The organism is Roseateles cavernae, assembly GCF_040187885.1.
GTDB classification, from domain to species: domain Bacteria; phylum Pseudomonadota; class Gammaproteobacteria; order Burkholderiales; family Burkholderiaceae_C; genus Roseateles_E; species Roseateles_E cavernae.
Map to the genome: position 1 here is coordinate 1 of NZ_JBDPLH010000014.1, position 55,340 is coordinate 55,340.

General features: G+C 66.6%; 54 protein-coding genes, 1 tRNA gene and 1 pseudogene (1 of these 56 running past the window's edge). 37 read left to right on the forward strand and 19 right to left on the reverse strand.

Translation table 11 applies throughout. The features are described from left to right. Positions 1-94, forward strand: a pseudogene (locus tag ABGI63_RS23585) (ABC transporter ATP-binding protein); the annotation flags it as partial. A 48-nt stretch (positions 95-142) separates the two neighbouring features. Here ABGI63_RS23585 and ABGI63_RS23590 read toward each other — a convergent pair. The 4 genes from ABGI63_RS23590 to ABGI63_RS23605 form a co-directional block, all read right to left on the reverse strand. Beyond that, positions 143-1,165, reverse strand: a complete 1,023-nt coding sequence (locus tag ABGI63_RS23590; protein WP_349745013.1) for a Bug family tripartite tricarboxylate transporter substrate binding protein — start codon at positions 1,163-1,165, stop codon at positions 143-145. Between the two features lie 85 nt (positions 1,166-1,250). Further along, complete coding sequence (locus tag ABGI63_RS23595; RefSeq protein ID WP_349745014.1) at positions 1,251-2,360, reverse strand: Leu/Phe/Val dehydrogenase; 1,110 nt, start codon at positions 2,358-2,360, stop codon at positions 1,251-1,253. 159 nt (positions 2,361-2,519) lie between these two features. Continuing rightward, positions 2,520-3,245 (reverse strand): 2OG-Fe dioxygenase family protein, encoded by a 726-nt coding sequence (locus ABGI63_RS23600; RefSeq protein ID WP_349745016.1) that lies wholly within the window; start codon positions 3,243-3,245, stop codon positions 2,520-2,522. Then, positions 3,245-4,282: a CDP-6-deoxy-delta-3,4-glucoseen reductase gene (locus ABGI63_RS23605; RefSeq protein WP_349745017.1), complete on the reverse strand. Its 1,038-nt coding sequence runs from the start codon at positions 4,280-4,282 to the stop codon at positions 3,245-3,247. The genes ABGI63_RS23600 and ABGI63_RS23605 overlap by 1 nt, the downstream gene beginning before the upstream one ends. Before the next feature lie 108 nt (positions 4,283-4,390). Between ABGI63_RS23605 and ABGI63_RS23610 the strand changes: the two genes are divergently transcribed. Next, positions 4,391-5,266, forward strand: coding sequence for an NAD-dependent epimerase/dehydratase family protein (locus tag ABGI63_RS23610; RefSeq protein WP_349745018.1), 876 nt, complete (start codon positions 4,391-4,393; stop codon positions 5,264-5,266). A 16-nt stretch (positions 5,267-5,282) separates the two neighbouring features. Here ABGI63_RS23610 and ABGI63_RS23615 read toward each other — a convergent pair whose 3' ends face one another. Next, positions 5,283-5,864, reverse strand: a complete 582-nt coding sequence (locus ABGI63_RS23615; RefSeq protein ID WP_349745019.1) for a rhomboid family intramembrane serine protease — start codon at positions 5,862-5,864, stop codon at positions 5,283-5,285. 177 nt (positions 5,865-6,041) lie between these two features. After that, positions 6,042-6,126, reverse strand: a tRNA-Leu gene (locus ABGI63_RS23620). Positions 6,127-6,221: 95 nt separating this feature from the next. Here ABGI63_RS23620 and cysM point away from each other — a divergent pair. After that, entirely contained in the window at positions 6,222-7,130 is a 909-nt protein-coding gene (gene cysM / locus ABGI63_RS23625; RefSeq protein ID WP_349745020.1) for a cysteine synthase CysM, read from the forward strand. Positions 7,131-7,179: 49 nt separating this feature from the next. Further along, positions 7,180-7,407: a sulfurtransferase TusA family protein gene (locus tag ABGI63_RS23630; protein WP_137945555.1), complete on the forward strand. Its 228-nt coding sequence runs from the start codon at positions 7,180-7,182 to the stop codon at positions 7,405-7,407. A gap of 65 nt (positions 7,408-7,472) precedes the next feature. Here ABGI63_RS23630 and galU read toward each other — a convergent pair whose 3' ends face one another. Next, positions 7,473-8,348 (reverse strand): UTP--glucose-1-phosphate uridylyltransferase GalU, encoded by an 876-nt coding sequence (galU, locus tag ABGI63_RS23635; RefSeq protein WP_349745021.1) that lies wholly within the window; start codon positions 8,346-8,348, stop codon positions 7,473-7,475. 83 nt (positions 8,349-8,431) lie between these two features. Here galU and ABGI63_RS23640 point away from each other — a divergent pair, with 83 nt between their 5' ends. Continuing rightward, positions 8,432-9,409 carry an NAD(P)-dependent oxidoreductase gene (locus tag ABGI63_RS23640; RefSeq protein ID WP_349745022.1) on the forward strand — a complete coding sequence of 326 codons (978 nt, stop codon included), beginning with the start codon at positions 8,432-8,434 and terminating at the stop codon, positions 9,407-9,409. On the opposite strand, the gene ABGI63_RS23645 is transcribed toward ABGI63_RS23640, so the two are convergent. Then, positions 9,357-12,167 (reverse strand): valine--tRNA ligase, encoded by a 2,811-nt coding sequence (locus ABGI63_RS23645; protein WP_349745023.1) that lies wholly within the window; start codon positions 12,165-12,167, stop codon positions 9,357-9,359. The two genes, ABGI63_RS23640 and ABGI63_RS23645, sit on opposite strands and share 53 nt — an antisense overlap. A gap of 167 nt (positions 12,168-12,334) precedes the next feature. On the opposite strand from ABGI63_RS23645, the gene ABGI63_RS23650 reads away from it, so the two are divergent. Genes ABGI63_RS23650 through ABGI63_RS23665 form a run of 4 tightly spaced genes read left to right on the forward strand, consistent with a single transcriptional unit; the run spans position 12,335 to position 15,450 of the window. Beyond that, a complete protein-coding gene (locus ABGI63_RS23650) occupies positions 12,335-12,802 on the forward strand; it encodes a Spy/CpxP family protein refolding chaperone (protein ID WP_349745024.1) in 468 nt (155 codons plus the stop codon). A gap of 12 nt (positions 12,803-12,814) precedes the next feature. Further along, positions 12,815-13,417 carry a class I SAM-dependent methyltransferase gene (locus ABGI63_RS23655; protein WP_349745025.1) on the forward strand — a complete coding sequence of 201 codons (603 nt, stop codon included), beginning with the start codon at positions 12,815-12,817 and terminating at the stop codon, positions 13,415-13,417. A gap of 36 nt (positions 13,418-13,453) precedes the next feature. After that, positions 13,454-14,137, forward strand: a complete 684-nt coding sequence (locus ABGI63_RS23660; protein WP_349745026.1) for a response regulator transcription factor — start codon at positions 13,454-13,456, stop codon at positions 14,135-14,137. Beyond that, positions 14,134-15,450 (forward strand): sensor histidine kinase, encoded by a 1,317-nt coding sequence (locus ABGI63_RS23665; protein ID WP_349745028.1) that lies wholly within the window; start codon positions 14,134-14,136, stop codon positions 15,448-15,450. Before ABGI63_RS23660 ends, ABGI63_RS23665 begins: the two co-directional genes overlap by 4 nt. Before the next feature lie 54 nt (positions 15,451-15,504). On the opposite strand, the gene ABGI63_RS23670 is transcribed toward ABGI63_RS23665, so the two are convergent. Then, positions 15,505-16,482: a GMP reductase gene (locus tag ABGI63_RS23670; protein WP_349745029.1), complete on the reverse strand. Its 978-nt coding sequence runs from the start codon at positions 16,480-16,482 to the stop codon at positions 15,505-15,507. 247 nt (positions 16,483-16,729) lie between these two features. On the opposite strand from ABGI63_RS23670, the gene ABGI63_RS23675 reads away from it, so the two are divergent. Together ABGI63_RS23675 and ABGI63_RS23680 are read left to right on the forward strand one after the other, a co-directional pair. Then, complete coding sequence (locus ABGI63_RS23675; RefSeq protein ID WP_349745030.1) at positions 16,730-17,863, forward strand: beta-ketoacyl-ACP synthase III; 1,134 nt, start codon at positions 16,730-16,732, stop codon at positions 17,861-17,863. A 40-nt stretch (positions 17,864-17,903) separates the two neighbouring features. Then, positions 17,904-18,914, forward strand: a complete 1,011-nt coding sequence (locus ABGI63_RS23680) for an NAD-dependent epimerase/dehydratase family protein (RefSeq protein ID WP_349745031.1) — start codon at positions 17,904-17,906, stop codon at positions 18,912-18,914. Here ABGI63_RS23680 and ABGI63_RS23685 read toward each other — a convergent pair. Further along, positions 18,844-21,234: a penicillin-binding protein 1A gene (locus ABGI63_RS23685; RefSeq protein ID WP_432767465.1), complete on the reverse strand. Its 2,391-nt coding sequence runs from the start codon at positions 21,232-21,234 to the stop codon at positions 18,844-18,846. The two genes, ABGI63_RS23680 and ABGI63_RS23685, sit on opposite strands and share 71 nt — an antisense overlap. A gap of 88 nt (positions 21,235-21,322) precedes the next feature. Here ABGI63_RS23685 and sbcB point away from each other — a divergent pair, with 88 nt between their 5' ends. The 3 genes from sbcB to ABGI63_RS23700 all read left to right on the forward strand — a co-directional run bounded on the left by sbcB (position 21,323) and on the right by ABGI63_RS23700 (position 24,349). After that, positions 21,323-22,765, forward strand: a complete 1,443-nt coding sequence (gene sbcB, locus ABGI63_RS23690; protein ID WP_349745033.1) for an exodeoxyribonuclease I — start codon at positions 21,323-21,325, stop codon at positions 22,763-22,765. A gap of 14 nt (positions 22,766-22,779) precedes the next feature. Beyond that, on the forward strand, positions 22,780-23,265 hold the full coding sequence (locus tag ABGI63_RS23695) for a YybH family protein (RefSeq protein WP_349745035.1): 486 nt from the start codon (positions 22,780-22,782) through the stop codon (positions 23,263-23,265). Between the two features lie 139 nt (positions 23,266-23,404). Next, positions 23,405-24,349: a GGDEF domain-containing protein gene (locus tag ABGI63_RS23700; protein WP_349745036.1), complete on the forward strand. Its 945-nt coding sequence runs from the start codon at positions 23,405-23,407 to the stop codon at positions 24,347-24,349. A 33-nt stretch (positions 24,350-24,382) separates the two neighbouring features. Here the strand turns inward: ABGI63_RS23700 and ABGI63_RS23705 are convergent, their stop codons facing one another. After that, on the reverse strand, positions 24,383-24,733 hold the full coding sequence (locus tag ABGI63_RS23705) for a PRC-barrel domain-containing protein (RefSeq protein ID WP_349745037.1): 351 nt from the start codon (positions 24,731-24,733) through the stop codon (positions 24,383-24,385). A 295-nt stretch (positions 24,734-25,028) separates the two neighbouring features. Here ABGI63_RS23705 and ABGI63_RS23710 point away from each other — a divergent pair, with 295 nt between their 5' ends. Both ABGI63_RS23710 and ABGI63_RS23715 read left to right on the forward strand, forming a co-directional pair. Beyond that, positions 25,029-25,382, forward strand: a complete 354-nt coding sequence (locus ABGI63_RS23710) for a hypothetical protein (RefSeq protein WP_349745038.1) — start codon at positions 25,029-25,031, stop codon at positions 25,380-25,382. Positions 25,383-25,520: 138 nt separating this feature from the next. Continuing rightward, a complete protein-coding gene (locus ABGI63_RS23715) occupies positions 25,521-25,817 on the forward strand; it encodes a hypothetical protein (protein ID WP_349745039.1) in 297 nt (98 codons plus the stop codon). A 28-nt stretch (positions 25,818-25,845) separates the two neighbouring features. Here ABGI63_RS23715 and ABGI63_RS23720 read toward each other — a convergent pair whose 3' ends face one another. Together ABGI63_RS23720 and ABGI63_RS23725 are read right to left on the reverse strand one after the other, a co-directional pair. Next, positions 25,846-26,601: a LuxR C-terminal-related transcriptional regulator gene (locus ABGI63_RS23720; RefSeq protein ID WP_137945569.1), complete on the reverse strand. Its 756-nt coding sequence runs from the start codon at positions 26,599-26,601 to the stop codon at positions 25,846-25,848. 108 nt (positions 26,602-26,709) lie between these two features. Continuing rightward, positions 26,710-27,687: an NADPH:quinone oxidoreductase family protein gene (locus tag ABGI63_RS23725; RefSeq protein ID WP_349745040.1), complete on the reverse strand. Its 978-nt coding sequence runs from the start codon at positions 27,685-27,687 to the stop codon at positions 26,710-26,712. A gap of 93 nt (positions 27,688-27,780) precedes the next feature. Between ABGI63_RS23725 and surE the strand changes: the two genes are divergently transcribed. The 5 genes from surE to rlmD are packed head-to-tail and all read left to right on the forward strand — an operon-like array spanning position 27,781 to position 32,761. Continuing rightward, entirely contained in the window at positions 27,781-28,530 is a 750-nt protein-coding gene (surE, locus tag ABGI63_RS23730; protein WP_137945571.1) for a 5'/3'-nucleotidase SurE, read from the forward strand. Beyond that, positions 28,527-29,366, forward strand: coding sequence for a protein-L-isoaspartate(D-aspartate) O-methyltransferase (locus ABGI63_RS23735; RefSeq protein ID WP_432767466.1), 840 nt, complete (start codon positions 28,527-28,529; stop codon positions 29,364-29,366). Before surE ends, ABGI63_RS23735 begins: the two co-directional genes overlap by 4 nt. Positions 29,367-29,417: 51 nt before the next feature. Then, a complete protein-coding gene (locus tag ABGI63_RS23740) occupies positions 29,418-30,317 on the forward strand; it encodes a peptidoglycan DD-metalloendopeptidase family protein (RefSeq protein ID WP_349745042.1) in 900 nt (299 codons plus the stop codon). Between the two features lie 25 nt (positions 30,318-30,342). After that, positions 30,343-31,368 carry an RNA polymerase sigma factor RpoS gene (gene rpoS / locus ABGI63_RS23745; protein WP_349745043.1) on the forward strand — a complete coding sequence of 342 codons (1,026 nt, stop codon included), beginning with the start codon at positions 30,343-30,345 and terminating at the stop codon, positions 31,366-31,368. A 37-nt stretch (positions 31,369-31,405) separates the two neighbouring features. Then, complete coding sequence (gene rlmD, locus ABGI63_RS23750; RefSeq protein ID WP_349745044.1) at positions 31,406-32,761, forward strand: 23S rRNA (uracil(1939)-C(5))-methyltransferase RlmD; 1,356 nt, start codon at positions 31,406-31,408, stop codon at positions 32,759-32,761. Between the two features lie 51 nt (positions 32,762-32,812). Here the strand turns inward: rlmD and ABGI63_RS23755 are convergent, their stop codons facing one another. Further along, on the reverse strand, positions 32,813-33,508 hold the full coding sequence (locus tag ABGI63_RS23755; protein WP_349745045.1) for a Bax inhibitor-1/YccA family protein: 696 nt from the start codon (positions 33,506-33,508) through the stop codon (positions 32,813-32,815). A gap of 342 nt (positions 33,509-33,850) precedes the next feature. Here ABGI63_RS23755 and ABGI63_RS23760 point away from each other — a divergent pair, with 342 nt between their 5' ends. The 5 genes from ABGI63_RS23760 (at position 33,851) to ABGI63_RS23780 (ending at position 39,941) form a co-directional block, all read left to right on the forward strand. Continuing rightward, positions 33,851-34,255: a GlcG/HbpS family heme-binding protein gene (locus ABGI63_RS23760; RefSeq protein ID WP_137945577.1), complete on the forward strand. Its 405-nt coding sequence runs from the start codon at positions 33,851-33,853 to the stop codon at positions 34,253-34,255. A 249-nt stretch (positions 34,256-34,504) separates the two neighbouring features. Continuing rightward, a complete protein-coding gene (gene carA, locus ABGI63_RS23765) occupies positions 34,505-35,665 on the forward strand; it encodes a glutamine-hydrolyzing carbamoyl-phosphate synthase small subunit (protein WP_349745046.1) in 1,161 nt (386 codons plus the stop codon). A 6-nt stretch (positions 35,666-35,671) separates the two neighbouring features. Beyond that, complete coding sequence (gene carB, locus ABGI63_RS23770; RefSeq protein ID WP_349745047.1) at positions 35,672-38,938, forward strand: carbamoyl-phosphate synthase large subunit; 3,267 nt, start codon at positions 35,672-35,674, stop codon at positions 38,936-38,938. Positions 38,939-39,020: 82 nt separating this feature from the next. Next, positions 39,021-39,497 (forward strand): transcription elongation factor GreA, encoded by a 477-nt coding sequence (gene greA, locus ABGI63_RS23775; protein ID WP_137945580.1) that lies wholly within the window; start codon positions 39,021-39,023, stop codon positions 39,495-39,497. Between the two features lie 24 nt (positions 39,498-39,521). Beyond that, positions 39,522-39,941, forward strand: coding sequence for a DUF4149 domain-containing protein (locus tag ABGI63_RS23780; protein ID WP_349745048.1), 420 nt, complete (start codon positions 39,522-39,524; stop codon positions 39,939-39,941). Here ABGI63_RS23780 and ABGI63_RS23785 read toward each other — a convergent pair. After that, on the reverse strand, positions 39,932-40,405 hold the full coding sequence (locus tag ABGI63_RS23785) for a YhbY family RNA-binding protein (RefSeq protein ID WP_137945582.1): 474 nt from the start codon (positions 40,403-40,405) through the stop codon (positions 39,932-39,934). The genes ABGI63_RS23780 and ABGI63_RS23785 overlap by 10 nt on opposite strands. 19 nt (positions 40,406-40,424) lie before the next feature. Between ABGI63_RS23785 and ABGI63_RS23790 the strand changes: the two genes are divergently transcribed. The 4 genes from ABGI63_RS23790 to glmM all read left to right on the forward strand — a co-directional run bounded on the left by ABGI63_RS23790 (position 40,425) and on the right by glmM (position 45,415). Then, positions 40,425-41,093 carry an RlmE family RNA methyltransferase gene (locus tag ABGI63_RS23790; RefSeq protein WP_262973783.1) on the forward strand — a complete coding sequence of 223 codons (669 nt, stop codon included), beginning with the start codon at positions 40,425-40,427 and terminating at the stop codon, positions 41,091-41,093. Between the two features lie 140 nt (positions 41,094-41,233). Continuing rightward, positions 41,234-43,141, forward strand: coding sequence for an ATP-dependent zinc metalloprotease FtsH (gene ftsH / locus ABGI63_RS23795; RefSeq protein ID WP_137945584.1), 1,908 nt, complete (start codon positions 41,234-41,236; stop codon positions 43,139-43,141). A gap of 70 nt (positions 43,142-43,211) precedes the next feature. Beyond that, positions 43,212-44,042, forward strand: coding sequence for a dihydropteroate synthase (gene folP, locus ABGI63_RS23800; RefSeq protein WP_349745049.1), 831 nt, complete (start codon positions 43,212-43,214; stop codon positions 44,040-44,042). Between the two features lie 41 nt (positions 44,043-44,083). After that, entirely contained in the window at positions 44,084-45,415 is a 1,332-nt protein-coding gene (gene glmM / locus ABGI63_RS23805) for a phosphoglucosamine mutase (protein WP_349745050.1), read from the forward strand. Between the two features lie 68 nt (positions 45,416-45,483). On the opposite strand, the gene ABGI63_RS23810 is transcribed toward glmM, so the two are convergent. Continuing rightward, a complete protein-coding gene (locus ABGI63_RS23810) occupies positions 45,484-45,966 on the reverse strand; it encodes a fasciclin domain-containing protein (protein WP_349745051.1) in 483 nt (160 codons plus the stop codon). Positions 45,967-46,174: 208 nt separating this feature from the next. On the opposite strand from ABGI63_RS23810, the gene pstS reads away from it, so the two are divergent. From pstS to phoR, 7 genes are all read left to right on the forward strand, one after another. Then, positions 46,175-47,215 (forward strand): phosphate ABC transporter substrate-binding protein PstS, encoded by a 1,041-nt coding sequence (pstS, locus tag ABGI63_RS23815; RefSeq protein WP_349745052.1) that lies wholly within the window; start codon positions 46,175-46,177, stop codon positions 47,213-47,215. Between the two features lie 107 nt (positions 47,216-47,322). Next, positions 47,323-48,339 carry a phosphate ABC transporter permease PstC gene (pstC, locus tag ABGI63_RS23820; protein WP_349745076.1) on the forward strand — a complete coding sequence of 339 codons (1,017 nt, stop codon included), beginning with the start codon at positions 47,323-47,325 and terminating at the stop codon, positions 48,337-48,339. After that, on the forward strand, positions 48,336-49,208 hold the full coding sequence (pstA, locus tag ABGI63_RS23825; RefSeq protein WP_349745054.1) for a phosphate ABC transporter permease PstA: 873 nt from the start codon (positions 48,336-48,338) through the stop codon (positions 49,206-49,208). Before pstC ends, pstA begins: the two co-directional genes overlap by 4 nt. A gap of 15 nt (positions 49,209-49,223) precedes the next feature. Continuing rightward, complete coding sequence (pstB, locus tag ABGI63_RS23830; RefSeq protein ID WP_137945591.1) at positions 49,224-50,009, forward strand: phosphate ABC transporter ATP-binding protein PstB; 786 nt, start codon at positions 49,224-49,226, stop codon at positions 50,007-50,009. 16 nt (positions 50,010-50,025) lie between these two features. Then, positions 50,026-50,733, forward strand: a complete 708-nt coding sequence (gene phoU, locus ABGI63_RS23835; protein WP_266005048.1) for a phosphate signaling complex protein PhoU — start codon at positions 50,026-50,028, stop codon at positions 50,731-50,733. A gap of 24 nt (positions 50,734-50,757) precedes the next feature. Beyond that, the gene (phoB, locus tag ABGI63_RS23840) at positions 50,758-51,459 is read left to right on the forward strand and encodes a phosphate regulon transcriptional regulator PhoB (protein WP_262973776.1); all 702 of its coding nucleotides are present in this window, start codon (positions 50,758-50,760) and stop codon (positions 51,457-51,459) included. A gap of 19 nt (positions 51,460-51,478) precedes the next feature. Beyond that, entirely contained in the window at positions 51,479-52,840 is a 1,362-nt protein-coding gene (gene phoR / locus ABGI63_RS23845; RefSeq protein ID WP_349745055.1) for a phosphate regulon sensor histidine kinase PhoR, read from the forward strand. 7 nt (positions 52,841-52,847) lie between these two features. On the opposite strand, the gene ABGI63_RS23850 is transcribed toward phoR, so the two are convergent. From ABGI63_RS23850 to rho, 3 genes are all read right to left on the reverse strand, one after another. Then, a complete protein-coding gene (locus tag ABGI63_RS23850; RefSeq protein WP_349745056.1) occupies positions 52,848-54,497 on the reverse strand; it encodes a hypothetical protein in 1,650 nt (549 codons plus the stop codon). A 126-nt stretch (positions 54,498-54,623) separates the two neighbouring features. Then, a complete protein-coding gene (locus ABGI63_RS23855) occupies positions 54,624-54,878 on the reverse strand; it encodes a type B 50S ribosomal protein L31 (protein WP_349745057.1) in 255 nt (84 codons plus the stop codon). Positions 54,879-55,039: 161 nt separating this feature from the next. Then, positions 55,040-55,340 carry the end of a transcription termination factor Rho gene (gene rho, locus ABGI63_RS23860; RefSeq protein ID WP_137945597.1) on the reverse strand. 965 nt of this gene lie beyond the right edge of the window, so 301 of the gene's 1,266 nt are visible here — the last part of the coding sequence; the start codon falls outside the window, past its right edge — the gene reads right to left on this strand; the stop codon is at positions 55,040-55,042.

Sequence of the window (55,340 nt, forward strand, 5' to 3'; positions counted from 1 at the left end):
CTATGTGATGGAGTCCGGCGAGATCACCATGACCGGCGAGGGCAAAACCTTGCTCAATGATCCCAAGGTCCGCGCCGCCTACCTGGGCGAGTGAGCCGGCGAGCGAGCCCATGAAAAAAGGCGGCCGAGGCCGCCTTTGCGCTTAGTCCAGTTTCGCGCCGGAGTCCTTGACGACCTTGCCGTACTTGGCCAGCTCGGTCTTGACGAAGGCGCCGAACTGCTCGGGCGTGCTCGGTGCCGGCTCGGCCATCAGCGTGGCCATGCGGCTCTTGAGCTCGGGCGAGTTCAGGGCTTCGACGAAGGCGGCGTTGAGCTTGGCCGTGACATCGGCCGGCAGCTTGGCCGGGCCGAACAGGCCGAACCAGGTGTTGATGTCGAACTTGCTCAGGCCCAGCGCGGCCGGGCTTTCGGCAATCGTCGCCAGCTCGGGCTGGGCCGAGGTGCGCTTGGCCGTGGTCACCGCCAGGGCCTTGAGCTTGCCCGACTTGATATTGGCCGAGGCGCTGGCCAGATTGTCGAAGTTCAGATCCACCTGACCCGACACCAGGGCCAGCTGGGCCGGGTTGCCGCCGGAGTAGGGGATGTGGGTCATGAAGATGCCGGCCTGGGCCTTGAACATCTCGCCGGACAGATGGCCGGCGCTGCCATTGCCGCCCGAGCCGTAGTTCAGCTTGCCGGGATTCTTCTTTGCATAGGCGACCAGATCGGCGACGCTGTTGATGCCGAGCTTCTGCGCGGCCTCGGCATTCATCACCAGCACATTGGGCACGCGCGCGACCAGGGTGATCGGCGTGAAGTCGCGGATCGGGTCATACGGAATCTTGGCGAACAGCCAGGGGTTGATCGCATGGGTGGCGACCGCGCCCATCACGATGGTGTGGCCGTCCGGCGCGGCCTTGGCCGCCATGTCGGCGCCCAGATTGCCGCCGGCACCGGCCTTGTTCTCGACGACGATGACGCCCAGCTTGTCCTTGGCCCGCTCGGCCAGGCTGCGGGCGACGATGTCCAGCGGGCCGCCCGGGGCATAGGGCACGATCAGGCGGATCGGCTTGTTGGCCTGGGCCAGTGCCGGGCCTGCCGACAGCAGGCTGAAAGAAGCGCCAAGACCCGCCAGCAGTATGCGGCGGGTCTTGGAAGAGAGAGTAAGGCGGGAGGTGGTAGTCATCCCGCTAGCCTAGCAGCAGCGCTCTCCAGGTAAACCCGGATCAGGCGCTAAGCGCACGCCCGCTGCCGCCAGAGTGCGGCAGAGTTCACGCCGGGCGGACCAGCTTGGCACGGGCCCAGGCATCGGCCACGCGGGCGGGCGTCGAGTCCTCGCGCTTGACGCGCTCCAGCAGCTCGGTGACCCGGTCGGCGATTCTGCCGACCTCGGCCATCACGGCCGCTTCCTCGCCCTCGCCGCGATACTCGCGGGCCACGCTGATGATGCCGCCGGCATTGACCAGGTAGTCGGGCAGATAGGTGATGCCGCGTGCCTGCAGCGCATCGCCATCGGCCGCGGTGGCGAGCTGGTTGTTGGCGGCGCCGGCGATCAGGCGGGCACGCAAGGTCGGGATCGACTGCGCGTTCAGCGCCGCGCCCAGCGCATTGGGCGCCAGCACGTCCGCATCGGCAGCCAGGATGTCCTGCACCGCCAGGGCCTGGGCACCGAAGCGCTCTTGCGCCCGGACCACCTTGGCCGCATCGATATCGGCCACCAGCAGCTTCGCGCCGGCCTGGTGCAGGAACTCGGCCAGATGCCAGCCCACGGCGCCCAGGCCTTGCAGCGCCACGCGCACGCCTTCCAATGACTCGCGGCCCAGCACCTGGCGGACGCCGGCGCGGATGGACACGAACACGCCCCAGGCCGTCTTCGGGCTCGGGTCGCCACCGAAGGCGCCTTCGCGCGGGATGCCGCTGACGAAGGAGGTCTGGCCCTGCATGCCGCGCATATCGGCGGTGGTGGTGCCGACGTCCTCGGCCGTGATGTAGGCACCGTCCAGTGACTGCACCGCGCGGCCGAAGGCGGCGAACAGCGCGGCGCGATCGAAGTCGCCGGCCGGCTTGATGATGACGGCCTTGCCGCCGCCGAAGGGCAGGTCGGCCAGCGCGTTCTTCAGGCTCATGCCCTGCGACAGGCGCAGGGCGTCGTTCAGTGCGGCCAGCTCGCTGTCATAGGTCCAGAGGCGGCAGCCGCCGAAGGCCGGGCCGCGGGCGGTGCTGTGCACGGCCAGGATGGCTTTCAGCCCGGTCTGCGCATCGGCGGCCAGCAGCACGCGTTCATGCGGGGCTTGCTCGGGCAGGCCGAACAGCGAGGTGGGGATGGAGGAGGCGCCGGCGTCGGTGGAGAGGGCGCGGGCGATGTCGGTGATGGCGTTCATGGATGCACTCGTGATGCGGGGGAGATACGCGTCGGCAGGGCGCCGACGCGGCGACGGCCAAGCTTGTGGCTTGGCCGGTGCACGAGTGTAGGGGGCTTTGAACGCCGATCGGCTGCCGCCTGGGCATCAGCCCATGCGGCGGCGGCATGAATCCACGCCTCAGGGCCCCTGGAAGCCGCCGGCCCGCAGCGTCACGACCAGGGTGTCGCGCCAGCCGTTCTCTGCCGCCGGCTGGATCGGCGTGGTCTCGTGGATCACACGCTCGTCGTCCAGCAGCAGCAGGGTCCAGGGCTGGGTCATCGTGAAGCGCTGGCCTTGCGGGCCCTGGGCTTCGAAGACGCGCGATTCGCCGCCCTTGATCTGCTGGCGCGCGACCAGGAAGACCGCGACCAGATCGACCCCGTCGCGATGCGCACCCTCGGGCGTCGGCCGGCCGATGCCGCTGGCGGTGTCGATGCGGAACTGATGGGCTTCGATGAACCAGGGCTGGGCGCCTTTCAGACCCGAAGCAATATCGGCCAATCCCAGCATCAGCCGGCCCCAGGCCGGCAGCGCCACGGCGGCCGGCGCCATCGGCTCGAACCAGCGCTCGATGCCGCCGTGCAGCGCGTTGTAGTCCAGCGGCTGCCAGTGGGCGCGATGCGGGGCCTGGGTCAAGGCCGGTCCGTCGGCGACGAAGCAGCTGTGGCGGCGGAAACGGTAGCTGCCGCCATCACGCAGATAGGCGTCCGGCGGCAGGTCATTCCAGAACGGACTCAGCAGGGCCAGGTCTTGCGCGTCGACGGCCAGGCTGCGCTGCACCGTCGCCGGCGAGATCACGGCATGGCCCAGCTCCTTGAGCTGAGCCTCGAAACGGTCAGCGGCAACGTAGGGCGGCTCGAACATCAGTGTTTATCTGCCTCGGAGGTGAAGGAATCGGCGTAGAACTCGTCCGCCGGCAGGCCGCATTGGGCCACGAAATCGCGCTGCGCGGCATCGACCATCACCGGCGCGCCGCAGGCATAGACCTGGTAGGCCGAGAGGTCCGGCAAATCGCTCATCACGACCTGGTGGACGAAGCCGGTGCGGCCGTTCCAGCCGTCCTCAGGGAGAGGCTCGGACAGCACCGGCACGTAGCTCAGATTCGGGATCTCGGCCGCGGCCCTCAAGGCCCAGTCATGCAGATAAAGATCGGCCTTGCTGCGGCAGCCCCAGTACAGCGTCGTCGGGCGGCTGAATCCGGAAGTACTGCCCAGATGCTGGATGCGCTCGATGATGGCCTTGATCGGCGCGAAGCCGGTGCCGCTGGCCAGCAGCACCATGGGCTTGTCCGAGTCCTCCCGCAGGAAGAAGCTGCCGAACGGGCCTTCCATGCGCAGGATGTCTTTCTCCTTCATCGTGCCGAACACATGGTCGGTGAATTTGCCGCCGGGCATGTGGCGGATGTGCAGTTCAATGAACCCCGGTGTGCTGTGCGGGGCATTGGCCATGCTGTAGCTGCGGCGTGCGCCGTCACGCAGGATGAACTCGACGTACTGGCCGGCATGGAACTGGAAGTTCTGCGTGGCCGGCAGCTGCAGCCGCACGACGGCCACATCGCCGGACGGCCGCTCCAGGCTCTGTACCCGGCTGGGCAGCTTCAGCACCGCGAACTCGCCGGCGCCGGGCACGGTGCGGGCTTCCAGCACGCAGTCGGTCTGCGGTGTCGCGCAGCAGGTCAGCACCATGCCGGCGGCCTCTTCGGCCTCGCTCAAGGTCTTGGGCTGGTGCGCGCCATGGATCACGCGGCCTTCCAGCAGCTTGCTCTTGCAGGAGCCGCAGGCACCGTCCTTGCAGCCATAGGGCAGGCCCACGCCCTGGCGGATCGCGGCGCCCAGCAGGGTTTCGTCGCGCTCGACGGCAAAGACGCGGCCGCTGGGTTGTACGGTGACCTGGAAATTCATGATGTGCAGTGGGCTCCGGCAAAAACACGGCCCGCCGCTCGCGTGCGCAGGGCGGGCCTTAAACTCGGGCGCCATTTTGCCTGAGCCCACGCGATGCCTTCTTGCCCCATGCCCGCCGCCACCCGTCTGCTGATCGTCGGCTGTGGCGATGTCGGCATGCGGGTGCTCAAACTGCTGCAGGGGCGCTGGCCGGTGCTGGCCCTGACTTCCAATCCCGAGCGCCGTGCCGAGCTGCGTGCCGCCGGCGCCAGGCCCTTGCTGGGCAATCTGGACGAGCCCGCCAGTCTGGGGCGTCTGGCCGGGCTGGCGGACCGGGTCTTGCATCTGGCACCGCCGCAGCCGCAGGGTCGCGACGATCTGCGCACCGCCGCGCTGCTGCAGGCCTTGGCGCGCGGCCGGCCGCCGGCCTCCCTCGTCTACGCCAGCACCAGCGGCGTCTACGGCGACTGCGGCGGCGCGCGCTTTGATGAGAGTCGGCCGGTGGCGCCCGGCACCGACCGGGCGCTGCGCCGCGTGGCGGCCGAGCGGCGGCTGCGCGTCTTCGGCGCCCAGTTCGGCAGCCACATCAGCCTGCTGCGCGTGCCCGGCATCTATGCGTCTGACCGCGAAGGCGGCCATCCGCGCGAGCGGCTGGCGCGCGGCAGCCCGGTGCTGCGGCGCGAGGAGGATGTCTACACCAACCACATCCATGCCGACGACCTGGCGCGCGCCTGCGTGGCGGCGCTGTTTCGCGGCCTGCCGCAGCGTGCCGTCCATGTCTGCGACAACAGCGAGCTGCTGATGGGGGACTACTTCGATCTGGCGGCCGATCTGTGCGGCATGGGCAGGCCGCCACGGGTCGCGCGGGCCGAGGCGGCCCGGCTGATGTCGCCTATGCAGCTGAGCTTCATGAGCGAATCACGCCGTCTCATCAACACCCGTCTGAAGACCGAGCTGCGGCTGAAGCTGCGCTACCCGCAGCCGGCGCAAGGCCTGCTGGCCTAGCGGCGATTGGCGGCGACTAGCGGCGCCGCGCGCCGCGCCAGTAGCGTATCAGCAGGTAGGCGCCCAGCATGCCGCCCAGATGGGCGAAGTGGGCGATGCCGCTGCCGCCGCCCAGGCCCATCAGCAGCTCCAGCGCGCCGAAGATCGCGACGAAGTACTTGGCCTTCATGGGGATAGGCGGGAACAGCGGCATGATGATGCGGTCCGGGAACAGCATGCCGAAGCTCAGCAGCAGGCCGAACAGCGCGCCCGAGGCGCCGACGGTGGGCGACATCGAGCCGATCAGCAGCGTGAAGATCAGCTGGGCCAGCGCGGCAGTCAGGATGCTGGCGGCCAGCATCTGGATATAGCGCTTGCTGCCCCAGACCCTCTCCAGCTCCGAGCCGAACATCCACAGGCCCAGCATATTGAAGAACAGATGCATCACATCGCCGTGCAGGAAGGCGTAGGTGACCGGCTGCCAGGGCAGGAAGCGCCCGGTCTGTAGGGGCCACAGCGCGAACAAGACCTCCAGCGACGGCGGCAGCAGCAGGAAGGCGCAGAACAGGCCCACACAGGCCAGCATGAAGGCTTTGGTAACCGGAGGCAGATGGGGCATGGTCGGGCGGGTGTCTCGGAAGTCGCTCTGACATTGCCGCGACGGGTCGGCGGCAGACGGGCGCTAGAGTGTATTCGCAGCGCAGCCGAGTCCCCGGGACCTCGCCGGCCGCTTGGCGACAGACGCAAAAAAGCCCCGGCTCGCGGGGCTTGTGCTTCAACGGCGGGCTCTGTGATCTGGTGCCCCAAGCCGGACTCGAACCGGCACACCTTGCGGCGGGGGATTTTGAGTCCCCTGCGTCTACCGATTCCGCCATCGGGGCAGATCTCGGAGCTCGCGCTGCTGAAGGCCGCAATTGTGCCACACAAATTGGCCGCCCTCCGGCAACGGCGCTGGTTGGCTGCCACAATCGCCGCCATGACTAGCAAGCATTACCCCAGCCTTGAAGATGTGATCGGCAACACCCCTCTGGTGCGCTTGCAGCGCCTGGGCGCCGAGATGGCCGCGCGCGGCAATGTGATCCTGGCCAAGCTGGAGGGCAACAACCCCGCCGGCTCGGTCAAGGACCGGCCTGCCATCAGCATGATCCGGCGCGCCGAGGAGCGTGGCGACATCAAACCCGGCGACACCCTGATCGAAGCGACCTCGGGCAATACCGGCATCGCGCTGGCGATGGCGGCGGCGATCCGCGGCTACCGCATGGTGCTGATCATGCCGGAGGACCTGTCGATCGAGCGCGCCCAGACGATGAAGGCCTTCGGTGCCGAGCTGATCCTGACACCGCGCTCGGGCGGCATGGAGTACGCCCGCGATCTGGCCGAGAAGATGCAGGCCGAGGGCAAGGGCCGGGTGCTGGACCAGTTCGCCAACGAGGACAATCCGCGCATCCACTACGAGACCACCGGCCCGGAGCTGTGGCGCGACACCGGCGGCGAGATCACGCACTTCGTCAGCGCGATGGGCACGACCGGCACCATCACCGGCACCTCGAAATTCCTGAAGGAACAGAACCCGGCGGTGCGCATCATCGGCGCCCAGCCGGCCGAGGGCTCGCGCATTCCGGGCATACGCAAATGGCCCGAGGCCTATCTGCCCAAGATCTACAAGCCCTCGGCCGTTGACGAGCTGGTGCTGGTCAGCCAGGCCGATGCCGAGGACATGGCCCGACGCATGGCGCGCGAGGAGGGCCTGTTTGCCGGCATCTCGGCGGCCGGTGCCTGCTGGGCCGCGCTGCAGCTGGCGCGCACGCTGGAGAACGCCACCATCGTCTTCGTGGTCTGCGACCGCGGCGACCGCTATCTGTCGACCGGGGTGTTTCCGGCCTGAGCCCGCCAAGGCCAGGGCCTAGAATCGGACCTCAAAGGAAGCTATTGCCATGGACGCCCACAAAGAACTCGACACCCGCGGCCTGAACTGCCCGCTGCCCATTCTGAAGGCCAAGAAGGCCCTGGCCGAGATGGAGAGCGGCCAGCTGCTGAAGGTCGTCGCCACCGACCCCGGCTCGATGCGCGACTTCCAGGCCTTTGCACGCCAGACCGGCAATGAGCTGGTCGAACAGTCCAGCCAGGCCGATGAATTCATCCATGTGCTGAAACGCCGCTGACGCGGGCGCCGCATGAAAGCAAAGGGCCACGCTAGCGTGGCCCTTTTGCCGAGCGAAGCTCGGACTCAGATGTCCAGGCTTTGCAGATACTGGCGAAAGCCCGGGCCCAATTCCGGATGGGCCAGCGCCAGCTCGACATTGGCCTGCAGAAAGCCTTCCTTGCTGCCGCAGTCGTAGCGTTTGCCGTCATAGCGATAGGCAAACACCTTCTCGCGGCGCAGCAGGCCGGCGATGCCATCGGTCAGCTGGATCTCGCCGCCGACGCCGCGTGGCTGGTTGGCGATCTCGTGGAACACGCCGGGCGTCAGGATGTAGCGGCCGGCCACGCCCAGGCGCGAGGGCGCGTCGGCGGGAGCGGGCTTCTCGACGATGCGGCTGACATCCATCAGCTTGTCGTTGACCTGGGTGCCGGCGACGATGCCATAGCGGCGCGTGTGTTCCTCGGGCACTTCCTGCACGGCCAGGATGGAGGCGCGCCACTCGGCATACTGCTCGACCATCTGGGCGAGCACCGGCCGACCCTGTTCCTCGCCCACCATCAGATCATCGGCCAGCAACACAGCAAAAGGCTCGTTGCCGACCAGGCGCTGTGCGCACAGCACCGCGTGGCCCAGACCCAGGGCCTGGGCCTGGCGGACATAGATGCACTCCATATCGTCGGGCTTGACGCTGCGCACCACCTCCAGAAGCTCGCGCTTACCCGCCTGTTCGAGGGCTACCTCGAGCTCGAAAGTCATGTCAAAGTGGTCTTCAATCGGGCGCTTGTGACGACCCGTGACAAAAATCATTTCCCGTACACCGGCGGCATAAGCCTCTTCAACGGCGTACTGGATGAGGGGCTTGTCCACCACCGGCAGCATTTCTTTGGGCTGCGCCTTGGTGGCGGGGAGGAACCGCGTTCCAAGACCTGCAACCGGGAAAATCGCTTTGGTCACCATCATTTCCGTACACTCTCCTATTGCTGGCGCGCATTGTGGCATGGGGCCTGGGTGTCAAATTTGGGATTGCAAGGGCCGCTAGTGTCATGAGTCTGCTGATCGTTGAGCCGCTGGAAGCCGAGGTCATGCAATGGCTGGCGGAGCGCCACGCCGTGATCTACGCGCCCGAGCTCGCGGCCGACATGCCGGGGCTGCGTGCCGCCCTGCACCAGGTGCAGGGGCTGGTGCTGCCGCCCCATGTGCCGCTGGATATCGCCTTGCTGCGCGCCGCGCCCAAGCTGCGCGTGGTCGGACGCATGAGCGCCGGGCTGGAAAATCTGGATACCGAGGCCTGCCGCAGCGCTGGCATCGAGGTGGTGCGCAGCATCACCGCGACCGCCAGCGCCGAGGCCGAGTTCGTCGTCGGCGCCTTGCTGGCCCTCTTGCGCCGGGTGCCGGTGCAGGCCAGCGACGGCATGCTGGTCGGCCGCGAGCTGGGTTGCGCCACGGTCGGCCTGATCGGCATGAGCCCGGCCACGCGCATGCTGGCCCAGCTGCTGCCGGCCTTCGGCACGCGGGTGATCGGCTACGACCCCAGCCTGCACCAGAGCGAGCCGCTATGGGCGCAATGGGGTATCGAGCCGCTGCCGCTGCGCGAGCTGATGGAGCGCAGCGACGCGGTCAGCGTGCAGCTGGCCTATTACCTGCGCTACCGCGGCCTGATCGGCGAGCGGGTACTGGGTTTTGCCAAGCCCGGCCAGGTGCTGGTCAGCCTGGCCCACTCGGGCATCTTCGACGAGCAGGCGCTGGCCCAGGCCATGGGCAGCGGCCGCATCCTGGCGGCCTGGTTCGACAGTATGGAGCCCGGCGTGCTGGAGCCGGGCCGGCCCCTGCATGGCCTGCCGAGCCTGCAGGTGACGCCGCGCCTGGCCAGCACGACGCGCGAGTCGCGCGTGCGCGCCGCCTGGGGGGTGGCACGCCGCATGGACGAGATGCTGGCCGTGCCGCCGCAAGCGACGGCGGAGTTCCGGCCTACTTACCCAGCCGATCTGCCTGAGCCCGAAGCCGCGCCACGGTGGCGGTAAATTCGGCGATGCGCTGACGCTCCTGCTCGACCACCGAAGCCGGTGCCCGTGCGACAAAGCTCTCGTTGCCCAGCTTGGCCTGGGCCTTGACGATCTCACCGTCCAGGCGGGCGATCTCCTTGGCCAGACGGGCGCGTTCGGCCTCGACATCGATCTCCACATGCAGGGCCAGGCGCGCCTCGCCATGCACCAGCACCGGTGAGTTCTGGCTGGCGGCGGCGAAGGCGGCCTCGTCCGCGACGATGCGCACCTCGCTGAACTTGGCCAGCACCTTCAGGAAGGGGGCGGCCTCGGCGATGAAGCCGGTGTCGCCACCAACCAGCAGGGGCACGCGCTCACCCGACAGATTCATCTCGCTGCGCAGGCTGCGGCAGGTGCCGACCACGGCCTTGAGCTTGTCGACCCAGGCGATGGCCACAGCATCGATGCGCTCGGGCTGGGCCACCGGGTAGGCGGCGGTGACCAGATAGTCGCTGGACTTGCGGCCGGCGATCGGTGCCACCGTCTGCCACAGCTCCTCGGTGATGAAGGGCGTGATCGGGTGCAGCAGGCGCAGGATGGTCTCGAGCGTGCGGATCAGGGTGCGGCGGGTGGCGCGCTGCTGGCTCTCGTCGCCACGGTCCTTGGCCTCCTGGATCTGCACCTTGGCGATCTCCAGATACCAGTCGCAGTACTCGTCCCAGACAAAGGAATAGATCGCGTTGGCGACGTTGTCGAGGCGGTACTCGGCAAAGCCCTGGGCCACGGCGGCCTCGACCTTCTGCAGCTCGCTGCTGATCCAGCGGTCGGCCTGGCTGAAGCTCATATAGCCGGGCGGGCACTGACCCTTCTCATGCGCGAGGCCGCAGTCCTGGCCTTCGCAGTTCATCAGCACGAAGCGGGTCGCATTCCACAGCTTGTTGCAGAAATTGCGGTAGCCCTCACAGCGCTTGCTGTCGAAGTTGACGCTGCGCCCCAGCGTGGCCATCGCCGCGAAGGTGAAGCGCAGCGCGTCGGCACCGTAGCCGGGGATGCCCTCGGGGAATTCCTTCTCGGTGGCCTTGCGCACCTTGGGCGCGTTCTCGGGCTTGCGCAGGCCCTGGCTGCGCTTGTCCAGCAGCGGGGCCAGTGCGATGCCGTCGATCAGGTCGACCGGATCCAGCACATTGCCTTCCGATTTGCTCATCTTCTTGCCCTGCGCATCGAGCACCAGGCCGTGGATGTAGACATGCTTGAACGGCACCTTGCCGGTGAAGTGCTTGGTCATCATGATCATCCGGGCGACCCAGAAGAAGATGATGTCGTAGCCGGTCACCAGCACGCTGCTGGGCAGGAACAGGTCCTGCTCCTGCGCGTTCAGCGTCGAGAAGGGCACCAGCGCGGACGAGTACCAGGTGTCCAGCACATCCTCATCGCGCTTGAGCGCGCCGGCGTAGCCGGCGGCCGTGGCCTTGGCGCGGGCCTCGTCCTCGCTGCGGGCGACGAAGATGCGGCCGTCGTCGGCATACCAGGCCGGAATCTGGTGGCCCCACCAGAGCTGGCGCGAGATGCACCAGTCCTGGATATTCTTCATCCACTGGTTGTAGGTGTTGACCCAGTTCTCGGGCACGAACTTGACCTCGCCCGAGGACACCGCCTCGATGGCCTGCTCGGCAATGCTCTTGCCGCCGGCGCCGGGCTTGCTCATCGCGACGAACCACTGGTCGGTCAGCATCGGCTCGATCACCTGGCCGGTGCGGGCGCAGCGCGGCACCATCAGCTTGTGCTTCTTGACCTCGACCAGCAGGCCTTCGGCCTCCAGCTGCGCGACGATCTTCTTGCGCGCGACAAAGCGGTCCAGGCCGCGATAGGCTTCGGGCGCCGTATCGTTCACGGTGGCCTGCAGCGTGAAGATGGTCAGCATCTCCAGCTGGTGGCGCAGGCCGACCTGGTAGTCGTTGGTGTCGTGCGCCGGCGTGACCTTGACCACGCCGGTGCCGAAGGCCTTGTCCACATAGTCGTCGGCGATCACCGGCACCAGGCGGCCGGTGATGGGCAGGCGCACCTGGCGGCCGATCAGATGGGTGTAGCGCTCGTCCTCGGGGTGCACCATCACGGCGGTGTCGCCCAGCATGGTTTCCGGCCGCGTGGTGGCCACCACCAGGCTCTCGTCGCTGCCCTCGATGGGGTAGCGGATATGCCAGAGCGAACCGTCCTCCTCCTCGCTCTCGACCTCCAGATCGGAGACGGCCGACTGCAGCACCGGATCCCAGCTGACCAGGCGCTTGCCGCGGTAGATCAGGCCTTCCTCGTGCAGGCGCACAAAGGTGTCGGTCACGACCTCGGAGAGCTTCTCGTCCATCGTGAAGTACTCGTGGGCCCAGGACACCGAGTCGCCCATGCGGCGCATCTGGCGCGTGATGGTGTCGCCCGATTCCTGCTTCCACTCCCAGACCTTGGCGACGAAGTTCTTGCGGCCCAGGTCATGGCGGCTCTGACCGCTGGCCTGCAGCTGGCGCTCGACGACGATCTGCGTCGCGATGCCAGCATGGTCGGTGCCGGGCACCCACAGCGTGTTGTGGCCCAGCATGCGGTGGTAGCGCGTCAACGAGTCCATGATGGTCTGGTTGAAGGCGTGGCCCATGTGCAGGGTGCCGGTCACATTGGGGGGGGGCAGCTGGATGCTGAAGGACTGGCGGCTCGAGTCCAGGGTCGGGGCATACAAGCCCTGGCCTTCCCACAGGGGACCCCAATGGGCTTCAAGAGCGGCGGGTTCGAAAGACTTGGCGAGTTCGGTCATGAGGGCGGCGCCCGCCATGGTCCTGGCCGGCACTGTGTTCTAAGGGGATGGGCCGCATTGTAGGTGGGCCGTCGATACAAAACGAAACCCAGCGATACCGCGCTGACAAGACCGCGACGCTCCGCAGGCCCAGCATCAGCACATCCTCAACCACCATGGAGAAGCCCATGAAGTTCTTTCAGAAACGCAGTCTCAAACGCGCGCTGCTGGCGCTGGCCGGTGTCGGCGTCCTGGGCTTTGGCGCGGCCGCCTGCAGCCACCATCGTGGCCATGACTTCAGCGACAGCGATCGCGCCGAGATGCGGGAGCGCCTGCTGTCGCGCGCCAGCAGCAAGCTCGATCTGGATGCCGCGCAGCGCCAGCGCCTGGATGCCTTGCTGGCCCAGCTGTCGGCCCAGCGTCAGGCCTTGGTCGGCCCGGCCGGCTCGCCGCGCCAGCAACTGCAGGCCCTGATGACCGGCCCAACCTTCGACCAGACGGCGGCCCGCCAACTGGTCGACAGCAAGACCGAGTTGCTGCGCCAGCAGAGCCCGGAATTGATCGCGGCGCTGGCCGCCTTCTACGACGGCCTGCGGCCCGAGCAGCAGGCCCAGCTGCGCGAGTTGATGAACCAGCGCCGCGGCTGGCGCGGCTGAGCGGGGGCGGCAATGAACTGGCAACCCTGGTATTTCGAGCTCCTGTACCGCTACAGCCGGCCCGACTGGCTCACCGACGAGGTGCAGCCGGAGCTGGAGGAGGCGGTCTGGGAGGGTGCGGTGCGCGGCCCGGCCGTGCTCGATGTCGGTTGCGGAGCGGGTGACAACAGCCTGTTCCTGGCCGAGCGCGGTTTCTCGGTCACGGCCATCGATGTGTCACCGGCCGCGATTGCGATGGCCCGGGCCAAGGCGCGCCGGGCCGGCCTCGATGTGCGCTTCATGGTGCTGGATGCGACCCGCCTCGGCGAGCTCGGCCAGCGCTTCGACACCGTGATCGATTTCGGCCTCTTCCACCACCTGGCCGAGGCCCAGCGTCGGCGCTATGTGGCGGCGCTGCAGCAGGTCTGTCATGCGCGCAGCCGCCTGCTGCTGCAATGCCAGGGCGGGCGGCCCAGCCGGCTGGGACCGCGCTTCATCGGCCCCGAGGATTTGCAGCAGGCCTTCGGCCACGACTGGCAGGTCGACTGGGTGCGTGCCTCGGCGGTGGCGACGCGCAGCGCCCCGCGCATCCCGGCCTGGCTGGCGGTGCTGCGGCCCCAGGCCGCACTGGTATGAAAGGGCACAAATGACCGGGCACAATCGGCCGCCACCATGCCCCATCTGCTGCTGATCGATGACGACGAGGCGCTGGCCGCGCCGCTGGCGCAATACCTGGCCCGCTTCGACTTCACGCTGGAGGCCGCCACCAGCCCCAGTGTGGCGCTGCGACGCCTGGCCGAGGCGCGTTTCGACGCGCTGATCCTCGACGGCATGCTGCCCGAGATGGATGGTTTCGAGCTGTGCCGACGCCTGCGCAGCGGCGGCCAGGCCTGGCAGGACATCCCGATCCTGATGCTGACCGCGCGGGGCGACCTGAGCGACCGGGTGGTCGGCCTGGAGTTGGGGGCCGACGACTATCTGCCCAAGCCTTTCGAGCCGCGCGAGCTGGCGGCGCGGCTGCAGACGATTCTGCGGCGCAGCCGGCCGGCGGCGAGCGGCCCGCTCTTGAGCTTCGAGGGCCTGCAGATTGACGCGCTGCGCCGCGAGGTGCGTCGCCAAGGCCAGTTGCTGGAGCTGACGGGTACCGAGTTCGAGCTCTTGCTGCTGCTGGCGCGCGAGCCCGGCCGCGTCTTCGGCCGCGACGAGATCCTCAACAAGCTGCGTGGCCAGGACGCCGAGCTCTACACCCGCGCGGTCGACATCCTGGTGAGCCGGCTGCGTCGCAAGCTCGAGCCGCTGGACGCCGTCAAGACGCTGCGCAATATGGGTTACAGCTTCGCGCTGGCCGCCGCATGAGGGGGCTGGGCCGGCGCCTGAAGCGCGCTCACGACTGGAAGCGGCGCGCCGCCCATTCGCTGGGCGCGCGCCTGGTGATGGTGTTCGTGCTGCTGGCCCTGGCCAGCGCCTTTGTCGTCTTCGGCGGGGTGCGGGCGATGCTGGGGCAGGGCTGGGAGGGCTGGCTGCAGCCGCTGACGGCCGACTATGTCGACCGGCTTGCGGCCGAGCTGGGCAGCCCGCCCTCGATAGCGCGGGCCCGCGCGCTGACCCAGCGCCTGCCGATCAGCATCGCGATCCGCGGCCCGCAGCTGAACTGGAGCTCGAACCAGGAACTCGGTGCTGCCGAGCCGGGTTTCGATCCCTGGCGCTCGCGGCCGGCCGCGATCTCGAAGCTGTTCACCCGCCACAGTGCCGACGGCCACGAGATCCGCATGGGTCTGGCGCCCAGTGCCCTGCTGAAGCATCCGGACCGCAAGGGCTGGTGGATGCTGGGCGCGCTGCTGCTGATGGTGGCGCTGGCCTATGCGGTGGTGCGCCGGCTGCTGCGGCCCCTGCAGGCAATCGGCGCCGGTGCCGAGGCCTTCGGCCGCGGTGAGTTCGAGCATCGCATCGCGGTGCGGCGCGAGGACGAGCTGGGCGATCTGGCGCGGCGTTTCAACACCATGGCCGGCCAGATCCAGCAGATGCTGGACGGCAAGCGGGCGCTGTTCCTGGCCATCAGCCACGAGCTGCGCAGCCCGCTGACGCGGGCTCGGCTGAATGCCGAGCTGATCGAGGAGGGGCCTGCGCGCGGCGCGCTGCTGCAGGACCTGGCCCTGATGCGCGATCTGATCACCGACCTGCTGGAGGCCGAGCGCCTGGGCTCCGGCCACCAGGCGCTGCAGCGCGAGCCCTGCGAACTCAATGGTCTGGTGCGGGAGCTGGTGGCCAGCCGTTTTGCCGGCGCTGCGCTGCGCCTGGAGCTGGACGAGGCGCTGCCGACGCTGCCGCTGGACCGGCTGCGGATGCAGCTGCTGCTGCGCAATCTGCTCGACAACGCGCTGCGCTACAGCGAGGCGGGCGATGAGGGCCAGGTCTTGCTGCGGACGCGGCGGTTCGGGGGTGGGGTGGAGCTGCTGGTGCGCGACCAGGGGCCCGGTGTGACCGAGGCTGAGCTGGCCCAGTTAGGCCAGCCCTTCTACCGCCCCGATGCGGCCCGCACCCGCGCCAGCGGCGGGGTTGGCCTCGGCCTGAGCCTGTGCAAGCTGATCGCCCAGGCCCATGGCGCGCCACTGACGCTGCGCAATGCCAGGCCGGGCCTGGAGGCCAGCCTGGTCTTGCCGCTTACATGAACAGGTGCTCGCCGGCGTTCTGGCTGCGCCGAAACGCCAGGGCGAGGCCAGCCATTACATGAACAGGTGTTCACCGGCGTTTTCTCCGCCGAGCACCACGTAGTTCACCTTGCGCAGATCGGCCAGGGTCTTGCCGCCGGAGTAGGACACCGAGCTCTGCACGTCTTCCAGCATCTCGCGCACCGTGTCGGCCAGCTTGCCCTTGACTGGCTCGAGGATGCGCTTGCCCTCGACATGCTTGTACTCGCCCTTGTTGAAGTCCGAGGCCGAGCCGTAGTACTCCTTGTAGAGCTTGCCGTCGACCTCGACCGTGTTGCCGGGCGACTCCTCGTGGCCGGCGAACAGCGAACCTATCATCACCATCGAGGCGCCGAAGCGCACGCTCTTGGCGATGTCGCCATGGTGGCGGATGCCGCCGTCGGCGACGATGGGTTTGGTCGCGACGCGGGCGCACCACTTCAGGGCCGAGAGCTGCCAGCCGCCGGTGCCGAAGCCGGTCTTCAGCCGCGTGATGCAGACCTTGCCGGGGCCAATGCCGACCTTGGTGGCATCGGCGCCCCAGTTCTCCAGATCGATCACGCCCTCGGGCGTGCCGACATTGCCGGCGATCACAAAAGCGCTGGGCAGCTTCTGCTTGATATAGGCAATCATGCGCTGCACGCTGTCGGCGTGGCCGTGGGCGATGTCTATCGTGATGTAGTCGGCACCGACGCCCTCGGCCGCCAGGCGGTCGATCACCGCATAGTCGGCCGGTTTGACGCCCGAGCTGAGCGAGACGAACAGGCCCTTGTCGCGCATGCGCTTGGCGTACTCGATATTGTCGAGATCGAAGCGGTGCATCACATAGAAGTAGCCGTTGGCGGCCAGCCATTCGGTGATGGTCTCGTCCACCACCGTCTTCATATTGGCCGGCACCACCGGCAGCTTGAAGCGGCGCGGGCCGAATTCCACCGAGGTGTCGCATTCGCTGCGGCTTTCCACGCGGCATTTGCGCGGCAGCAGCAGGATGTTGTCGTAGTCAAAGATTTCCATGGTCCAGGATCGCAAGTGTCGGGGTGCGTTCGTGCAGTGCACCACCTGGGCTGCGAGCGCTTGACTTGGGACCGGTTGCCATCGCGAGGCCATTCAGCGCGGAATGGTGCGAAGACAAAAAACCGGACACCAAAATTTGGGCCCGGTGACTGATTCTACGCAGGTTCTCCTGTTTGGGGCGGGGTAAGTCCTCTTTGCCCCGCGATGGGGCGGCTCGCTACACTTGCGCCCCCGCCAAGGAATTCATATGAGCGAAGCAGTCGTCATCAGCGGCACCGGCCTGTACCGGCCGCCGCACACCATCAGCAATGCCGAACTGGTCGAGGCTTTCAACCGCTATGCGGACCTGCAGAACGCCCAGCATGCCTCGGAAATTGCCGCCGGCACGCGGGCCGCGCTGACCCATTCCAGCGTCGAGTTCATCGAGAAGGCCTCGGGCATCAAGCAGCGCTATGTGATCGAGAAGTCCGGCGTGCTGGACCCGACCCGCATGTACCCGCGCTTCGAGGAGCGCCCCGACGACCAGCTCTCGCTGATGGCCGAGATCGCCGTCGATGCCGCCCGCCAGGCCATGGCGGCCGCCGGCAAAGAGGGCCACCAGATCGATGCGGTGCTGTGTGCCGCCGCCAATATGCAGCGAGCCTATCCGGCGATGGCCATCGAGATCCAGCAGGCCATCGGTGCCGGCGGCTACGGCTTCGACATGAATGTGGCCTGCTCCTCGGCCACCTTCGCGATCGAGCAGGCCGCCAATGCGGTGCGCGCCGGCACGGCCCGCTGCGTGCTGGTGGTCAACCCCGAGATCACCTCGGCCCATCTGGAATGGCGCGACCGCGACTGCCACTTCATCTTCGGCGATGTCTGCACCGCGGTGATTGTCGAGCGCGCCGACACCGCCACCTCGGCCGAGCAATGGGAGATTCTCGGGACCAAGCTGGCCACCCAGTTCTCCAGCAATATCCGCAACAACTTCGGTTTCCTGAACCGCAGCGAGGACAGCGATCCTCAGGCCCGCGACAAGACCTTCCAGCAGGAGGGTCGCAAGGTGTTCAAGGAGGTCGTGCCGCTGGCCGCCGCCCATATCGAGGGGCATCTGGCGGCGCTGGGCCATCAGCCCGCAGCGGTGCGCCGCTTCTGGCTGCACCAGGCCAATCTGGGCATGAACCAGCTGGTGATCAAGAAACTGGTCGGCCAGGACCTGGCCGGCGCAGGCTCGGATGTGGCGCCGCTGATACTCGATGAGTACGCCAACACGGCCTCGGCCGGCTCCATCATCGCCTTCCATGCGCACCGCACGGATCTCGCGCGTGGCGATGTCGGCGTGATCTGCTCCTTCGGGGCCGGCTATTCGATCGGCAGCGTGATCGTCAAGAAGCGCTGAGTCTGGGCCCTGGCGCTCATGCGCCCCTATCATCGCCCGCATGAACATCCTCATTCTTGGCGGTACCCAGTTCGTCGGGCGCGCACTGGCCGAGGCGGCGCTGGCCGCCGGCCATCGGCTCACGCTGTTCAATCGCGGCCGTAGCGGCACCGGGCTGTTCCCGGAGGCCGAGCACCTTCGTGGCGACCGCGGCGGCGACATCTCCGCGCTGGCCCGGGGCGAATGGGACGCGGTGATCGACAGCTGCGGCTACCTGCCGCGCGAGGTCGAGGCCACGGCTTCCTTGCTCAAGGGCAGGGTGGGGCGCTATCTCTATATCTCCAGCGTCTCGGCCTATGCCAGCTTTGCCCAGCCCAATGATGAGGGCTCGGCGCTCGGGCGCCTGGTCGATCCTGACACCGAGGTGGTCGATGGGGCGAGCTACGGTCCGCTGAAGGCCGCCTGCGAGATGCGCCTGCGCCAGCATTTCAACGAGCAGGCCCTGGTATTGCGCCCGGGACTGATCGTCGGGCCGCATGACCCGACCCAGCGCTTCAGCTACTGGCCGGCGCGCGTCGCCCAGGCCCGGGACGGCGAGCCGCTGCTGGTGCCGGGCCAGCCGGGCGATGCCTTGCAGTTCATCGATGCGCGGGATCTGGCTGCTTTTGCGCTGAGCCTGCTCGCGCAGGGCCGGGCCGGGACCTTCAATGCGGTGGCCGCGCCCGGGCAATGGACCCGGGGCGAGCTGATGGCAGCCTGCGCGGCGGCCGCCGGCGTCAAGCCCCGCTGGGTCTGGGCCGAGGATCAGCGCCTGCTGGATCTGGGCGTCAAGCCCTGGATCGAGCTGCCGCTGTGGCTGCCGCAGACCGGCGATCACATGAGCTTCATGGCATGCGACAACCGCGCTGCGCTGCGCGCCGGACTGACGATACGGCCGCTGGCCGAGACGGTGGCCGATACCCTGGCCTGGTGGCGCGCCTTGCCGGCCGAGGCCCAGGTCTTCAGTAAGGCCGGTGTGCGTCCTGATCGTGAGCAGGCGTTGTTGCACGCCCTGGCGTCGGCGGAAGGCTGAGCGGCGGCGGCATCAGCGCCGACGAGGCCGGCAGGCCCGGCTGAACCGGTATTTGGCCCGGGCTCAAGGGCTCCAGGCTTTTCAGGCCGGCGCCGCCGGCAAACTCCTCGAACACCCAGTCGCCGTCCTGCCACAGCAGGCCGCCGACCGGTGCGGGCTCCTTGACCGGCACGCCCTTGAGCGCCTCGGCCATCAGCTCAATCCAGGCCGGCAGCGCCAGGCCGCCGCCGCTTTCGCGCTCGCCCAGGCTGCGCGGCTGGTCATAGCCCATCCAGACCACGGCCGCCAGGCTGGGATGGAAGCCGGCGAACCAGGCGTCGACCGCGTCATTGGTGGTGCCGGTCTTGCCATAGACATCGCCGCGCCGTAGCTGGGCCGAGGCGCGGGCGGCCGTGCCGCTGCGCGTGACCTCCTGCAGCAGGCTGTTCATCACGAAGGCATTGCGCGCCGAGATCGCGCGGTTGTCCTCGCTGGCCGTCTCGGTGGGGGCCTCGAACAAGACCTGACCCTTGGCGTCGACGATGCGCGCGATCACCGTCGGTTTGAGCAAATGGCCGCCGTTGGCGAACACCGCATAGGCGCTGGCCATCTGCAGCGGCGTGGCCGCGCCCGAACCCAGGGCCAGGGTCAGGTTGTCGGGCTGCTTGTCGGCGTCCAGGCCGAAGCGGGCGGCCCAGGCCCGCGCGGTCGGCGGCGTGACTTGCTGCATCAGCCGTATCGTCACCATATTCTTCGAGCGTGCCAGCGCCTGGCGCACCGTCATCGGGCCATCGAACTGGTTGTCGGAGTTCTTCGGTTCCCAGTCGCCGATCGCGATCGGCGCATCCTCGACCAGGGTGGCCGGGCTGACGCCCTGTTCCAGCGCGGCCGAGTAGACCATGGGCTTGAAGGCCGAGCCCGGCTGGCGCCAGGCCTGGGTCGCATGGTTGAACTGGTTCTTCGCGAAGTCGAAGCCGCCGACCAGGGCCCGCACCCGGCCGGTGCCGGGCTCCAGCGCCACCAGTGCGCCCTCGGCCTCGGGTTGCTGGGTGATCTGCCACAGGCCCTTCGGTTCGGCCTTGCTCGGCGGGCCGCGCAGCACGCGGATGATGGAGCCGGGGCGCAGCTTCAGATTGGCCTTGGCCTTGGCGCCGAGGCCGGACTGGGCGCCGCGCAGCCCATCACCGCTGATCACGATGTCCTCGCCGCTTTGCAGGCTGGCCGAGACCTTGGCCGGCGCGATCGCGGTGATCACGGCGGCGCGTAGATCGTCCTGGTCGGGGTGTTCGGCCAGCGCCTCGGTGATGGCGGCGTCCCACAGCTCGGGCTTGTCGGGCAGCGCGACAAAGCCCTCGGGGCCGCGATAGGGCTTGCGCCGCTCGTAGTCCATCAGGCTGCGGCGCAGGCCGCGGTAGGCGGCGGCCTGTTCGTTCGACTCCAGCGTGGTGTAGACCGACAGGCCCAGCGTATAGGCCTCGTCGCCGTACTGCGCATGCACCTGCTGGCGCGCCATCTCGGCGACGAACTCGGCGTGCAGGCGCGGGTCGCTGGCCGAGCGGATGTGCAAGGTCTCGGCCTTGGCGGCATCGAGTTGGGCCTGGTCGATGACCCCGAGTTCCTCCATGCGATGCAGCACCACCTGCTGGCGGCTCTGGGCGCGGGCGAAGTTGTTGACCGGGTTGGCATAGATCGGATTCTTCGGCAGGCCGGCCAGCAGCGCGGTTTCGGCCAGCGACAACTCTTGCAGACTCTTGCCGAAATAGATGCGCGCGGCCGCCTCGAAACCATAGGCCCGCTGACCCAGATAGATCTGGTTCATATAGACCTCGAGGATCTTCTCCTTGCTCAGCGCCGACTCGATGCGCATCGTCAGCAGGGCCTCGATGAACTTGCGGCTGTAGGTCTTCTTCTTGGTCAGATAGAGATCGCGGGCCAGCTGCTGGGTGATCGTCGAGCCACCCTGGCTGCGCGGGTTGAACAGATTGCTGATGAAGGCCCGCGCGATGCCGCGGTAGGACAGGCCACCGTGCTCGTAGAAGTCCGGGTCCTCGATGGCCAGCAGCGCGTCCTGCATGGGCTTGGGGATCTGCTCCAGCGGCAGATAGCGGCGCCGCTCGGCGCCGAACTCGCCGATCTGCACGCCATCCGCCGTGTAGACGCGCAGCGGCTGCTTGGGCTGGTAGTCGAGCAGATTGCTGATGTCGGGCAGGTTCGGATAGACCAGGGCGGCGGCCATCGCCAGCAACAGGACCAGCAAGGCCAGGCCAGCGCCCGCGATCAGCAGAAGGCGGCGCCAGTGGCCCCGGAAAAACTCGGTGAGCAGACTCAACAATGCAGGCATCCGTCGCTTGGAGGAGCGGCGATTATCACCAGGGCCTGGTGTCGGCCCCGGGCCGGCCCTGATCCGGCTATCGGTTATCGTGCCGGCCATGCATGAGTTTTCCTTCTTCTGGCACGACTACGAGACCTTTGGTCGCGTGCCCCGCCGTGACCGCCCGGCCCAGTTCGCCGGCCTGCGCACCGATGCCGATCTCAATGAGATCGGCGAGCCGCTGATGCTGTACTGCCAGCCGGCGCCGGACTTTCTGCCCGACCCCGAGGCCTGTCTGCTGACCGGCATCCTGCCGCAGACCTGCGTCGAGCAAGGCCGACCCGAGCATGAGTTCGCTGCGGCGATCGAGGCCGAGCTGGCCGCACCGGGCACCGTGGGCGTGGGCTACAACACGATACGCTTTGACGACGAGGTGACCCGCCATCTGTTCTGGCGCAATCTGATCGACCCCTATGCCCGCGAGTGGCAGAACGGCTGCGGCCGCTGGGACCTGCTGGACGTGGTGCGCTGCGCCTATGCGCTGCGGCCCGAGGGCCTGCAATGGCCCACGCACGAGGACGGTCGGCCCTCGTTCAAGCTCGAGCACCTGACCGTCGCCAACGGCCTGGTACACGAGGCCGCGCACGATGCGCTCTCCGATGTGCGCGCCACCATCGCCTTGGCCCGGCTGGTCAAGACGGCCCAGCCCAAGCTCTTCGAGTTCTGCCTGAAGCTGCACAAAAAGGACGCGGTCTGGGCCGAGATCGGCATTGGCAAGCCCTTCCTGCACATCTCCGGCATGTATGGCCCCGAGCGCGGCTGCATCGCGCTGGTCTGGCCGCTGGCGCCGCATCCCAGCAACAAGAACGAGCTGATCGTCTGGGATCTGGCGGCCGACCCCGCCGAGCTGCTGACGCTGAACGCCGCGGCGATCCGCGAGCGCCTGTTCACCAAGCAGGATGAGCTGCCCGAGGGCGTGGCCCGGCTGCCGATCAAGACCATCCATGTCAACAAGTCGCCGGTCGTGATCGGCAATCTGAAGACCTTGTCGCCGGCCATGGCCCAGCGCTGGGGTCTGGACATGGCCCAGGGCCTGGCCCATGCCGAGCAGCTGGCCACACAGGGCCGGCTGCTGGACGGGCTGTGGGGCGAGGTTTTCGCCCGCCCGGCACCGGCAGGCACGCCCGATGTCGACGAAGACCTGTACGGCGGCTTCGTCGGCAACGAGGACCGGCGCCTGCTGCAGCGGCTGCGCGAGCTGAGCCCGGAGCGCCTGGCGGAGCGGGTGGCACAGGGCAAGACGATGTTTGCCGATGCGCGGCTGGACGAGCTGCTGTTCCGCTATCGCGCTCGCAACTTCCCGGCCAGCTTGGACGAGGCGGAGCGCGAGCGCTGGCAGGCCCATCGCGCGGCGCGCCTGCATGCGGGCGAGGGCGGCGGGCTGAGTCTGCAGGCCTTCTTCGAGCGGGTCGACCAGCTCAGCGAGGCGGCCGACGAGCGCGGCCAGGACATTCTGGGCGCGCTGTACGACTACGCGGAGCAGATCGCCCCGGAGGCTTGAATGAGGAGCGCGACATGGCGAAGACAGCTTGGATGGGGGCCCTGCTGATGGCCGCGGCCCCGCAGGCGCAGGCTCAGCCGGATCTGGTGCAGGCGCGTGCCCAGGTCTGGGCGGCCGAATGCGCGTTTGCGCGCAGCATGGCCCAGCGCGATCTGGCGGCCTTTGCCGGCCATCTGTCGGCTCAGGCGCTGTTCTTCAATGGTCCCGAGGTATTGCGCGGCAGCGCGGCCGTGCTGGCCGGCTGGACGGGCTTCTTCGACGCGCCGACGGCACCGTTCTCCTGGGCGCCCGACCAGGTCGAGGTACTGGCCGACGGCAGCTTGGCCTATTCGACCGGCCTGGTGCGCAACCCTCAGGGCGAGGCCATCGTGCGCTTCAACTCGGTCTGGCGCCAGGAGGCACCCGGCCAATGGCGGGTGGTGCTGGACAAGGGCTCGCCACTGAGCACGACCGACCGCGCCGCGGCCGGTGCTTCCTCGGCCGCCGGCTGCCCACCCTGAGGCTTTTGGACCGGCATTGGGGGCGCCGCGCCGAAATGCCTGGCGAATTTCCGCCAGTTCGGGGTTTCCGGCGGGGCGCAAACACGCTACACCTGCGATAGTTGTGGCGTGTGGTGCGCCCGGCGCCTAGGAGACCTCGATGCAAGACCCAGCAAATCCGCCCGTGGATGGCAGCTCCAACGATGTGATCGCCGCGCGCATGCGTGCGCTGCTGGTGCGCGCACCGATGGCTGTGGGCTTTGTGCAGGGGCCGCGTTTCGAGGTGGTCAGCGAGTATTTCAACCATTTGTTCGGCCATGGCGACGAGACCGATCTGAGCGGCCAGGCCACCCGTTCGGTCCATGTCTCGGACGGCGCTCACAGCGGCGTCTTCGAGCGCATGGCGCAGGCCTTCGCGGCCGGGCGGCCGCTGGACGAGGAGATCGAGTACGTGCGCCAGGACGGCTCGCGCTTCTGGGGCCGCTTGCAGGCAACGCCGGTGCACTGGGATGTGCCGGGCGGCGAGGCGCTGTGGGTGATCGACGACGTGACGGCCGCGCGCCAGCTGCGCATGCAGCCGACCTGGACCGCCAAGCATGACGCGCTGACCGAACTGGCGAACCGGCGCGAGTTCGAGCGTCGGCTGGCCGAGCATGTCGGCAGCCGCCGCCATGAGCCCGTCTCGGTGTTGTGGATCGATGTCGACAAGTTCCAGGAGGTACTGACCAGCATGGGCAGCGAGGTGGCCGACCATTTCCTCTACGGTCTGGGCCAGATGCTGGTGACCAAGGTGCGCGCCTCCGACCTGGTGGCGCGGCTGGAGACCGACCATTTCGCGGTGCTGCTGCCCGATTGCGACCAGCACTACGCCCAGATCGTGGCCGAGAAGATCCGCTCGGCGATCGCCGCTTACCGGCTGCGCTGGGGCCTGCACCGCACCCGCGTCAAGGCTTGCGTCGGCGTGGTGCAGCTGCAGCCCAATCTGGAATCGGTCGAGTCGGTGATCGGCGCCGCCACGCTGGCCTGCGCCGAGGCCAAGGCCTCGGGCGGCGACAGCGTGCGGGTGTTTGTCTCGAACGGCGGCTTCGAGGAACTGGCGGGCTGATCCCTGTGGGGGCGGCGGCCCGCCTGCGGCCGCTTACATCCAGTTCACGCCGTAGTAGTCATAGACCTGGCGGCCGTATTCATCCGTGTACTCCGGGGCGTCGGACTGCGCATAGCGGGGCGCGCGCTCGAGTTGGTCCTTCTGCAGAGGGACGACATAGCCGTCCAGCGCGGTGTCGTACTTCAGCAGACTCCAGGGCAGAGGGTAGCGATCGGTGCCCATGCCCATAAAGCCGCCGAACTCCAGCGAGGCATAGCGGACCATGCCGGAGCGCTTGTCTATCATCAGGTCGTCGATCGAACCGAGCTTGTCGCCATTGGGGTTGTAGACGGCCGTGCCCTCGACCTTGTCCGATGAAATCACGGGATTGCTGCTGATGCTCATCATGAGCCTCCTTGCTGTTGGCGGCCATCGACACCATGTCTTGCGGCCGGAGAGCCGACTATTGATCGGCAGGCGGCAGGCCACCATCGGCGCTGCGCCAACGGCAAGGTAGGACCGGGCCTACGGCCCGCGCTTGTTGCAGCTGCTTACCGTGCTCGCAAGCGCATACAAGGCCGGAAACAAGCTTTACCTGGTTTCACAGTCGGCATGTCGGCGGGCGCGTCTCGTGGCTCGTTGGGTGGTGGCGGCGGCATCCAGTTCGGATCCTTGCCTGTCATCAGAGGAGTCCATGCTCATGAAGAACAGAAACACGGTGATTGCGAGTCTCGGTCTGGTCGGCCTGCTGTGCGCTGGCGCTGCTGCGGCGCGGGAGCCGGACGTGCGCTGGTCGGTCACGATCGGAAGCCAGGGTCATGCGCCGGTCTACGTCCAGCCCCGCCCGATCTATGTCGAGCCGGTCTACCCCTCGCGCCACTATCACTCGCGCCACTATCAGGAGCCGACGCGCTGGGATCGCGATGGTGACGGCATCCCCAACCGCCGCGACCGGCTCTACAACCCGGCCTGGGATCGTGATGGCGATGGCATTCCCAATCGCTATGACCGCCATGACCGCTATGACGGTCGACGCGGCGACTGGAGGCGCTGAATCAGCGGGGCTGCCCTGTGGCAAGTTTCATCAACGCTTAAGACGCGCTTAATAAAGCCTTCGCATCATGCGACACCGTTGAACCGAAGATGGCGACGGACCTGACACAGCGCCTGCGGCGCGATTTCTGGAGTCGAGATGCAAGAAGCAACAGGTATTCAAATCCTGGTCGCGCCGGCGCGGCTGCGGCTGGCGCAACAACTGACCCTGCTGGCGCTGGTGGCCTTGTGCAATCCCTACACGCTGTTTGGTCGTGATGACGGGCAGTACTGGGCGGCGGCCTTCGTGCTGCCGCTGGCACTGGCGGCGACTTACCGCGGCCTGCATGCGCTGGCAGCCGCCGCCGGGCTGGGTCGGCGCCCGGCCATGCCCTTCATGCCGCTGAGCGCGATGCTACTGCTGCTGTCACTGCTGATTCAGTGGGTGGATGTCTAAGCCTGCTGCCTGAGCCAGGCGCTGGTCCTCAGACCAGACCTTGCTTGCTGGCCAGCACCGCCGCTTCGGCGCGGCTGGAGACATTGAGCTTCTTGTAGATGGACTTGATGTGGTCGTTGACGGTGAACCACTTGATGCCCATCAAATTGGCGATTTCCTTGATCGTGAAACCCTTGCTCAGATAGGTCAGCACCTCGTTCTCGCGCGGGGTCAGGCGCTCCCATTCGGGCGGCGGGTCCAGCACGACGCCTCGACCGCTGGGCGGCGCGGCGCTGGAGGACAGCGGGCTGAAGCCCGAGTTCAGCGCCGAATTCAGGCTCATCGGGCCGCTGTCGCCACTGGAGCCGGGCCGGAAATGCGAGAGCAGACGGCGCGCGATCGCCGGTGACAGCGGCGGCTGGCCGCGCACGATGCGCTGCAACTCCTCGACCAGCACCTCGAAACGGTCTTCCTTCAGCAAATAGCCATCGGCCCCGCATTGCAGGGCCGGGAAGAGGTGGTCGTCGTCGGAGTACAGCGTCGTGACGACCTTGACCGATGGCGTGCCGGCCAGCTCGGCCAGGAATTCCATGCCATTGCCGTCAGGCAATTCCAGATCGACCAGGATCAGCTTGAAGCCGATCTCGGGGCTCTCCTGCGCCACGCGGGCGACATGGCGTCGCGCGCCCTCGAGATCGCCGGCTTCGGTGATCTCCATTGCATCGCTGAAACTCTCTCGCACGACGCGGCACAGAAAACTGCGCGCGACGGGGTTGTCTTCAATAATCAGGACTTTGACTGCCATGGTGTGAGGCTCCGCTCGACCGGCATCCTAGCGCACAACCGAGACCGCGCATGCCCCGCGAAAGCAGGGCACGCGTAGCGAGATGTTGCTGCAGCGCTTCGCCGCAGCTCAGGCCTGGCTCAGCACCACCTTGCCGACCACCTGGCGGCTGCTCATGCGAGCGAACGCGGCGGGCAATTCCGTCATCGGCAGCACGCGGTCCAACACCGGCTTGATCTTGCCCTGGGCGTACCAGCCGGCCAGCTGAGCCAGCATCGCGGCATTGCGCTGCGGCTCCCGCTTGGCGAACTCGCCCCAGAACACGCCGACGATAGAGGCCCCCTTCAAGAGCGCGAGGTTCAGCGGCAGCGCCGGGATCTGGCCCTGCGCAAAGCCGACCACCAGATAGCGGCCCCGCCAGGCGATCGAGCGGAACACCGGCTCGGCCAGATCGCCACCGACCGGGTCGTAGACCACGTCGGGCCCCTTGCCCTCGGTCAGTGTCTTGATGTCCTCGCGCAGCGTGCCCTTGCTGTAGTTGATCGTGGCATCGGCCCCGATCTCGAGGCAGCGCGCACATTTTTCGTCGGACGAGGCCGCTGCGATCACGCGCGCGCCCGCCGCCTTGGCGATCTGTATTGCGGCCGTGCCAACCCCGCCGGCCGCTCCCAGTATCAGCACCGTCTCGCCGGGCTGCAGCGCGGCGCGGTCGGTCAGCGCATGGTGGCTGGTGGCATAGGTGCAGATGAAAGCGGCCGCATCCTCGAAGGCAAAGCCCGGCGGCAGCGGCATCGCCAGCGCGGCCGGAATGCAGGCATGACTGGCAAAGCCACCGGTGCCGGCAAATGCGGCTACCGCATCGCCAGGCTTGAAGCCCTTGACGCCGTCGCCCACCGCATCGACCACGCCGGCGAACTCGGTGCCCGGCACAAAGGGCAGCGGCGGTTTCATCTGATATTTGCCCTGCACGATCAACAGGTCCGGGAAGTTCAGGCTGGCGGCCTTGATCGCCACGCGGATCTGGCCGGTGCCGGGCTCGGCGGTCGGCATTTCCTTCCAGCGCAGGGCTTCGACGCCCACAGGGTTCTCGCACAGCCAGGCTTGCATGGGTTTGACTCCGGTTTTTGCTTGTTGATCGATGATAAGCAGGGGTGGGTAGACAAGGGGTCGCCCAGGTGACGCGATGCCTACAATGCCGGCATGCGTATCCTGATAGCAAACGACGATGGTTATCTGGCACCGGGGCTGGCGGCCCTGGTCAAGGCCTGCGAGGGCCTGGGTCAGATCGATGTGATCGCCCCCGAGCAAAATGCCAGCGGCACCTCCAATGCGCTGACGCTGGGCCGGCCGCTGTCGGTCTACACCGCCGGCAACGGCTTTCGCTATGTCAACGGCACGCCGTCCGACTGCGTCCATGTGGCCTTGACCGGTCTCTTGGACTATCGGCCCGACCTGGTGCTCTCTGGCATCAATAACGGCGCCAATATGGGAGACGACACCCTGTACTCGGGCACGGTGGCGGCCGCCACCGAGGGCTATCTGTTCGGCATCCCGTCGATCGCGTTCTCGCAGGTCGAGAAGGGCTGGGGCCATCTCGATGCGGCCGCCGCAGCGGCCCGGGCCCTCATCGAGCAGGTGCTGGCCGGCGGCCTGGGCCAGGCCTTTCTGCTCAATGTGAACATGCCCAATCGCGCCGATGTCGCGGCCCTGCCGCGCCGCATCACGCGCCTGGGGCGGCGCCATGCCAGTGAGCCGGTGATTTGCCAGCAAAGCCCGCGCGGCGAGACGATCTACTGGATCGGCCCGGCAGGCGATGCCCGCGAGGCCGGCGAAGGCACCGACTTCCACGCCTGCGCCAACGGCATGGTCTCCATCACGCCGCTGCAGGTCGATCTCAGCGACCACGCCTCGCTGCCGGCCTGGCGCCAGCGCCTGGGCCAGACCCCGTGAGCGCGACGCCGCCCGAAACGCCCAAGAAGCGCTTTCCGCTGCCGCTGGACAAGCTGGGCGGTCGTGGCGCGGCGCCGGTGCGCGAGCTGCTGATGCCGCAGCGCCATCTGCAGCAGGCCACCGCCGACGCAGCCCGGCGTGCGGCGCCCAGCGGTCTGGGCATGGATTCGGCCGGCGTGCGCCTGCGCATGGTGCAGCGCCTGCAGCGCGAGGGCCTGCGCGACGAGCGGGTGCTGCAGGCGCTGGCCGGCGTGCCGCGCCATGAGTTCGTCGATACCGCGCTGGCCATCCAGGCCTATGAGGACACCAGCCTGCCGATCGGCCATGGCCAGACCATCTCCAAGCCCTCGGTGGTCGGTCGCATGATCGAGCTGCTGCTGGCGCGTCCCGGCGCGTCCAAGGAGGCCGGTGCGCTGATGGGGCGGGTGCTGGAGATCGGCACCGGCTGCGGCTACCAGGCGGCCGTGCTGGCCCGGCTGGCGCGCCAGGTCACCAGCATCGAGCGCATCAAGCCGCTGCACGATAAGGCGCGCGCCAGCCTGGCGACACTGAATCTGGGCGGCGTCCGGCTGATTTATGGCGATGGGCGGCTGGGCCATGCGCCCAGCGGTCCTTATGACGGCATCATCGCGGCGGCCGGCGGCGACGATCTGCCCGAGGCCTGGATGGCCCAGCTGGCGCCGGGCGGGCGGCTGGTGGCGCCGATGCAGACGCCGGGCGGTCGGGGTCAGGTCTTGGTGGTGGTCGACCATCTGCAGGAAACAGGTGCTAGCCGTTTTGTCCGCACGCTTCATGAGGCGGTGCTTTTCGTGCCTTTAAAATCGGGCGTGACGTAAGAGCGCCCGCCGTGCCCTGTCTGCCGGGCCATCCACCAAACGCTGAAACGCATGCCACTGAACCCTAACCGCAACACCCCATTTCCCGTCGGCCTGCTGGTCGTCGCGATCTGTGCCCTGATCGTCGGCTGCGCCTCGCCCAAGCACCGTGCGCCGGTGGAGGACCGACCGATGAATGGCGCGACCAAGCCGGTCGCGACACCCTCGGGCAACCCGGAGGCGCAGCCCGCGCCCGAGGTCAAGCCGCTGCCGGGCGCCGAGAATGCCGGCAAGCCCGGCTACTACACCGTCAAGCCCGGTGACACGCTGATCCGCATCGCGCTGGACAACGGCCAGAACTGGCGCGACCTGGCGAAATGGAACGGCATCGACAATGCCAATCGCATCGAGGTGGGACAGGTCTTGCGCGTAGTGACGCCGAGCGTCGACGCGGCGGCGGTCAGCGCGCGCCCGGTCACGAGCGCCAAGGTCGAGAGCCGCCCGCTGGACGGCAAGCCGCCGGCGAGCGCCGCCTCGGCGCCTGCCGCGACGACGGCCGCCAGTGCGCCGACGACCACGCCGCCGGCTGCCGCCGGCTCCGAGGATGAGCCGCCCTGGGGCTGGCCGGCCGCCGGTGCGGTGGCCGCCGGTTTCGACGAGGTCAAGAACAAGGGTCTGGTGTTCACCGGCAAGGCCGGCGACCCGGTGCTGGCGGCTGCCGACGGGCGCGTGGTTTACGCAGGTTCGGGCTTGCGCGGATATGGCAATCTGGTCATCATCAAGCACAACACCACCTACCTGACGGCTTACGCGCACAACCAGAGTTTGCTGGTCAAGGAAGACCAGGCGGTGCGCAAGGGCCAGAAGATTGCCGAGATGGGATCCAGCGATGCCGACCAGGTCAAGCTGCACTTCGAAGTGCGCAAGCAAGGCAAGCCTATCGACCCGGCCAAGCTGCTGCCGTCCCGCTAAGCAGTGAGGGCGCCGTGCTGACATCATGAAACGCGCCGCGCCCCATCTGTCCAACGGCTCACTCGCGCCACCGCTGCCGCCACCGGCCGATCTGGAGCGGCTGCTGGCCGAGGATGGCCCTGCCGCTCCCGCAGCGGCAGGGCCTGACGATGACGAGGTCCAGATCTTGCGAAATGGCGCCGCGCCGGCCGCCGATGTCGATCTGGGCAATGCGCTGCAAGCCTATCTGCGCGATATCCGCCGCACGCCGCTGCTGACGCCGCAGCAGGAGTACGACACGGCGGTGCGGGCCCGGGCCGGCGAATTCGCCGCCCGCCAGGCGATGATCGAGCACAACCTGCGCCTGGTGGTCAGCATCGCGAAGAACTATCTCGGCCGCGGCCTGCCGATGAGCGATCTGATCGAGGAGGGCAATCTTGGCCTGATGCATGCGATCGGCAAGTTCGAGCCCGAGCGCGGCTTCCGTTTCTCGACCTATGCCAGCTGGTGGATACGCCAGAGCATCGAGCGCGCCTTGATGCATCAGGCCCGGCTGGTGCGGCTGCCGGTGCACATCGTGCGTGAGCTCAACCATGTGCTGAAGGCGCGTCGGGCGCTGGAGGCCTTGCGCAGCCAGAACGGCGCCGAGTCGGTGGTGCGCGCCGAGGACATTGCGGCCGTGCTGGGCCGGCCGCTGGCCGAGGTTGCCGAGCTGCTGGCCTATGCCGAGCTGCCGACCTCGCTGGACTCACCGGTCGATCGCAACGGCGAGGGCGGCGAGTCGATGATGGATCTGGTGGCCGACGAGCAGGCGGTCGACCCGCTGGGCCTGCGGCTCAGCCATGAGCTGGAGGAATTGCTGGAGCATGGCCTGGCGGCCTTGAACGAGCGCGAGCGCGAGGTGCTGGCCGGTCGCTATGGCCTGAGTGACCGCGAGCCCGAGACGCTGGATGTGCTGGCGATCCGGCTGGGCTTGACGCGCGAGCGCATCCGGCAGATCCAGATCGAGGCGCTCAACAAGCTCAAGCGCAATATGATGCGGCACGGCATCAACCGCGACGCGATCTTCTGAAGCGGGGCTGAGTGTGGCCGCAGGGATAATCCCGGCCATGACTCAACAATCCGAATGGCTGAAGGTCGAATCGCTGGACCTGGAAGCGCAGGGCGTTGCCCACAATACCGAAGGCAAGGTGGTGTTCATCGAGGGCGCTTTGCCCGGTGAAGAGGTGCAGGTCACCGTCGGCCGCAAGAAGAACAATTGGGAGCAGGGCGCTCTGGTGGCGATGCGCCGCGAGAGCTCACAGCGGGTCGTGCCCGGCTGTCCCAATTTCGGCCTGCATGCCGGTGCCTGTGGCGGCTGCAAGATGCAGCATCTGCACACCGGGGCCCAGGTCGCCGTCAAGCAGCGGGTCGTCGAGGACAACCTCTGGCATCTGGGCAAGGTCAAGCCGGAGACCCTGCTGCGGCCTATCGAAGGCCCGGCCTGGGGCTATCGCTATCGTGCACGTTTCTCGGTCCGCTATGTGGCCAAGAAGGGTCAGGTGCTGATCGGCTTCCATGAGCGCAAGAGCCGCTATGTGGCCGATATGCAGGTCTGCAAGGTCGTACCGGCGGTGGTCAGCGATATGCTGATGCCGCTGCGCGAGCTGATCGCCAGCATGGCCGAGCGCGACCGGTTGCCGCAGATCGAGCTGGCCATGGGTGAGCAGGTGATCGCGCTGGTCCTGCGCCACCTGAATCCGCTGCCCGACTCCGATCTGGCCAAGCTGCGCGAGTTCGCGGCCGCTCATCCGGGCGTGCAATGGTGGTTGCAGCCCAAGGGGCCGGACACGGTCAAGCTGCTTGACGAGGGCGGCCCGGAGCTGGCCTACACCTTGCCGGAGTTCGGCGTCGTGATGCCCTTCAAGCCGACCGATTTCACCCAGGTCAATCCGCATATCAACACGGTGCTGGTCGGCCGCGCGCTGCGCCTGCTGCAGGTGCGCAAGAACGAGCGGGTGATCGACTGGTTCTGCGGCTTGGGCAACTTCACCCTGCCACTGGCGACCCAGGCGCGCGAGGTGCTGGGCATCGAGGGCAGCGAGACCCTGGTGCAGCGCTCGCGCGAAAACGCCAGGCGCAATGGGCTGGAGGGCAATACCGCCTTTGTCGCGCGCAATCTGTTCGAGATGACGCCCGAGTTGCTGGCGGCCGACGGTGTGGCTGACAAATGGCTGGTGGACCCGCCGCGCGAAGGTGCGTTCGCGCTGGCCAAGGCGGTGGCCGATATCGCTCAGGACCCGAGCCTGGCCCCGGGCTGGACGCCGCCCCAGCGCATCGTCTATGTCAGCTGCAATCCGGCCACGCTGGCGCGCGATGCGGGGCTGTTGGTCAATGTGGCCGGCTACCGCTGCACGGCCGCCAGTGCGGTGAATATGTTCCCGCACACGGCCCACGTCGAGTCGATCGCGGTCTTCGAGCGCTGACAAGAAAAACGGGACCCGCAGGTCCCGTTTCTGCTAAGCCAGGGTGCGCGCTCAGTCGCGTTCGCCGCCGAAGATGCCCAGCAGGGACAGCAGGCTCTGGAACACGTTGTAGATGTCCAGGTAGATCGCCAGGGTGGCCGAGATGTAGTTGGTCTCGCCGCCATCGATCACGCGCTTGATGTCATACAGCATGAAGGCCGAGAACACTGCCATCGCCAGCACCATCACGGTCAGCATCAGTGCCGAGGACTGCAGGAAGATGTTCACCAGGCCGGCCACCAGCAGGATGATGGCGCCGACGAACAGGAACTTGCCCATGCCGGAGAGGTCGCGCTTGATCACGGTGGCCAGGCTGGCCATCGCGAAGAAGATCGCGCCGGTGCCGCCGAAGGCCATCATGATCAGTTCGCTGCCGTTCTTGAAGCCCAGGATCTGAGCCAGCAGGCGCGACAGCATCAGGCCCATGAAGAAGGTGAAGGCGAGCAGGGCCACGACGCCGGTGCTGCTGTTCTTGGTCTTCTCGACGACGAACATCAGACCGAAGGCGCCGGCAAAGAACACCAGGGTGCTCATGCCCAGGCCCAGACTGGCCATGATGCCGGTGGACACCCCGACCCAGGCGCCCAGCACGGTGGGCACCATGGACAGGGCCAGCAGCCAGTAGGTGTTGCGCAGCACGCGCTGGCGTTCGACCGCGAGGCCGCCGCCGAGGGCGCTGCCGTATTGGGTTTGCATGCTGTCGTTCATCACAGTCCTCCAGGGAAATGTCGGTTGAGAGACCAGTTCTTCTTTGCAATTATTCTAGTCAGCACAGGCTGACTGCGCAGCCATNCTGGCGTTCGACCGCGAGGCCGCCGCCGAGGGCGCTGCCGTATTGGGTTTGCATGCTGTCGTTCATCACAGTCCTCCAGGGAAATGTCGGTTGAGAGACCAGTTCTTCTTTGCAATTATTCTAGTCAGCACAGGCTGACTGCGCAGCCATGCCGGGGCAGGGCTTGCACCAGGGCGGCAGGTAGTTTTGCATTCCCGCGCAGCAATACCGCAGGCCGCTGACGCTAAAGTGCGGCTCTTAGCCAGGATTTCAACACCATGAAGCAAAAACCCTTTCTGAGCCTTGACGAGGTCAAGCGCATCGCCGCCGCCGCCGAAGCGGAGGCCGTCAGCCATAACTGGGCCGTCACGATTGCCATCGTCGATGATGGTGGCCATCTGCTGTGGTTGCAGCGTCTTGATGGCGCAGCCGCCATTTCGGCCCAGATCGCGCCGGCCAAGGCCCACACGGCGGCCTTGGGGCGTCGTGAATCCAAGGTCTACGAGGACATGATCAACCAGGGTCGCATGTCCTTCCTGAGCGCGCCGGGCCTGAACGGCCTGCTGGAGGGTGGCGTGCCCATCGTGGTCGACGGTTTCCATATCGGCGCCGTCGGCGTCAGCGGTGTGAAATCGACCGAAGACGCGCAGATCGCGCGTGCCGGCATCGCCGCGCTGGGCTGATACGCGCCGAGACCGATGCGCAAGCCCCGGCCCGCCGGGGCTTGTTTGCTTTTGTCCACCGGTTTCGTTGTCAACTTCGTGTCAAAGCGCAAGGCTTTGCCTCCGTGATAACCCTGGTCGGTTATACTCAGCAGGTTTACCCGCAACCTACCGCTACCCTAGCGAAACTCCTCAGTTTCCTCAACCGGACTCAAGCTCATCAGCGTGATGGAGCCGAGCTGGGCGTGCGCACAATAAACGGAGTTCCCCGTGCTGCCCGATCTGCTCTCCTCCCCCAAAGCGATCCTTGCCCTGGCAGACGGTACGGTCTTCAAAGGCTCCTCGATCGGCGCAGCCGGTCATACGGTCGGCGAAGTGGTGTTCAACACCGCGCTCACCGGCTATCAAGAAATCCTCACCGACCCCAGCTATTGCCGGCAGATCGTCACCCTGACGTATCCGCATATCGGCAACTACGGCGTCAATGATGAGGATGTCGAGGCGTCGAAGGTCCATGCCGCAGGCCTGATCATCAAGGAGCCGCCCGTCCTGGACTCCAATTTCCGCAAGACCCGCAGCCTCGTGCAATACCTGCGCGACGAAGGCACGGTGGCGATTGCCGACATCGACACCCGACGCCTGACCCGCCATCTGCGCACGACAGGCGCACAGAACGGCTGCATCATGGCGCTGGCCGCCGGTGAGGCGATCACCGAGGCGCTGATCGCCGAGGCTGTGCGTCTGGCCCAGGCCGCGCCCAGCATGGCCGGCCTCGATCTGGCCAAGGTCGTCACCGCGAGCGAGTCGCACAGCTGGACCCAGACCGAGTGGAGGCTGGGCACGGGTTATGGCGAGCTGACGCAGCCGCGCTTTCATGTCGTCGCCTACGATTTCGGCGTCAAGAGCAATATCCTGCGCATGCTGGCTTCGCGCGGCTGCAAGATCACCGTCGTTCCGGCGCAGACCCCCGCCAGCGCGGTGTTCGACCTGGAGCCGGACGGCATCTTCCTGTCCAACGGCCCTGGCGATCCGCAGCCCTGCGACTACGCGATCAAGGCCGCGGCCGAGCTGATCGAGTCGGGCATCCCGACCTTCGGCATCTGCCTGGGTCACCAGATCATGGCCCTGGCCAGCGGTGCGAAGACTTTCAAGATGAAATTCGGCCACCACGGCGCCAACCACCCGGTCAAGGATCTGGATAACGGCCGCGTCTCGATCACCAGCCAGAATCATGGCTTCGCGGTCGAGGCCGACTCGCTGCCGGCGAATCTGCGCGCGACGCATATCAGCCTGTTCGACGGCACCTTGCAAGGCCTGGCTCGCACCGACAAGCCGGCCTTCTGCTTCCAGGGGCACCCGGAGGCGAGCCCCGGCCCGCACGACATTTCCTATCTCTTTGATCGCTTCATCGGTCTGATGGCGAAGGCTTGATTGATCATGGCAAAACGTACTGACATCAAAAGCATCCTGATCATCGGCGCCGGCCCGATCATCATCGGCCAGGCCTGCGAGTTCGATTACTCGGGCGCCCAGGCCTGCAAGGCGCTGCGCGAGGAGGGTTACAAGGTCATCCTCGTCAACAGCAACCCGGCCACCATCATGACGGACCCGGACACGGCCGACGTCACCTATATCGAGCCCATCACCTGGCAGGTGGTCGAGAAGATCATCGCCAAGGAGCGCCCCGACGCGGTGCTGCCGACCATGGGCGGCCAGACCGCGCTGAACTGCGCGCTGGACCTGCACAAGCACGGCGTGCTGGCCAAGTACAACGTCGAGATGATCGGTGCCAATGAAAAGGCGATCGAGAAGGCCGAGGACCGCCTGAAGTTCAAGGATGCGATGACCAAGATCGGTCTCGATTCCGCGAAGTCCGGCATCGCCCACTCGATGGAAGAAGCGCTGGCCGTCCAGAAGCGCATCACGGCCGAGATCGGCGGCACCGGCTTCCCTATGGTCATCCGCCCCAGCTTCACGCTGGGCGGTACCGGTGGTGGCATCGCCTACAACCCGGAAGAATTCGAAGAGATCTGCAAGCGCGGTCTGGATCTGTCGCCGACCAATGAGCTGCTGATCGAAGAGTCGCTGATCGGCTGGAAAGAGTACGAGATGGAGGTGGTCCGCGACAGCAAGGACAACTGCATCATCGTCTGCGCGATCGAGAACCTGGATCCGATGGGCGTGCATACCGGCGACTCGATCACGGTCGCCCCGGCCCAGACCCTGACCGACAAGGAATACCAGCTGCTGCGCAATGCCTCGATCGCGATCCTGCGCGAGATCGGCGTCGACACCGGTGGGTCCAATGTGCAGTTCTCGATCAATCCGAAGAACGGCCGCATGACCGTGATCGAGATGAACCCGCGCGTGTCGCGTTCCTCGGCGCTGGCGTCCAAGGCCACCGGCTTCCCGATCGCCAAGATCGCCGCCAAGCTGGCCGTGGGCTACACCCTGGACGAGCTGAAGAACGACATCACCGGCGGCGTCACGCCCGCGTCCTTCGAGCCCAGCATCGACTATGTCGTCACCAAGATCCCGCGCTTCGCCTTCGAGAAGTTCCCGATGGCGGATTCGCGCCTGACCACGCAGATGAAGTCGGTCGGCGAGGTGATGGCGATGGGTCGCACCTTCCAGGAGTCGTTCCAGAAGGCCTTGCGTGGCCTGGAAACCGGCATTGACGGCCTGAGCGAGCGCTCGACCGATCGCGAAGAGATCGTGCAGGAGATCGGCGAGCCCGGCCCCGAGCGCATCCTGTTCGTGGCCGATGCCTTCCGCATCGGCATGAGCATGCAGGAGGTGTTCGAAGAGACGGCCATCGACCCCTGGTTCCTGGCCCAGATCGAACAGCTGGTGAAGATCGAGCTGTCGCTGGCCGGCCGCGCGCTGGCCTCGCTGTCGACCGACGAGCTGCGCCTGCTGAAGAAGAAGGGCTTCTCGGACAAGCGCCTGGCCAAGCTGCTGGGCACGAACCAGCACGAGGTCCGCGCCGCGCGCCACGCGCAAGGCGTGCGCCCGGTCTACAAGCGCGTGGACACCTGCGCCGCCGAGTTCGCGACGCAGACCGCCTATATGTACTCGACCTATGAGGAAGAGTGCGAGGCCGAGCCGACCAGCAAGAAGAAGATCATGGTGCTGGGCGGTGGCCCGAACCGTATCGGCCAGGGCATCGAGTTCGACTACTGCTGCGTCCATGCGGCCTTGGCGATGCGCGAGGACGGCTACGAGACCATCATGGTCAACTGCAATCCCGAGACCGTCTCGACCGACTACGACACCTCGGATCGCCTCTACTTCGAGCCGGTGACCCTGGAAGACGTGCTGGAAATCGTCGCGCTGGAAAAGCCGGTCGGCGTGATCGTGCAGTACGGTGGCCAGACGCCGCTGAAGCTGGCGCTGGACCTGGAACGCGCCGGCGTGCCCATCATCGGCACGACGCCGGACTCGATCGACATCGCCGAGGACCGCGAGCGCTTCCAGAAGCTATTGCACGAGCTGGGCCTGAAGCAGCCGCCGAACCGCACCGCGCGCACCGAAGAGCAGGCCGTGGCCCTGGCCAACGAGATCGGCTACCCGCTGGTGGTGCGTCCGAGCTATGTGCTGGGCGGCCGCGCGATGGAGATCGTGCACGGCGACAAGGACCTGGAGCGCTATATGCGCGAAGCGGTGCGTGTCTCCGACAAGTCGCCGGTGCTGCTGGATCGCTTCCTGGAGGATGCGGTTGAGGTCGATGCTGACTGCATCAGCGACGGCACCGATGTGATGATCGGCGGCATCATGGAGCACATCGAGGCGGCCGGCATCCACAGCGGCGACTCGGCGTGCTCGCTGCCGCCCTACACGCTGTCGGCGGAGATCCAGGACGAATTGCGTCGCCAGACCGCAGCGATGGCCAAGGCGCTGAAGGTGGTCGGCCTGATGAATGTGCAGTTCGCGATCCAGGGCGATGTGACCGGCGGCCTGGACCAGGCCACCGTCTATGTGCTGGAAGTGAATCCGCGCGCCTCGCGCACCGTGCCCTTCGTCAGCAAGGCGACCGGCCAGCAACTGGCCAAGATCGCCGCGCGCTGCATGGCGGGCCAGAAGCTGAAGGACCAGAAGGACCGCCTGGGCCGTGTGCCGGCCGAAGTGATTCCGCCTTACTTCAGCGTCAAGGAAGCGGTTTTCCCCTTCAACAAGTTCCCCGGCGTCGATCCGATCCTGAGCCCGGAAATGCGCTCGACCGGCGAAGTGATGGGCGCGGCCCGTACCTTTGGCGAAGCGATGCTGAAGAGCCAGCTTGGCGCCGGTTCGCGCCTGCCGCGCCAGGGCAACGTGCTGATCACGGTGAAGAACAGCGACAAGGCCCGCGCCGTGGCGGTGGCCAAGGACCTGCATGCGCTGGGCTTCGGTGTCGTGGCGACCAAGGGCACGGCGGCGGCGATTGCCGAGGCCGGCGTGCCGGTGCGTGCGGTTAACAAAGTCAAGGACGGTCGGCCCCATATCGTCGACATGGTCAAGGGCGGCGAGATCCAGCTGGTCTTCACGACCGTGGATGAGACCCGCACCGCCATTGCCGACAGCCGCTATATCCGCCAGTCGGCGCTGGCCAATCGCGTGACCTACTACACGACCATGGCCGGCTGCGAGGCTGCGGTCGAGGGCATGAAGCACCAGGACGGTCTGCTGGTGCAATCCCTGCAAGAGCTGCACGCCGAACTGGTCTAAACTTCTCTCCCAGATACCGCCGCCGCGCCTCAGGGCTTCCTGAGCGGCGGCGGCTTCATTTTGTTTTCAAGGTTTGTTGAATATGGCCACTGTCCCTTTGACCGTCTACGGCGCTGAAAAGCTCAAGGAAGAACTGCATCGACTCAAATCGGTCGAGCGGCACGCCGTGATCCAGGCCATTGCCGAAGCCCGTGCGCAGGGCGATCTGTCCGAGAACGCCGAGTACGAGGCGGCCAAGGACAAGCAGGGCTTCATCGAAGGCCGCATCCTCGAAATCGAAAGCAAGCTGGCGGCGGCGCAGATCATCGACCCGGCCGGTGTCGATGCCGGCGGCCGCATCGTGTTCGGCACGACGGTCGATCTGGAGGAAGAAGCCAGCGGTGCCGAGGTCACCTACCAGATCGTCGGCGATGACGAGGCCGACCTGAAGATCGGCAAGATCTCGATCAGCTCGCCGATCGCCCGTGCCCTGATCGGCAAGGAAGCCGGCGATGTCGCCGAGGTGCAGGCGCCTGGCGGTGTCAAGCGCTACGAGATTGTTGAAGTCCGCTACGTCTGAGTCGTGCTGTACCGCAGTCGAGCCGTGCTGGCCGCCCTCTGGGGCGGTCTTTTGCTTTGCATCGCCTTCGTGGCGGCTCCCAGCGCCTTCGCGGTGCTGGAGCGCTCACAGGCAGGCGTGGTGGTCGGGCGGCTGTTTGCGCTGGAGGCCTATATCAGCCTGGCGGCGGGTCTGCTGCTGATGATGATGGAGCGGCGCCTGGGGCGGGATGGCGGCGACCCGGTGTTTTCGGTCGCGATGCTGTTGCCGGCCGGTGCCTTGTTCTGCACGGTGGCCGGCTACTTCGGGCTGCAGCCGCTGATGGCGGCGGCGCGAGCCGGGCAGGGCGGCTGGTCATTCATGACGCTGCACGCCGTGTCGTTCGGCTTTTATGGGGCCAAGACCCTGCTGGTGCTGGTCTTGGCCTGGCGCGCCAGCAAGGAGCCCGGTCCGCCTCAGTCCTGAACCAGTTTCTTGACGCTGGTGATGCGCCGCTTGGCGCGCTTGATCTCGCCACCTTGGGCGACGCGCTGATTGCCCAGCACTTGCAGCTTCTTGACCTGGGGGCGGTGGTTGCCGCTCTTCGAGAATTTGACGATCTTGACGACGCGCGGGCCGGGGCGGCCATCGCTGCGCTCGGCCTGCTCCTTCTCGGGAATCGGGCGCCACAGCACCAGCAGCTTGCCGATGTGCTGGATCGGCGCGGCGTCGAGTTCGTTGGCGAGGATCTGCAGCATGCCCTCGCGGCCGGCACGGTCGTCAGAGAACACGCGCACCTTGATCAGGCCATGGGCCTTCAGGGCGTGGTCCACTTCCTTGGTGACGGCGGGCGTCAGGCCGTCGCCCCCTATCATGACCACGGGGTCCAGGTGATGGGCTTCGGAGCGTTTTTCCTTGCGCTGGGCAGGAGTCAGTTGAATTGCGGGCATACCCTATTATCGGTGCAAGATGAAAATTCAGACAAAAAGTAAAAAGGTCAATAAGGCGTGGCTGCATGGGCATATCAATGACCCCTATGTGAAGCTGGCGCAGAAGGACGGATTCCGGGCCCGTGCGGCCTACAAGCTCAAGGAGATCGACGAAGAGCTCAAGCTGATCCACCCGGGTCAGGTGGTTGTCGATCTGGGGGCCTCGCCCGGTGCCTGGAGCCAGTACCTGCGTCGACGCTTCGCACCCAAGGAGGCGGGTGTCGGCGGTGCGGCGGTGGGGGCGCTCAACGGCACCATCATTGCGCTGGATCTGCTGGACTTCGAGCCCATCGAGGGCGTGCACTTCATCCAGGGCGACTTTCAGGAAGAGGCGGTGCTCCAGCAGCTGGAGGCCGCGCTGGCCGGACGGCCGGTCGATCTTGTGGTCTCGGACATGGCACCCAATCTGTCCGGCATCGAGGGCGTGGATTCGGCGCGTGTGGCCGGTCTGGTCGAGTTGGCCATCGATTTCGCGCAGCAGCATTTGAAGCCCGAGGGCGCGTTGGTGGCTAAGGTCTTCCATGGCAGCGGTTACAACCAGCTTCTGGACGCGTTCAAGAAGGGCTTCAAAAAGGTCAAGACCCTCAAGCCCAAGGCCTCGCGTGACCGCTCGTCCGAGACTTTTCTGATCGGTATCGGTCTGAAATAAGTGGCAGGCTTGGCAATCTCTATCGCCCTGCATGGGAAAGCCAATCAAGTGCAGGGCTTGACTGCAATAGAATCAACCCCATATGCCGTGCAAGAGTCGTCGTTGGTGCGACTCAGCGTGTTTGGAATTAAGGAGTCGCGGTGAACAATCAGTGGTTCTCGAAGGTAGCTGTTTGGATGGTGATCGCCCTGGTGCTGTTCACCGTCTTCAAGCAGTTTGATCGGGGCGCGGCTCAGGGCAACCAGATCGGTTACTCCGACTTCCTGGAGGAAGTGCGCGCCAAGCGAGTCAAGCAGGTCACCCTGCAAGAAGGCAGTGGCGGAACCGAGATCATCGCCATCACCAATGACGATAAGCGCCTGCGCAGCAATGCCACCTATCTGGACCGCGGTCTGGTGGGCGACCTGATCAACAACGGTGTCAAGTTCGATGTCAAGCAGCGCGAGGAACCGTCGCTGCTGATGAGCCTGCTGGTCAGCTGGGGCCCGATGCTGTTGCTGATCGGCGTCTGGGTCTACTTCATGCGCCAGATGCAGGGGGGCGGCAAGGGCGGGGCGTTCAGCTTCGGCAAGAGCAAGGCCCGCATGCTGGACGAGGCCAACAACTCCACCACCTTCGCCGACGTCGCCGGTTGTGACGAGGCCAAGGAAGAGGTCAAGGAGCTGGTCGACTTCCTGAAGGATCCGCAAAAATTCCAGAAGCTCGGCGGTCGCATCCCGCGCGGCGTGTTGCTGGTCGGCCCTCCGGGCACCGGCAAGACCTTGCTGGCCAAGGCCATTGCCGGCGAGGCCAAGGTGCCGTTCTTCTCGATCTCGGGTTCCGACTTCGTCGAGATGTTCGTCGGCGTCGGCGCGGCCCGCGTGCGCGATATGTTCGAGCAGGCCAAGAAGAGCGCCCCCTGCATCATCTTCGTCGACGAAATCGACGCGGTCGGTCGCCACCGTGGTGCCGGCCTGGGTGGCGGCAATGACGAGCGCGAGCAGACGCTGAACCAGATGCTGGTCGAGATGGACGGCTTCGAGACCAATCTTGGCGTCATCGTGATGGCCGCGACCAACCGTCCGGACATCCTGGACCCCGCGCTGCTGCGCCCGGGGCGTTTCGACCGCCAGGTCTATGTGACTCTGCCGGATGTGCGTGGCCGTGAGCAGATCCTGAACGTGCATATGCGCAAGGTGCCGGTCGGCCAGGACATCCGCGCCGACATCCTGGCCCGCGGCACGCCCGGCTTCTCCGGTGCCGATCTGGCCAATCTGGTCAACGAGGCGGCCCTGTTCGCCGCGCGCCGCAGTGGTCGCGTGGTCGAGATGGTCGACTTCGAGAAGGCCAAGGACAAGATCATGATGGGCCCCGAGCGCAAGTCCATGGTCATGCCCGAGGAAGAGCGCAAGAACACCGCCTATCACGAGGCCGGCCATGCCCTGGTCGCCCGCCTGATGCCCAAGACCGATCCGGTGCACAAGGTCACGGTGATCCCGCGTGGCCGTGCGCTGGGCGTGACGATGCAGCTGCCCGAAGGCGACCGCTACAGCATGGACAAGGAGCGCATGCTCTCGACCATCTCGGTGCTGTTCGGTGGCCGTATCGCCGAAGAGGTGTTCATGAACCAGATGACCACCGGTGCGTCGAACGACTTCGAGCGCGCCACCGCGATTGCCCGCGATATGGTGACCCGCTACGGCATGACCGACGAGCTCGGCCCGATGGTCTATGCCGAGAACGAGGGCGAGGTTTTCCTCGGTCGCTCGGTGACCAAGACCACCAGCATGTCCGAAGAGACCATGCGCAAGGTCGACTCGGTGATACGCCGCATCATTGACGAGCAGTACACGATTGCCCGCAAGCTGATCGAGGACAACACCGACAAGATGCACGCGATGGCCAAGGCGCTGCTGGAATGGGAAACCATTGACGCGGACCAGATCGAGGACATCATGGGCGGCAAGCCACCGCGCCCGCCCAAGGATTGGACACCGCCGTCCGGCGGCAACAAGCCGGATGGCACGCCCCCGGCCGTCAACGCCGATAGCGCGCCGGCAGCGGCCTGATTTTCGACTCATGTCCAGCGGGGCCGTCTGCAAAGACGGCCCCGTTTTCAATTCCGAAGAGTGCTTTTCCATGCTTTGGCAGACCACCCGCTACGCGATCGACCTGAGCCGCCCCCGTGTGATGGGCATCGTCAATGTCACGCCCGATTCCTTTTCCGATGGCGGCCAGCATGGCGAGACGCGCAGCGCGATCGCGCACTGCGAGCGCTTGGTGAAAGAAGGGGCGGACATTCTCGATATCGGCGGCGAGTCGACCCGGCCCGGCTCTCAGAGCCTCGCGCCGTTGGATGAATGGGCGCGCATCGAGCAGGTGCTTAAAGCGGCGCTGAGCCTGGGGCTGCCGGTCTCGGTCGATACGTGCAAGACCGAGGTGATGCGCCGCGCGACGGATCTGGGGGTGGACATCGTCAACGATATCCAGGCCTTGCAGGCGCCGGGGGCCTTGGTCCTGCTGGCCGCGCAAGCCCGGACCGGTGTCTGCCTGATGCATATGCGCGGGGAGCCCAGCACGATGCAGGGCCTGACCGATTACCAGGACCTGGCGGGCGAGGTGCTGGCCTTTCTGGCGGCACGGGCGCGGGCGGCGAGCGATGCCGGCATCGCGGCGGCGCGCATCTGCCTGGATCCGGGCTATGGCTTTGCCAAGACCGCAGAGCAGAACTTCGAGCTGCTGCGCGATCAGGCCCGGCTGCTTGATCTGGGCTATCCGCTGCTGGTCGGCTGGTCGCGCAAGGCGGCCCTGGGCAAGGTCACCGGCCGGGCGGTCGACGAGCGCGTACCGGCCAGTGTGGCGGCGGCCCTGGTGGCCGTCGCCCGTGGTGCACGCGTTCTGCGTGTGCACGATGTCGCGGCCACCAGCGACGCCTTGAAGGTCTGGGCTGCGGCCCAGGGCCCGGCCTGAACGACAATAGCGCCCACTAAGAATTCCAGGAGATGCTCCCAATGAGCCGTATGTATTTTGGAACCGATGGCATCCGCGGCACCGTGGGCCAGTCGCCGATCACGCCCGACTTCATGCTGCGCCTGGGCCATGCGGTGGGCCGGGTCTTGCGCAAGGAGACGGCGCGCCCCAGCGTGCTGATCGGCAAGGACACGCGGATCTCGGGCTATATGCTGGAATCCTCGCTCGAAGCGGGTTTTGCCTCGGCCGGTGTCGATGTCTGGCTGACCGGGCCGTTGCCGACGCCCGGCGTGGCCTATTTGACTCGTGCGCTGCGCCAGCAGCTGGGCGTGGTGATCAGCGCCTCGCACAACCCCTTCTCGGACAACGGCATCAAGTTCTTCTCGTCCAAGGGCGAGAAACTGCCCGATGCCTGGGAGCTGGCGGTCGAGCAGGCGCTGGAGGAAGCGCCATCCTGGGTCGACTCGGCCAATCTGGGCCGGGCACGGCGGCTGCAGGATGCGCGCGGCCGCTATATCGAGTTCTGCAAGAACAGCTTCGGTCCCGACCTGTCGCTGCGCGGCCTGAAGATCGTCGTCGATGCGGCCCATGGTGCGGCCTATCACGTCGCGCCCGATGTGTTCCACGAACTCGGCGCCGAGGTCATCTCGATCGGCTGCAGCCCCGACGGCTTCAATATCAATGCCGGTTTCGGCGCCACCGCGCCGGCCGCCCTGGTCAAGGCGGTCAAGGAGCATGGCGCGCACTACGGGGTCGCGCTTGACGGCGATGCCGACCGCCTCCAACTGGTCGATGCCCAGGGCCGGCTCTACAACGGTGACGAGCTGCTCTATGTGATGGTGGCCGACCGGCTCAGCCAGGGCTTGCGGGTGCCCGGTGCCGTCGGTACCTTGATGACCAATATGGCGGTTGAGCTGGCCTTGAAGGCGCGCGATGTCGACTTTGTGCGCGCCAAGGTCGGGGATCGCTATGTGATGGAGGAGTTGGCCGCGCGTGGCTGGCAGCTCGGTGGCGAGGGCTCGGGTCATCTGCTGGCGCTGGACAAGCACACGACCGGCGACGGCATTGTCAGCGCCTTGCTGGTGCTGCAGGCGGTCAGCCGCAGCGGCTGCAGCCTGGCCGAGCTGCTGGCCGGTGTCGAGCTGTTCCCGCAGACCTTGATCAATGTCCGCTTGCAGCCTGGTCAGGACTGGAAGAGCAATGCCCGCCTGGCCCAGGAACAGGCTGAGGTGACGGCCGATCTGGGGGCGCGCGGCCGGGTGCTGATCCGGGCTTCGGGTACCGAGCCGCTGCTGCGCGTGATGGTCGAGGCCAGCGATGCGCAGCTGGCCCAGCAATGCGCGCAGCGCCTGGTGGACGCCGTCAAGCTCTGATCCGCCCCGGATGCGCAAAAGCCCCCGCAGCGCAGGCTGCGGGGGCTTTCTTGTGGGATGGCCGTTGCTTACTTCTTCGGCGGCATCAGCACGCGATCGATCACATGGGCCACGCCGTTGGTGGCCTTGATGTCGGAGCGCTGCACCATCGCATCTTCGACGGTGACGAAATCGCCGGCCTTGGACAGGGCCACATTGGCGCCTTGCAAGGTCTTGACATTGCCGGGCTTGATCTCGGCGGCGCTCAGCTGGCTGCTCAGGATGTGATAGCTCAGCACGGCCTTGAGCTGGGCGTTGTCCTGGGCCAGCGCCTCCAGGGTCTTGGCCGGGACGGCCTTGAAGGCCTCGTCGCTGGGCGCGAACACGGTCAGCGGGCCGCTGGCGCGCAGGCTGTCGCGCAGGCCGGCCTGGTCGACCAGGCGGTTGAAGGTGCTCAGCTGCGGATCGCGGCCCAGCGTATCGGCCAGCGGCGCCGGCGCCGGTGCGGTGGCGCAGGCGCTCAGGCCCAGTGCCAGGGCGGCCAGGGCCAGGAATTGGGTGGGTTTGTTCATCTCGAGGTCTCCGGTCCAGGGCATCAGGCCCAGCGGCACGGACTGTAGGCAGGGTATGTGACAGACGGGTGAATTGATTGTGACAATGGCGTTGACGCCTTGTGCGGGTCTGGAGAGACTTCACGAGCGCCTGCTGCTGTCACTGACCCGTCACATTCAAGTCATAGGATGGCACCCATCGTCAACCAAGCACTGCGATAGGTAACTCATGAACTTCGTACATTTGAGCAAGGGTCTTGTTTTTGTGGCCGCTGCAACATTGGCCCCGCTGGCCATGGCCCAGGACGTGACCGGTGCCGGTGCATCCTTCCCTGCACCGGTCTATGCCAAATGGGCCGATGCCTACAACAAGGCGATCGGTGCGCGCATCAATTACCAGTCGGTCGGCTCGGGCGCCGGCATTCGCCAGATCAAGGCCAAGACGGTGGACTTCGGTGCCTCCGACGCGCCGCTGAAGGACGATGAGCTGGCCAAGGACGGCATGATCCAGTTCCCCACCGTGATCGGCGGCGTCGTGCCGGTGGTCAATATCAAGGGCATCACCCCGGGCCAAATCAAGATGACCGGCCAGCTGCTGGGCGACATCTATCTGGGCAAGATCACCAAGTGGAACGACGCGACCATCGCCGCGCTGAATCCCGGCGTTGCGCTGCCGGACGCGGCCATCGCCGTGGTGCGTCGCGCCGACGGATCGGGTACCAGCTTCCTGTTCACCAACTACCTGTCCAAGGTCAATGCCGAGTGGAAGAGCAAGGTGGGCGAGGGCACGGCCGTGAACTGGCCGACCGGTGCCGGCGGCAAGGGCAATGAGGGCGTGTCGGCCTTCGTGACCCGTCTGCCCAACTCGATCGGCTATGTCGAGTACGCCTACGCCAAGCAGAACAAGATGTCGCATGTGCAGCTGAAGAATCAGTCCGGCGCCTATGTCAATCCGGATGACAGCGCCTTCAAGGCGGCGGCTGCCGGCGCTGAATGGACCAAGAGCTTCTATCAGGTGCTGACCGAGCAGCCCGGCAAGGACAGCTGGCCCATCACCGGCGCCACCTTCATCCTGATGCACAAGAACCAGGACAAGCCCGCCAGCGCCACCGCTTCGCTGAAGTTCTTCGACTGGGCCTTCGGCAGCGGCGACAAGATGGCCGAAGACCTGGACTACGTGCCGCTGCCCGCCAGCGTCAAGGATCTGATCCGCAAGCAGTGGGCCGACAACCTGAAGGACGCTTCGGGCAAGGCCATCGCTTACAAGTGATTCTGAATTGATCAGTCGCAACGGCCCGGCAGTCAACGCTGTCGGGCTGTTGTCGAATCTGCCGCCGACTTTTCAACGCCTGATTCCCAGGAGGCCCCGTGGCCGCAATACTCCCAGCCAACAACTTCGAGTCCGGTGATCGTCCGGCAGAGCGGGTCCAGCCGCAGGGCAGCCCGCCGCCGCGTCGCCGTGTCGCGCCCTGGGCCGACACCGTGTTTTCGCTGCTCGCGCACAGCGCCGCCTGGCTGACGCTGGCCCTGCTGGTGGGCATCATCGTCTCGCTGCTGATCGGCGCGGCCCCGGCCATCCAGGAGTTCGGCCTGGGCTTTCTGTGGACCAGCGAGTGGGATCCTGTCCAGGAAAAGTTCGGCGGCCTGGTGATGATTTACGGCACGCTGATGACCTCCTTCATCGCGCTGCTGATCGCGGTGCCGGTGAGCTTCGGCATCGCGCTGTTCCTGACCGAGCTCTCGCCCAACTGGCTGCGCCGGCCGCTGGGCGTCGCGGTCGAGCTCTTGGCCGCCGTGCCGTCCATCGTCTACGGCATGTGGGGCCTGCTGGTGTTCGGCCCCATCCTGGCCACCTATGTGCAGCAGCCGCTGCAGGCCCTGCTGACCGGTGTGCCCTTCCTGGGCGCGCTGGTGTCGGGCCCGCCGGTGGGCATCGGCATCCTGTCGGCCGGCATCATCCTGGCCATCATGATCATTCCCTTCATCGCCTCGGTGATGCGCGACGTGTTCGAGGTCACGCCGCCGATGCTGAAGGAAAGCGCCTACGGCCTGGGCGCCACCACCTGGGAGGTGGTCTGGAAGGTGGTGCTGCCCTATACCAAGACCGGCGTGGTCGGCGGCATCATGCTGGGCCTGGGCCGCGCGCTCGGAGAGACCATGGCCATCACCTTCGTGATCGGCAATATGAACCAGCTGAACTCGCTGTCGGTGTTCGAGGCGGCCAACAGCATCACCTCGGCGCTGGCCAATGAGTTCGCCGAGGCCGGCGAGGGCCTGCATCAGGCTTCGCTGATCTATCTGGGCCTGGTGCTGTTCTTCATCACCTTCGTGGTGCTGGCCTGCTCCAAGGTGCTGTTGTCGCAACTGAAGAAGAACGAGGGAGCGCGCTCATGAGTGTCAGCACCACCGTATTGGATGCCAAGCGCCTGGCCATGCATGCCAAGCGCAAGCGGGTCAACGCGATCGCGCTGACCCTGTCGCTGGCCGCGATGGCCTTCGGCCTGTTCTGGCTGCTGTGGATTCTGTTCGAGACCGTGCGTCTGGGCATCGGCGGCCTGGCGCTGGCCACCTTCACCGAGATGACCCCGCCGCCGCAGGCCGAGACCGGCGGCCTGGCCAATGCCATCTTCGGCTCGGCCGTGATGGTGGGTCTGGCCACCTTGATCGGCACGCCGGTCGGCGTGCTGGCCGGCGTCTACCTGGCCGAGTACGGCCAGAAGACCTGGCTGGGCAGCACCGTGCGTTTCATCAACGACATCCTGTTGTCGGCGCCGTCCATCGTCGTCGGCCTGTTCATCTACGCAGTCGTGGTCGCCAAGATGAAGAGCTTCTCGGGCTTTGCCGGCATCCTGGCGCTGGCGCTGATCGTGATCCCGGTCGTGATACGCACCACCGAGAACATGTTGAGCCTGATCCCGAATGCCTTGCGCGAGGCGGCCTATGCGCTGGGCACGCCGAAGTGGAAGGTCATCATGTCGGTGACCCTGAAGTCGGCCCGCGCCGGCGTGCTGACCGGCATCCTGCTGGCCCTGGCCCGCATTTCGGGAGAGACCGCGCCGCTGCTGTTCACCGCGCTGTCGAATCAGTTCTGGACCTCGGACCTGAGTGCGCCGATGGCCAGCTTGCCGGTCACGATCTTCAAATTCGCGATGAGCCCCTACGAGAACTGGCAGAAGCTGGCCTGGGCGGGCGTGTTCATCATCACCATTGGCGTGCTGCTGCTGAATATCCTGGCGCGCGTGCTCTTCAAGAACAAGCATTAAGAGGGCTTAACCACCATGGACGCAAAAGTCGACATGCCCATCACCGAGCGGGCCAAGCTCTCGGTCAAGAACCTGAACTTCTACTACGGCAACTTCCATGCCCTAAAGAACATCAATCTGGACATTCCGGAGAAGAAGGTCACCGCCTTCATCGGCCCCTCGGGCTGCGGCAAGTCCACCCTGCTGCGCACGCTGAACCGCATGTTCGAGCTCTATCCCGAGCAGCGCGCCGAGGGCCAGATCCTGCTGGACGGCAATGACATCCTGACCAGCCGCGACGATGTCTCGCTGGTGCGCGCCAAGATCGGCATGGTGTTCCAGAAGCCGACGCCGTTCCCGATGTCGATCTACGACAACATCGCCTTCGGCGTGCGCCTGTTCGAGACGCTGCCGCGGGTCGAGATGGACGAGCGGGTCGAATGGGCGCTGAAGAAGGCCGCGCTGTGGAACGAGGTCAAGGACAAGCTCAACCAGAGCGGCTCGGGCCTCTCCGGCGGCCAGCAGCAGCGTCTGTGCATCGCCCGCGGCATCGCGATCAAGCCCGAGGTGCTGCTGCTCGACGAGCCCTGCTCGGCGCTGGACCCGATCTCGACCGGCAAGATCGAGGAACTGATCCACGAGCTGAAGAGCGACTACACGGTGGCTATCGTGACCCACAACATGCAGCAGGCCGCGCGCTGCTCGGACTACACGGCCTATATGTACCTGGGCGACCTGATCGAGTTCGGCCCGACGGCCGAGCTGTTCATGAAGCCCAAGCGCAAGGACACCGAAGACTACATCACCGGCCGCTTCGGCTGAGCCAGGGAGACACACCATGAGCGACAAGCATCTCTCAACCCAATTCGATGCCGAGCTGAGCGGCATCTCGACCCGCGTGCTGGAAATGGGCGGTCTGGTCGAGGCCCAGGTGGCGCAGGCGGTCAACGCGCTGACCTCCTTCAGCGGCGAGATCGCCAGCGTCGTGCTGCAGACCGAGGAGCGCGTCAACGCGATGGAGGTGGAGATCGACCGCGATCTGTCCAGCATCATCGCGCGCCGTCAGCCCACGGCCCGCGATCTGCGCCTGCTGATCGCGATTTCCAAGACCATCGCCAATCTGGAGCGCGTCGGTGACGAGGCCGCGCGCATTGCCCGCACGGTGCAGCGCCTGATCAACTCCGGCGTCTCGAGCCGGCTGCGCCTGCCGATGTCGGACCTGGCCTTCGAGGCCGATCTGGCCGTGGCCCTGCTGCGCAAGGCGCTGGATGCCTTCGCGCGTCTGGATGTCGAGCGTGCGCTCGAGGTGCTGAAGCAGGACGACCAGATCGACAAGGAGTTCGATGGCCTGCTGCGCAAGCTGATCACCTACATGATGGAAGACCCGCGCACCATCTCCACCTCGATCGACATGGTCTTCGTCGCCAAGGCGATCGAGCGCGTCGGCGACCATGCCAAGAACCTGGCCGAGGTCATCATCTATGTGGTCAAGGGCACCGATGTACGTCACAACACGCCCGAGGCGGTTGAGACCATGGTGCGCTGAGACCCCGAGCAGAAGGAAAACAATATGAGCCGTATCCTGGTGGTGGAAGACGAATCGGCGATTGCCGAGCTGATCTCGATCAATCTGCGTCATGCCGGATTCGATGTGACGATCGCCGGCAGTGCCGATCAGGCGCAGCTGGAGGTGGATCGGGTGTTGCCAGACCTGGTGGTGCTGGACTGGATGCTGCCGGGTCAGTCGGGCCTGGCGCTGGCGCGGCTGTGGCGCGGTGCGGTGCGCACCAAGGAGCTGCCCATCATCATGCTGACCGCGCGGGCCGAGGAGACCGACAAGGTCTCGGGGCTGGATGCCGGCGCCGATGACTATCTGACCAAGCCTTTCTCGACCAATGAGCTGCTGGCGCGCATCCGTGCGGTGCTGCGCCGTAAGGCGCCCGAGGCGCTGGATTCGGTGGTCGAGATCAGCGGCCTGAGCCTGGATCCGGGCACGCGCCGTGTCAGCCGCGAAGGTGTCGAGGTCAAGCTGGGCCCGACCGAGTTCCGCCTGCTGCACTTCTTCATGACCCATCCCGAGCGCGTGCACAGCCGCTCGCAGCTGCTGGACCGGGTCTGGGGCGATCATGTCTTCATCGAGGAGCGCACCGTGGACGTGCATGTCAAGCGCCTGCGTGAAGCGCTGGAGCGCGTGCACTGCGCACGCATGATAGAGACGGTGCGCGGTGCGGGCTACCGGCTGACGCAACAGGCCAGCGCGCTGTCCGCCTGAGCCAGGAACTGGAGTTTCAGTGAACTGGCTGCTGCCGCGTATTGCATTGGCCACCCTGGCCGTGGCTCTGGGAGCCTTGGTCGGTGTGTGGGTGGGGCGCTGGTCACAGGCGCCATTTCTGGGGGAGGTCCTGGGTGCGGGCAGCGCGGTGCTGGTGCTGGTGCTGGTCGACTCGCTGCGCGGCCATCGGCTGATCCAGTGGCTGCGCGGCAACCAGCAGGGCGCCGCGCCGCGTGACACCGGTTTCTGGGGCGAGCTCGGCTATCGCATCGAACGTGCGGTGCGCGAGCGCGAGCGCGTCATCGATCGCGAGCGTCTGCAGCTCTCGCAGTTCCTGTCGGCCATCGAGGCCTCGCCCAATGGCGTGCTGATGCTGGACCGGCATGACCATATCCAGTGGTGCAACAAGGTAGCGGCCGACCACTTCGCGCTCGATCCGCAGCGCGATCTGCAGCAGCGCATCACGAATCTGGTGCGCTCACCGGCTTTTGTCAGCTATCTGCAGTCGGGTCAGTACGCCGAGCCGCTGATGCTGGGCAACACCCGCGGTGCCGGCAATCTTTCGGTGGTGGTGCGCTCCTATGGCGAGGGCATGCGGCTGGTGCTGTCGCAGGATGTCACCGAGCGCGAGCGCGCCGAGAGCATGCGGCGCGACTTCGTCGCCAATGTCTCGCACGAGATCCGCACGCCGCTGACGGTGCTGACCGGTTTCATCGAGACCATGAGCTCGCTGCCGCTGACCGAGGCCGAGCGCAAGCGCGTGCTCTTCCTGATGGGCCAGCAGACCCAGCGCATGCTAACCCTGGTCAGCGACCTGCTGACCCTGGCCCAGCTGGAAGGCAGCCCGCGCCCCGCGCCGGACCGCTGGGTCAGCCTGGACGGCCTGCTGAACCGCGTCGCGTCGGATGCGCAGGCACTGTCCTCGGGCCGGCACCAGATCAGCGTGCAGACCGAGACCCATGCCGATGTGGCCGGCGTCGAGCCCGAGCTGCTCAGCGCGGCCGCCAATCTGGTGACCAATGCGGTGCGCTACACGCCGGACGGCGGCGCCATCGATGTGGTCTGGCGCCTGCAGGCCGATGGCAGCGGCGAGCTGAGCGTCTGTGACACCGGTCCGGGCATCGCGCGCGAGCATCTGCCGCGCCTGACCGAGCGCTTCTACCGTGTCGACGGCAGCCGCTCGCGCGAGACCGGCGGCACCGGCCTGGGCCTGTCCATCGTCAAGCATGTGGCGCAGCGCCATGGCGGCGAGCTGCACATCCAGAGTGAACCCGGCAAGGGCTCGAAGTTTCGCCTGGTGCTGCCGGCCGTGCGGGTGCGGGTGGCCGGTGGCGAGGCCGAGGTGGGCGTCGAGGCGGCGATGCCGCGCGCCCAGGCCTGAGGATGTGTCAGAGCCGGCGCAACACCAGGTAGTGCTGCACCCGATCGGTCGGGCGGCGCACGGTGCCGACCAGGCTCCAACCCTCGGGCAGCGTTGCCTGGGTGTCGTTTTGAAGCAGCGCGTACTGGCAGCTGCTCTGTGCCAGCGGCCGGCGCGCCTCGACCATCCAGCCGCCCTGAAATTCGAGCGAGGCCAGCAACGACATCGGCTGGCCTGGTGCCGCCAGGCAGTTGAACTCGGCCGGCAACTGGCTGCGCAGTCGCTCGATCAGTGCACGATTGCTGCGCGCATAGTCCAGCAGCGGCAGCCACAAGCTCATCGCCAGCAGCCACAGCAGGGCCACGCCACCGGCCGGCAGCACCAGGCTTTTCCATAGCGCATGCTGGTGGCGGGCCGTGCGCCAGCGCACCAGCGCGATCCAGGCTGCCGTGCCGAGCAGGGCCACGGCCAGCGCCAGCGGATGGAAGCTGGGCTCGAAGCCCTGCGCCAGCTTGCGGATATTGGCCAGCGGCTGAGTCGGCCAGCCGGCCTGCATCGAGGCGTAGTAGGCCCACACGAAAAGCGCGCCGGCGCTGAAGAAGAACACCGAGAACCAGTCCATCGCCGCCGCGACGCTGCGCCGCAGGGTCGGCAGCGCAAAGCTGGCCAGCACTGCCAGCGCCGGCAGTGCCAGCAGCAGCGCGCGGTCCGAACCATTCATCAGCAGGCTGGTGATCAGCGGCACCAGCACGCCCAGCAGCGGCACGCTGACATGCCGATGCTGCCAATGGCGCCGCCAGCGCCACAGCGTCCACAGCGCCATCGGCCAGGCCGGCCAGCAGAACCAGGCCAACTGGCTGATGAAACGCAGCGGGTCCTTGGCATGGCCGTCCACCGCGACGCGCCAGGCCCAGCCACGGAACTCCCAGGCGCTCAGCGCGCCCAGGGCCACCGCGACCAGCAGCCAGGGCAGCAGGCGCCGCACCTGCTCGTAGCTGGAGCGGCGTACCAGCCAGGCGCCACCGGCTCCCAGTGCCAGGGCCATCGCCGGCGCACCGCTGGCGGCCAGCAGTGGCAGGGCCAGCAGCACGGCAATGCGGGCCTTGGTCTCGCGGTAGGGCGCAGCCGCCAGGCCGTAGATGAACAGGCTGCAAGCCAGCAGCTGCATCAGCTCGGACGTCGTTTCATGGCCCAGCAGCAGCAGGCCCAGCGAGGCCACCAGGGCCAGCAGCGCGCCATCGGCCAGCGCGCGCGCGTAATCGATCGCATGGGCCTCGCCACCAAAGGCGAAGGCCACCGGCTGGGCCGCATCGGTGCGGGCCAGATGGAAGGTCGTGTACCAGACCAGCACCAGCACGGCCACCAGGGCCAGGCCGAAGGGCAGGCGCGCGGCCAGTGCTGGATCCAGCCAGGGCAGGGCCTTGATGAAGGCGGCGCCTACCCAGTAGGGCAGCAGACCGCCCTCGGCCGGAATGCCGGCGATCGCCGGCTGCCACCAGGGGGCATGGCCTTGCGCGATGCTGGCCATGAAGCCGAAGGTCGTCATGTCGGCATTGCGCCAGGGGTCGCGGCCGAACAAGCCGGGAATCACATAGGCGGCACAGAACAGCAGCAGGGCCAGGCGCGGCAGCCGCTGGGCGCCGCGTTCGGCCACGATGGCGGGGTTGGGCAGGTTCACGCGCGGGATTCTTCTACGGGTTTGTCTCGGTGCGCATCATGCCGCAGAACCTGGGTTCTTCCGGCGCCATGAAAAAAGGCAGCCTGGGCTGCCTTTTGCTGGACCGCCGCGCAAGCGGCGAAGTCTTTACTTCTTGAACTGCGCAAACTTGTTGCGGAACTTCTCGACGCGACCGCCCAGATTGTCGATGCTCTTTTGCTGGCCGGTGTAGAAGGGGTGCGACTCGCTGGTGGTTTCCAGCTTGACCAGGGGCAGCGTGCGGCCGTCTTCCAGGGTCACGGAGTCCTTGGTCTGCACGGTCGAGCGCGTGATGAACTGGAAACCGTTGGATTGGTCCAGGAACGCAACTTCGCGGTAGTTGGGGTGAATGCCGTCTTTCATGAGAGACCTCTCGCTGCAGTGCCGGTAGCCACGCCACACCATGCGACGCACTTTCCGACAGCGGAAAAACGCGGATTATAGCCTGAAGTAGGAACGCCACCCGAAGGTGGCGTTCGCGCACCGCCAAAGCGGTGCCATGAAGTCCTGCAGAACCGAGCTCTTTAACCGCCTCGACGCATCATGTCGAAGAAGTCGAGGTTGTTCTTGGTGGACTTCATCTTGTCGAGGATGAACTCCATCGCTTCGATCTCGTCCATCGGGTAGAGCAGCTTGCGCAGGATCCAGCTCTTTTGCAGGATCTCGGGCTTGAGCAGCAGTTCTTCGCGGCGGGTGCCGGACTTGTTGATCAGGATGGACGGGTAGACGCGCTTCTCGGCCATGCGGCGATCCAGATGGATTTCGCAGTTGCCGGTGCCCTTGAATTCTTCGTAGATCACCTCGTCCATGCGGCTGCCGGTTTCC

Bases quoted from the DNA above. Each gene is read 5' to 3' on its own strand.
- greA (WP_137945580.1), top strand. From the start codon at position 39,021: ATGGCCACTGTCCCTTTGACCGTCTACGGCGCTGAAAAGCTCAAGGAA.
- ABGI63_RS23855 (WP_349745057.1), bottom strand. From the start codon at position 54,878: ATGAAAGACGGCATTCACCCCAACTACCGCGAAGTTGCGTTCCTGGAC.
- ABGI63_RS23660 (WP_349745026.1), top strand. From the start codon at position 13,454: ATGCCCCATCTGCTGCTGATCGATGACGACGAGGCGCTGGCCGCGCCG.
- phoB (WP_262973776.1), top strand. From the start codon at position 50,758: ATGAGCCGTATCCTGGTGGTGGAAGACGAATCGGCGATTGCCGAGCTG.
- phoU (WP_266005048.1), top strand. From the start codon at position 50,026: ATGAGCGACAAGCATCTCTCAACCCAATTCGATGCCGAGCTGAGCGGC.
- ABGI63_RS23810 (WP_349745051.1), bottom strand. From the start codon at position 45,966: ATGAACAAACCCACCCAATTCCTGGCCCTGGCCGCCCTGGCACTGGGC.
- glmM (WP_349745050.1), top strand. From the start codon at position 44,084: ATGAGCCGTATGTATTTTGGAACCGATGGCATCCGCGGCACCGTGGGC.
- ABGI63_RS23785 (WP_137945582.1), bottom strand. From the start codon at position 40,405: ATGCCCGCAATTCAACTGACTCCTGCCCAGCGCAAGGAAAAACGCTCC.
- ABGI63_RS23665 (WP_349745028.1), top strand. From the start codon at position 14,134: ATGAGGGGGCTGGGCCGGCGCCTGAAGCGCGCTCACGACTGGAAGCGG.
- cysM (WP_349745020.1), top strand. From the start codon at position 6,222: ATGACTAGCAAGCATTACCCCAGCCTTGAAGATGTGATCGGCAACACC.
- carB (WP_349745047.1), top strand. From the start codon at position 35,672: ATGGCAAAACGTACTGACATCAAAAGCATCCTGATCATCGGCGCCGGC.
- ABGI63_RS23615 (WP_349745019.1), bottom strand. From the start codon at position 5,864: ATGCCCCATCTGCCTCCGGTTACCAAAGCCTTCATGCTGGCCTGTGTG.
- ABGI63_RS23645 (WP_349745023.1), bottom strand. From the start codon at position 12,167: ATGACCGAACTCGCCAAGTCTTTCGAACCCGCCGCTCTTGAAGCCCAT.
- folP (WP_349745049.1), top strand. From the start codon at position 43,212: ATGCTTTGGCAGACCACCCGCTACGCGATCGACCTGAGCCGCCCCCGT.
- pstB (WP_137945591.1), top strand. From the start codon at position 49,224: ATGGACGCAAAAGTCGACATGCCCATCACCGAGCGGGCCAAGCTCTCG.
- ABGI63_RS23600 (WP_349745016.1), bottom strand. From the start codon at position 3,245: ATGTTCGAGCCGCCCTACGTTGCCGCTGACCGTTTCGAGGCTCAGCTC.
- ABGI63_RS23630 (WP_137945555.1), top strand. From the start codon at position 7,180: ATGGACGCCCACAAAGAACTCGACACCCGCGGCCTGAACTGCCCGCTG.
- ABGI63_RS23675 (WP_349745030.1), top strand. From the start codon at position 16,730: ATGAGCGAAGCAGTCGTCATCAGCGGCACCGGCCTGTACCGGCCGCCG.
- ABGI63_RS23755 (WP_349745045.1), bottom strand. From the start codon at position 33,508: ATGAACGACAGCATGCAAACCCAATACGGCAGCGCCCTCGGCGGCGGC.
- ABGI63_RS23725 (WP_349745040.1), bottom strand. From the start codon at position 27,687: ATGCAAGCCTGGCTGTGCGAGAACCCTGTGGGCGTCGAAGCCCTGCGC.
- ABGI63_RS23670 (WP_349745029.1), bottom strand. From the start codon at position 16,482: ATGGAAATCTTTGACTACGACAACATCCTGCTGCTGCCGCGCAAATGC.
- ABGI63_RS23710 (WP_349745038.1), top strand. From the start codon at position 25,029: ATGAAGAACAGAAACACGGTGATTGCGAGTCTCGGTCTGGTCGGCCTG.
- galU (WP_349745021.1), bottom strand. From the start codon at position 8,348: ATGATGGTGACCAAAGCGATTTTCCCGGTTGCAGGTCTTGGAACGCGG.
- ABGI63_RS23655 (WP_349745025.1), top strand. From the start codon at position 12,815: ATGAACTGGCAACCCTGGTATTTCGAGCTCCTGTACCGCTACAGCCGG.
- pstA (WP_349745054.1), top strand. From the start codon at position 48,336: ATGAGTGTCAGCACCACCGTATTGGATGCCAAGCGCCTGGCCATGCAT.
- ABGI63_RS23715 (WP_349745039.1), top strand. From the start codon at position 25,521: ATGCAAGAAGCAACAGGTATTCAAATCCTGGTCGCGCCGGCGCGGCTG.
- ABGI63_RS23680 (WP_349745031.1), top strand. From the start codon at position 17,904: ATGAACATCCTCATTCTTGGCGGTACCCAGTTCGTCGGGCGCGCACTG.
- rpoS (WP_349745043.1), top strand. From the start codon at position 30,343: ATGAAACGCGCCGCGCCCCATCTGTCCAACGGCTCACTCGCGCCACCG.
- ABGI63_RS23605 (WP_349745017.1), bottom strand. From the start codon at position 4,282: ATGAATTTCCAGGTCACCGTACAACCCAGCGGCCGCGTCTTTGCCGTC.
- ABGI63_RS23720 (WP_137945569.1), bottom strand. From the start codon at position 26,601: ATGGCAGTCAAAGTCCTGATTATTGAAGACAACCCCGTCGCGCGCAGT.
- ABGI63_RS23685 (WP_432767465.1), bottom strand. From the start codon at position 21,234: ATGCCTGCATTGTTGAGTCTGCTCACCGAGTTTTTCCGGGGCCACTGG.
- ABGI63_RS23705 (WP_349745037.1), bottom strand. From the start codon at position 24,733: ATGAGCATCAGCAGCAATCCCGTGATTTCATCGGACAAGGTCGAGGGC.
- ABGI63_RS23760 (WP_137945577.1), top strand. From the start codon at position 33,851: ATGAAGCAAAAACCCTTTCTGAGCCTTGACGAGGTCAAGCGCATCGCC.
- ABGI63_RS23640 (WP_349745022.1), top strand. From the start codon at position 8,432: ATGAGTCTGCTGATCGTTGAGCCGCTGGAAGCCGAGGTCATGCAATGG.
- surE (WP_137945571.1), top strand. From the start codon at position 27,781: ATGCGTATCCTGATAGCAAACGACGATGGTTATCTGGCACCGGGGCTG.
- ABGI63_RS23610 (WP_349745018.1), top strand. From the start codon at position 4,391: ATGCCCGCCGCCACCCGTCTGCTGATCGTCGGCTGTGGCGATGTCGGC.
- ABGI63_RS23590 (WP_349745013.1), bottom strand. From the start codon at position 1,165: ATGACTACCACCTCCCGCCTTACTCTCTCTTCCAAGACCCGCCGCATA.
- ABGI63_RS23650 (WP_349745024.1), top strand. From the start codon at position 12,335: ATGAAGTTCTTTCAGAAACGCAGTCTCAAACGCGCGCTGCTGGCGCTG.
- rlmD (WP_349745044.1), top strand. From the start codon at position 31,406: ATGACTCAACAATCCGAATGGCTGAAGGTCGAATCGCTGGACCTGGAA.
- pstS (WP_349745052.1), top strand. From the start codon at position 46,175: ATGAACTTCGTACATTTGAGCAAGGGTCTTGTTTTTGTGGCCGCTGCA.
- sbcB (WP_349745033.1), top strand. From the start codon at position 21,323: ATGCATGAGTTTTCCTTCTTCTGGCACGACTACGAGACCTTTGGTCGC.
- ABGI63_RS23740 (WP_349745042.1), top strand. From the start codon at position 29,418: ATGCCACTGAACCCTAACCGCAACACCCCATTTCCCGTCGGCCTGCTG.
- ABGI63_RS23695 (WP_349745035.1), top strand. From the start codon at position 22,780: ATGGCGAAGACAGCTTGGATGGGGGCCCTGCTGATGGCCGCGGCCCCG.
- ABGI63_RS23595 (WP_349745014.1), bottom strand. From the start codon at position 2,360: ATGAACGCCATCACCGACATCGCCCGCGCCCTCTCCACCGACGCCGGC.
- ABGI63_RS23790 (WP_262973783.1), top strand. From the start codon at position 40,425: ATGAAAATTCAGACAAAAAGTAAAAAGGTCAATAAGGCGTGGCTGCAT.
- ABGI63_RS23700 (WP_349745036.1), top strand. From the start codon at position 23,405: ATGCAAGACCCAGCAAATCCGCCCGTGGATGGCAGCTCCAACGATGTG.